This window comes from Achromobacter sp. ACM02, from assembly GCF_014851605.1.
In the GTDB taxonomy this organism is placed as follows: Bacteria; Pseudomonadota; Gammaproteobacteria; order Burkholderiales; family Burkholderiaceae_B; genus Achromobacter; species Achromobacter aegrifaciens.
In genome coordinates, this window is the sequence record NZ_JACUZY010000016.1 from 1 (window position 1) to 57,137 (window position 57,137).

A 57,137-nucleotide genomic window follows, 5' to 3' on the forward strand; every position below is an offset into this window, starting at 1 on the left:
CTGTGAAAGTAGGTCATCGTCAAGCTTTTATTCCGCAGAACCCCACAGGTAACCCCTGTGGGGTTTTGTCTTTGTGGCGACCGAATGTATTGCGCTCGGGATCTCTCGCGCGATACCACCAGCCGCAATCCCAATGAAAAACCCCTCGCAGGAATATCCTGCGAGGGGTTTTGTTTTACTGCCGGCAATCTGGGCGCTGAACGGCCTACTGCTGCGTGTATTGCTGGCGGTCTATGCCGTGGCGCTGCAGCTTGTCATAGAAGGTCTTGCGCGGAATGCCCAGGGACTCCAGGGTGGCCTTGATGTCGCCTTGGTGCGCCTGGAGCGCCTCGCGGATGAGCTGCGCTTCGAAGCGCTCCATCCGTTCCGGCAGGCTTGACGCGGCGTCTTGGGCCACGGCGGTTGGCGGGGCAGGGATATTCAACACGCCAAGCACGACCCGCTCGGCGAAATGCGCAAGTTCACGCACGTTGCCGGGCCAGTCGTGCGTCATGAGATGTTGTTTGATGGACGCCGGCATTTCCGGGATGTCGCGCTGGAAGCGGCGCGATGCGTGGCCGAGGTAGTGGGCGAACAGCAGCGGAATGTCCTCGCGGCGTTCACGCAGCGGCGGAATCCGGATGGTGACCACATTGAGGCGGTAGAACAGGTCTTCGCGAAACTTGGCGCGTATGGCTGGACTGCCCAGGTCTTCCTTGGTGGCGGCGACCACGCGCAGGTCCAGATTGCGCACTTCGTTGCTGCCCAGAGGAGTGATCTGGCGAGATTCGAGCACGCGCAGCAGCTTGACCTGCACCGCCAGCGGCATGCTTTCGATCTCGTCCAGGAATAGCGTACCGCCGCTGGCATGCTCGATCCGGCCGATACGCTTCTTTTGGGCGCCGGTGAAGGCGCCGGGCTCGTGGCCGAAGAGCTCGCTTTCGATGACGCTTTCAGGCAGGGCGCCGCAGTTGATCGCGACCAGCGCGCGGTGCCTGCGGCGGCTCAGGCGATGCAAGGCGGTGGCAACGACTTCCTTGCCGGTTCCGGTCTCGCCTTCGACCAGTACGTCCACGTCGGCATCCGCGATATGCCGCAGCGTTTGCTTGATGCGCTGCATGGCCGGCGTCGTGCCGATGAAAGGCACCTCGTCGGCCTGGACGGCGAACGCGGCTTCGCGCAGCCGGCGGTTTTCCAGCACGAGATGGCGCTTTTCCGCAGCGTGCATGATGGCGGTGATCAGCCTGTCGGCGGCATAGGGTTTGGCCAGGAAGTCATAGGCGCCGTCGCGCATGCATTGCACGGCCGTGGCGATGTCGCCATGGCCGGTGATCAGAATGACGGGGATGTCGGGGTCTATGTCCCGCAAGCGCTGGAAGAGTTGCAGGCCGTCCATGTCGGGCATGCGTATATCGCTGACGACCACGCCGTCGAAATCGCGCGTTAGTGTGGGCAGGGCAGAGCGTGCGCTGGCATGCGCGTCCACGGCGATGCCGTGCAGCTTCAGCGTCTGCGTATTGGCGCGCAGCAGTTCGTCGTCGTCGTCGATGAATACCGCACGCGGCAAAAACGGCTGGCGCTGGCTGTCGTCAATGGATGCCGGCGCGGCTGGCGGAAATTCAGGAGCGCGGTTCATGGTGTAGCTCGGTAGCGTGTTGCTGGCCAGACGCCTTGCGTAACGTCAGGATGAACATGGCTCCGCAGCCCGGGGCATGCGGAGCGGGAAAGACGGGATCGGCCGGGCCGGCGGCGATCAGGTCGCCACCGAATTCGGTGACGATGTCGCGGCAGATGACCAGCCCCAGTCCGAGTCCTTCGGCCTTGGTCGTATAGAAGGGAGTAAACAGGTGCGCCCGCGCCTCGGCCGACAGGCCGGGACCGTTGTCGCTGACGTAGACCTGCACGGTCGCGCCCAGGTCCTGCAGCGCCACGACGATGCGGCCGTCGGGCCGGCCTTCCAGCGCTTCCATCGCGTTTTGCAGCAGATTCACCAGCACCTGTTCCAGCCGTATGCGATTGGCCAGCACCCGGTAATTCTGACCCGCGGGCGGACGTTGCAGGGCGATGCCCTGGCGCCGCGCGCGCGGCGCAACCAGCAACAGCGCGCCCTCCAGACAATCCTTCAGGTTCGCGGGACCGATGGACGTGTCGGCCTTGCGCGAAAAGGCGCGCAATTCTCCGGTGATGTGGCCGATCCGCTCCGTCAACGCGGCGATGGTACCCAGGTTTTCCTGCGCCGAGCCTTCATCTTGCCTGCGCAGGAACTCGGCGGCGTTGTCCGCATAGGCGCGTATGGCCGCGACAGGCTGGTTGATCTCGTGCGCCACGCCGGCTGCCACCTGTCCCAGCAGGGCGAGCTTGCTGGCCTGGACCAGTTCTTCTTGCATGGTGTGCAAACGGGCGGCGGTGCGTTGGCGCTCGTCCATCTCATCGACCAGTTGTTCGTTGACTTGCAGCAGCTGAGCCGTGCGTTCATCGACCAGCGAGGCCAGCTGTTCGTGGATGGCGGCCTGCTGCTCGGCACGCTCACGGTTGCGGTGGCGGCGAAAGAGAACGATGCCGACCAAGGCGGCTAGCGCGCACTGCGCAAGCAGCGCGCCCAGCTGGGCGTTTGCGGTAGCCTGGTTGATGGCCGTCTGCACGGGCGACAACAGATGCAGTGTCCAACCAGGGGACTCGACAATGGGTAACGTCGTGTGCACCAGCGGCGCGCCTGCGGGGATCTGTGGCAGGGTTACGTCGGCGCGCACCAGCTGGCCGTGGCTGATGGCTTGTAGCTGCGGCCGCAAGGGTAGCGGGAAAAAGGGCGCGTCGCCGAATTGCAGGCTGCTGCGCAAGGCCCGGGCCAAGTCTGGGGTGAGCGGAGCCAGCACATCGAAACGCCAGTCGGAGATACTGCCCAATAGCACTACGCCATGCTCGTCCGTGACGAAAATGGGCGAAACCGATTGGCGCCAGTCGGCCTCCAGGTCCCGGAAATCCACTTTCAGCACGACCACGCCCAGCATGGCGCCGTTGACGTCATCCACGCGTCGCGACAAGTACAGCCCGGCTTCGTGGCTGATCGTGCCCAAAGCGAAGTGTTCGGCCGAGCCATGGGCTACCGATCCCTGGAAATAGGGCCGAAACTGGTAGTCCACGCCGACAAACGTGGCGGGTTCACGCCAGTTGCTGGCAGCGATCGCAAGGCCCTTCTTGTCCAGCACATAGATGGCGGATGCGCCGACGCCGCGGCTCAACGTATCGAGCTTGTCGTCCAGGGATTCGATCTGCACGTGCGAGCCTCCCTGCAGCGCCGCGCGCACGTCGACATCGCGCGTCAGGACAAAGGGCAGCGCCCTGAATTTGTCCAGGTTGTTGCGCAGCAATGCCGCGTTGAGCTGGGCTGCCACGCGTGCCTGCTCCCCGGCATTCTTCAGCGCGCCGTCGCGCGCCCAGAGCGTGGCGGCGTGCAGTACGCCATAGACGAACGCGACACCCAGCAGGATGGCGATGGCCTTCCAGGGCCAAGGCCAGACAGGCGTGTTCCGTGGGCGCCGCGGCTTTCTGGCCTGGTCCACGCCGGGTCGGGCATCGCGGGGAGAGGAGTGGGTCGACATGGGTTGTGCGGTTTTTCGCACATTCTATCTCTTTTTTGTGTGAAATTCCGCCAATAAAGGTCGGGGCAGTGCGCTGAGAGAAGAAAAATTCCTTTTTTGATCAAGGGCTTGGAGCGCAAGAGGAAGGTCTGCCGATGTTGGCACGCCTCTTGCATTAGTAAAGCCAAGCCCGGCGGCGTTGCCTGCGGGGTGAAATCGGCTTGCGGCGATACGCGCTTGCCAGAAAACAGATAACGCCCCAACGCCCGCGCTGAACCGCCCGGAGCAAGGGGCCTTGGTGGGGACAATCCCAATGATCGACGTGGATCAAGTCGCGCCCGCGCGCAAGCTCAAGTTCTATCAAATCCTCTATGTGCAGGTGATTTTCGCCATCGTGGTGGGCGTGCTGCTGGGCGCATTCAAACCCGAGCTCGGCCAGCAGATGCAACCGCTGGGCGACGCCTTCATCAAGCTGGTGAAGATGATCATCGCGCCGGTGATCTTCCTGACCGTGGCCACCGGCATCGCGGCGATGAGCGACCTGAAGAAGGTCGGCCGCGTGGCGGGCAAGGCCATGCTGTACTTCCTGGTGTTCTCCACGCTTGCGTTGATCGTAGGCATGATCGTCAGCCATATCGTCCAGCCGGGCGCCGGCATGCACATCGACCCCAAGACGCTGGACGAGAAGGCGGTCTCGGGCTACGTGGCCAAGGCGCATGACTCGACCATCACGGGCTTCCTGATGAACGTGATCCCGACCACGATCTTCAGTCCGTTCGTGGGCGGCGACATTCTCCAGGTGCTGTTCGTGGCGGTGTTGTTCGGCATTTCGCTGGCCATGGTGGGCGAACGCGGCCAGCCGATACTGAACTTCATGACTGCCCTGGCACAGCCCGTCTTCAAGCTGGTCGCCATCCTGATGAAGGCCGCGCCCATCGGCGCGTTTGGCGCGATGGCCTTCACCATCGGCAAGTACGGCATCAAGTCCGTCATCAATCTGGCGATGCTGGTGGGTACGTTTTACGCAACCTCGGTGCTGTTCGTGGTCGTGGTGCTGGGCCTGGTGGCGCGCTACAACGGCTTTTCGATCCTGAAGCTGGTGCGCTACATCCGCGAAGAACTGCTGCTGGTGCTGGGCACCAGTTCGTCCGAAGCCGCGTTGCCCACGCTGATGCAGAAGATGGAACGCGCCGGCTGCTCGAAGTCGGTGGTCGGGTTGGTCGTACCCACCGGCTACTCGTTCAACCTGGACGGCACCAACATCTACATGACGATGGCGGCGCTGTTCATCGCGCAGGCTTGCGATATTCCGCTGTCGCTGGGCGACCAGATCCTGCTGCTGCTGGTGGCGATGCTGAGCTCCAAGGGCGCGGCGGGCGTGACCGGGGCAGGCTTCATCACCCTGGCCGCAACCCTGTCGGTGGTGCCTTCCGTTCCGGTCGCCGGCATGGCGCTGATCCTGGGCGTGGACCGCTTCATGTCGGAATGCCGCGCGCTGACCAACCTGGTCGGCAACGCGACTGCCGCCGTGGTCGTGGCGCGCTGGGAAGGGGAGCTGGATAAGGAGCAGCTGCATGCCGCGCTCGAGGGCGAGCTTCAGCCCACGCCCGTGCCCGTGCCTGCCACGGCTCCGGTTCAGGAAGCGCCGAGGGCTGGCGGCGTACCCATGGGCCAGCCGCTGCAGCATGGCTGAAACAGCGTAGATCCGCGGGTGCCTGCAGGCGGCCGCAACTATTGATGCAGCTGTAAGCCCCGGCAAGAAGGACTGCCCGCCGGAAAAAAATCCCCCGGACCTCGACGGTCTCGGGGGATTTTTTTCGACCGGAGGCCGCGGTTTTCAGGGCACCTGTATCCCTGCCGCGCGCAACAGGTTTGCGGTTTCGAACAAGGGCAGGCCCATCACGCCGGTATAGCTGCCGGCGATATGCGAAACGAACGTGCCCGCCAGGCCCTGGATGCCATAGGCGCCGGCCTTGCCGTAGGGCTCGCCGCTGTCGCAGTAGCGGCCGAGTTCCTCATCCGTCAGCGCGCGCATGCGGACCTCGGTGATGGACACGGCCTCCAGCAACTGGTTTCCAGTCCAGACGGCGACGGCGGTGTGCACTTCGTGGGCGGAGCCGGACAGCGCGCGCAGAATGCGCATGGCGTCGTCGCGGTCGGCCGGTTTGCCCAGTACTGCGCCCGCCAGGATGACCGTGGTGTCGGCGGCCAGCAGCGGCAGTTGCGGCAGGTCCTGGCTGAGCATCCAGTCGCGTCCGCGCAGGGCCTTGTCGCGCGCAGTGCGCTGGACATAGTCGGCGGCGCTTTCGCCGGGATGTTGGGGTTCGTCCTCGCCCGGCGGGGCGGGTACGAGCAGGACTTCGTGGGCCAGGCCGACCTGGGTCAGCAGCTCGCGCCGCCGGGGACTGGCGGAGGCAAGGTAGAGGCGCGCGGAGGTTGCGGTGTCGGTCATGCGTCAGCAGGATGGGCGCCGGCCCGGCCAGCGGTCAGGCGCGGTGGTAGGGATGATTGGTCATGATGGCCCAGGCCCGGTAGAGCTGTTCGGCCAGCACCACGCGCACCATGGGGTGCGGCAGCGTCAGCGACGACAGGCGCAATTGGCCGGAACAGGATGCCTTCAGGTCGGCATCCAGCCCGTCCGGGCCGCCGACGAGAAAAGCAACATCCTGACCGCCGGCGCGCCATTGTTCCAGCTTCTGCGACAACGCCATGGTGGTGAGGTCGCGTCCGCGTTCGTCCAGCGCCAGGCGCAAGACGCTGGCGGGCAGGGCGGCTTCGATCCGCTTGGCTTCCGCCGCCATCATCTGGGCGGGCGTCTTGCCGGTGGTGCGGGGTTCAGGCTTGATTTCGCGCAGTTCCAGCGCGCAGTCGGCCGGCAGGCGCTTGGCGTAGTCGTCCCAGGCGGTTTGCACCCAGTCCGGCATGCGCGTGCCCACGGCCACGACGATCAGCTTCACGGCGCGCTCAGTACTCGGCGTCGTGCGCGCCGTCGTTGGCGACCGGCGCGGGGCGGGTGGACTCGGGCAGGAGTTTCACGCGCACCGGCTTGCCGCCCCAGATCTCTTCCAGGTTGTAGTACTGGCGGATGGCGGGCTGCATGATGTGCACGACCACGTCGCCCAGGTCGACCACGACCCATTCGCCCGTGTCTTCGCCTTCGATGGTGATGCCGGAGAGATCGAGCGCACGGCCGCGATCCGCCACGCTGGAAGCGAGGGCGCGGGTCTGGCGGTTGGAGGTGGCGCTTGCAATCACGACGCGATCGAACAGGCTGGTCAGATGCGTGGTGTTGTAGACCTTGATGTCTTGCGCCTTGACGTCTTCGAGGGCGTCGATGACGGCGCGTTGGAGTTTTTGTATATCCATAGTCAGTAAATATAACCCGCGGGCGGACAGCGGATGCTGGCCCCGTGGCGCTTTCAGCGCACCGCGGGTGTAGGTTTATCGGTAAAGATGGTGCGCCGCAATATACGCGGCCACCGGAGCGGCAAGCAGGCCTTCGGTGGATTCGCCTTGCGCCAGGCGCTGGCGGATCTGCGAGGCCGAAACCGGCATGGGAGCAAAAGGCAGTTCCTGCAGTTCGCGTCCCTGGCCGCGCAGGTGTTCGGCCAGCGCCGGCGGGGCGCTGAGCGCCGTGCCCGGGCGGGTGGCCACGGCCAGGTCCACCAGGCTGGCGATGTCCTGCCAGTCGCGCCAGGTGCAGAAATTCGCCAACTGGTCGGTGCCCAGCAGCCAGACGTAGCGCGCGTCCTGGGGCAGGGCGCGCAGCGTGTCGATGGTGTAGGTCGCGCCGCCGCGGTCGATTTCGATGGGATTGACCACCAGGCCCGCATGGCCGGCGATGGCCAGTTGCAGCATGTCGCGGCGTTGTTCGGCCGTGGCGTGCAACGCTGCGCGTTGCCAGGGATTGGCCGCGGGGATGAGCTGCACCTCGGCCAGGCCCAACGTCTGCAAGGCATTCTGCGCCAGGGCGATGTGCGCGACGTGGACGGGGTCGAAACTGCCGCCCAGCAGGCCGATGCGCTTCAAACCCAGTCCCGCGGTTTGAGGTAGGCGGCCAATTCGGCCTCGGGCGTGCCTGCCTCGGGCTGCCAGTCGTAGCGCCACTGCGCCAGCGGCGGCATGGACAGCAGGATCGACTCGGTACGTCCGCCGGACTGCAGGCCGAACAGCGTGCCGCGGTCGAAGACCAGGTTGAATTCCACATAGCGGCCGCGGCGGTAGGCCTGGAAATCGCGCTCGCGCTCGCCGTAGGCCTGGTCGCGGCGGCGTTCCACGATCGGCATGTAGGCCGGCAGGAAGGCGTCGCCCACCGATCGGGTCAGCGCGAACGAGGCGTCAAAGCCGGGAGCGTTCAGGTCGTCATAGAAGATGCCGCCCACGCCGCGCGTTTCATTGCGGTGTTTTAGGAAGAAGTACTCGTCGCACCAGCGCTTGTAGCGCGGGTAGTAGTCGGCGCCATGGCCGGCCAGGGCATCGCGGCAGGTGGCGTGGAAATGGCGGGCGTCTTCCTCGTAGGGATAGTAGGGCGTCAGGTCGATGCCGCCGCCGAACCAGAAGACGTCGGCCTCGTCGTGGCCGGGCCGGGCTGCCGCCAGGAACATGCGCACGTTCATGTGCGTGGTGGGCACGTAGGGATTGCGCGGGTGCAGCACCATGGACACGCCCATGGCTTCCCAGGACCGGCCGGCCAGTTCCGGGCGGTGCGCGCTGGCCGAGGGCGGCAGCTTGCTGCCCTGGACATGGCTGAACAGCACGCCGGCCCGTTCGAACAGCGAGCCGCCTTCCAGCAGGCGCGACAGCCCGCCGCCGCCCTCGGGGCGGACCCATTCGTCGGTACGGAAGGCCGCGCCCTCGGCGGCTTCCAGGGCGCCGACGATGCGGGCCTGCAAGCCGGTGAGGTAGTCCCGGACGGAAGAGACGGGCAAGGCGTTCATCGACGGTTCCGGCTAGGCGTTGGGCTTGGACTTCTGCTGCGAAGGCTTGAGCGCGCGCCAGCCGATGTCGCTGCGATACTGGCGGCCGTCGAAGTGGATGCCGTCGATCGCTTCGTAGACGCGGTCGCGGGCCATCTTGACGGAGTCGCCCAGCGCCGTGACGCACAGCACGCGGCCGCCGGTGGTCTTGACTTCGTCGCCGTCGAGCTTGGTGGCGGCGTGGAACACCATGCAGTCCTCGGCGTCGGCGGGCAGGCCGCGGATGACGTCGCCGGTGCGCGGCGTGTTGGGGTAGTTGTGCGCGGCCAGCACGGCGCCCAGGGCGGTGCGGCGGTCCCAGGTGATGTCGGCCTGGTCGAGCGTGCCGTCGACGGCATGCTCCAGGGCGTCCAGCAGGTCGCTCTTGACGCGCATCATGATGGGCTGGGTTTCAGGATCGCCCATGCGGCAGTTGAATTCCAGGGTCTTGATCTCGCGGTCGGGGTCGTCGCCCGGGGCGATCATCAGGCCGGCGTACAGGAAGCCCGTGTACGGGATGCCATCGCGCGTCATGCCCTGCACGGTCGGCAGGATGATTTCGCGCATGATGCGGTGGTGCAGTTCCGGGGTGACGATGGGCGCGGGCGAATACGCGCCCATGCCGCCGGTATTGGGACCCTGGTCGCCGTCCTGCAGGCGCTTGTGGTCCTGGCTGGTGGCCAGGGCCAGCACGTTGCGGCCGTCGCACATGACGATGAAGCTGGCTTCTTCGCCCACCAGGCATTCCTCGATGACGACGCGGGCGCCAGCGGCGCCCATGGAGCCGTCGCCCAGCATGGCGTCCACGGCGGCATGCGCCTCTTCCAGCGTGGCGGCGACCACCACGCCCTTGCCGGCGGCCAGGCCATCGGCCTTGATCACGATGGGAGCGCCTTCCTGGTCGATGTAGGCGTGCGCCTTGGCCGGATCGGTGAAGGTTTCGTAGCGGGCGGTCGGGATGTTGTGCCGGACCATGAAGGCCTTGGCGTAGTCCTTCGAGCTTTCCAGCTGCGCTGCGGCCTTGGTGGGGCCGAAGATCTTCAGGCCGCGGGCGCGGAACACGTCGACGACGCCAGCGGCCAGGGGGGCTTCAGGGCCGACGACGGTCAGGGCGACGCCTTCGCGTTGCACGAAATCGGCCAATTCCTCGGCATTGGTGAACGGGACGTTCTCGATCTGTTCGGCGCGTTGCGTGCCGCCGTTGCCGGGAGCGACGTATACCTTGTGGACGCGCGGGGAGCGGGCCAGCCGCCAGGCGAGGGCGTGTTCTCGGCCGCCAGAGCCAATTACCAGGAGTTTCATGTTGCGAGGTTCTTTAGGTTGCCAGTCGAGCGCCGCAAGGCGCCAGCCCGTGGAGTAGGCCAGGATCCAGGCGGACCCGGATCCGGTGACAGCGTGGCGCCGGGCAGGCAAGGCCCGCCCGGCGCCGGGGTAATGGAGTTACTGCGCTTCGTCGAAAACGACGTTCGTATAGACTTCCTGCACGTCGTCCAGGCCTTCCAGGGCGTCGAGCAGTTTCTGCATCTTGATGGCGTCTTCCCCGGCGAGTTCGGTCTCGTTCAGGGCTTTCATGACGATGCCGTCCACTTCGGCCTTCAGGCCGGCGGCGTCGAAGGCGCCGCGCACGGCGGCGTAGTCAGCCGGGGCGCAGACCACTTCGATCACGCCTTCCTCGTCGGTCGTCACGTCTTCCGCGCCGGCTTCGAGGGCGGTTTCCATGACCTTGTCTTCCGAGGTTCCGGGGGCGAAGACGAATTGGCCGCAATGCTTGAACATGAAGGCGACCGAGCCTTCCTGGCCCAGGTTGCCGCCGTTCTTGGCGAAGGCGTGGCGCACTTCGGCGACGGTGCGGGTGCGGTTGTCTGTCATGCAGTCGACGATGACGGCTGCGCCGCCGATGCCGTAGCCTTCGTAGCGGACTTCTTCGTAGGCCTCGCCGTCGGCGCCGCCCGCGCCGCGTTGGATGGCGCGCTGGATGTTGTCCTTGGGCATGTTGGCGTCGGTGGCCTTGTCCCAGGCCATGCGCAGGCGCGGGTTGCTGTCCGGGTCAGGGCCGCCGGCACGCGCCGCCACGGTGATTTCACGAATGATCTTGGTCCAGAGCTTTCCGCGCTTGGCGTCTTGGCGCCCTTTGCGGTGCTGAATATTGGCCCATTTGCTGTGTCCGGCCATGGCTTCCCAGGGTAATTTGTCTGCAAAAATGGCATTTTACCGTGCCAGCGCCCGGCGCGCCCGGGGGCGGACCGCATGTGTCCATATTGCCACGCGCACAAGCGGCGCGGCAGGCTCTACACTTGGGCATCCATCTGATTCCCTGGTCCGGAGAGCTGCACATGCCCAACCCCATCGTCATCGCCAAGAATGCACAGACCGAATTGGCGCTGCTACCCGCCCTGGCAAACCGCCACGGCTGCATCACGGGGGCCACGGGCACCGGCAAGACCGTCACCTTGCAGGTTTTGGCCGAATCCTTCTCCCGTATCGGCACGCCGGTGTTCATGGCCGACGTCAAGGGCGACCTGACCGGCATTTCCCAGGCCGGCGCCGCGACTCCCAAGCTGCTGGAACGCCTGAAGAACCTGGGCCTGAGCGAACCGGCCTGGGCGGCCAGCCCCGTCACCCTGTGGGACGTGTTCGGCGAGCAGGGGTTGCCGGTGCGCGCCACGGTGTCGGACATGGGGCCGCTGCTGCTGTCCCGCATCCTGGAATTGAACGACACGCAGGAAGGCGTGCTGACGCTGGTCTTCAAGGTCGCCGACGACGAGGGCCAGTTGCTGCTGGACCTGAAGGACCTGCGCGCCATGCTGCAGAACGTCGCCGACCGCGCTTCGGAGCTGAAGACACGTTACGGGAATGTGTCTTCCGCCAGCATCGGCGCCATTCAGCGCGGCTTGCTGGCGCTGGAATCGCAGGGTGCGGAGAAATTCTTCGGCGAACCCATGCTCGACGTGGCCGACCTGATGCGCACGGATGCGCAGGGCCGCGGCATGGTCAACGTGCTGGCCGCGGACAAGCTGATGCAGGCGCCGCGCCTGTATGCAATTTTCCTGTTGTGGCTGCTGGCGGACCTGTACGAGAAGCTGCCCGAAGTCGGCGACATGGACCAGCCCAAGCTGGTGTTTTTCTTCGATGAGGCCCACCTGCTGTTCAACGATGCGCCCGCCGCTCTGCTGAACAAGATCGAGCAGGTGGTGCGCCTGGTCCGCTCCAAGGGCGTGGGCGTCTATTTCGTGACACAGAACCCGCTGGACATCCCCGACACCGTACTGGGCCAATTGGGCAACCGCGTCCAGCACGCCTTGCGGGCATTCACGCCGCGCGACCAGAAGGCCGTGAAGACGGCGGCCCAGACGATGCGTCCCAATCCGGGGCTGGACATCGAGGCCGCCATCACCGAGCTGGGCGTGGGCGAGGCGCTGGTTTCCTTGCTGGATCCCAAGGGGCGGCCAATGCCGACCGAACGCGCCTACATCGTGCCGCCGGCCAGCCGGATCGGCCCGGCGACCGACGCGGAGCGGCAGGCGTTGCGCCAGGGCAGTCCGCTGGCGTCGAAGTATGAGAAATCCATAGACCGCGAGTCCGCCTATGAAGTGCTGGCCGGGCGTGCGGCCAAGCCGGCGGACCAGGCCGGCGCGGCCGGGAACGGTTCCGCGCAGCCCGCAGGCAAGGGCGCTGCCGAGGAATCGGGTGGCGGCCTCATGGACAGCCTGAACGAGGTTCTGTTCGGGTCGACGGGGCCGCGCGGCGGCAAGCGCGACGGCGTGGTGCAGACCATGGCCAAGAGCACGGTCCGGTCGATCGCGCGTGAACTGACCCGGGGCATTTTGGGCTCCTTGCTGGGCTCGAAAGGCCGGCGTTGAAATCCTGATCCTGCGTGCCTGCCAGCAGTGGCTGGCGCGTCCGATTCGGGGCCGTATCGAGTAACATTTCCGTGCAATGATATGGAGGCTGCGCGTGGCCGCTCAGACCCGCGGCGCGCATAGTGCATCCAAGGAAAACAAAGGAAGACGTGGTGGCAAAGAAACACAAGATTGCGGTGATTCCTGGAGACGGCATCGGCAAGGAAGTCGTGCCTGAGGGCTTGAAGGTGCTGGACGCGGTCGCAACGCGATTCGGCATCGATTTTCAGTGGGACCATTTCGACTGGAGCTGCGACTACTACGCCAAGCACGGCAAGATGATGCCGGACGACTGGCAGGCGCAGATCGGCCAGCACGAAGCGATTTTCTTCGGCTCCATCGGCTGGCCCGCCACGGTGCCTGACCACGAAGCGCTGTGGGGCTCGCTGTTCAAGTTCCGCCGCGAGTTCGACCAGTACATCAACCTGCGCCCGGTGCGCCTGATGCCTGGCGTGCCCTCTCCGCTGAAGGACCGCCAGCCCGGCGAGATCGATTTCTTCATCGTGCGCGAGAACACCGAAGGCGAATACTCCAACAGCGGCGGCCGCCTGTTCGCGGGCACCGAACGCGAAGTGGTCATCCAGGAAAGCGTCTTCACGCGCATCGGCGCCGACCGCGTCCTCAAGTTCGCCTTCGAACTGGCGCAGAAGCGCGGCAAGCACCTGACCGCCGCCACCAAGTCCAATGGCATTTCCATTTCGATGCCCTGGTGGGACGAGCGCGTGGCCGAGATGGGCGAGAAGTACCCGGACGTGCGCTGGGACAAGTACCACATCGACATCCTGTGCGCGCATTTCGTGCAGCATCCCGACTGGTTCGACGTGGTGGTGGCTTCCAATTTGTTCGGCGACATCCTGTCCGACCTGGGACCGGCCTGCACGGGCACCATCGGCATCGCGCCTTCGGCCAACCTGAACCCGGAACGCAAGTTCCCGTCCCTGTTCGAACCGGTGCATGGTTCGGCGCCGGACATCTACGGCAAGGGCATCGCCAACCCGATCGGCCAGATCTGGAGCGGCGCGCTGATGCTGGACTTCCTTGGCTATCCGGACGCTTCGGCTGCGGTGGTCAAGGCCATCGAAACCGTCCTGGCGGAAGGTCCGCGTACCCGGGACATGAAGGGCACTGCCTCCACCGCCGACGTCGGCAGCGCGATTGCCGCGCTGATCGCGGCGGGCTGAGGCAAGTCGCCGGCAAGGCCCCCAGGCCAGTCAATGGACGATTCCGTCTTTTCCTCCTCCGCTGCCCAGGTGGGCAGCGGACGGGCCGACCGTTTCGTGCGCAAGCTGTTTCGCGTGCTACGGTCGCGCACGCAGAGGCACAATCAACATTTATGGCCTTTCGTCCGGATCTGGCGGGGCAGGTCGGGCGCCATCAGCGGTTTTCGAGCTTTTGGCAGGTCGCAGCCGGTCACGCCGCTGGCCGAGGGATACGATTCCGCCGACAAGGAAGTTCATCTGATCCTGAGCGGCCCGTCGGTCACGCAGATTCCATATGATCGGCTGGATATCCGGGCGGCGATGGGCGTGAACGGCGCCATCATGCTGACGCGCAAGTTCGACCTGCCGTTCAAGTATTACTGCATCATCGACCAGAACTTCGTCCGTGAGCGTATCGACCTGGTGCGCGAAATCGTGTCGCGCGACCTGACCCTGTACGTCTTGCCCGAGGTCTTGCGCTACATCATGCAGGGCTTGCCGCAGGAGTCGATCCGCTGCCGCATCTGCATCATCGAACTGATCTCCGAGCGCGCCTACCAGCGCATTTCCGCGCCGTCCGTGCTGCAGCGCATGGCGGCAGCCTCGCCCGACGTGCAGCTGCTGGACGCGAAACGGGGCATGGGGTTCAGCTTCAATGTGGAGCTGGGCGTATTCGACGCCGACACCGTGGCTTATGCGGCATTACAGGTGCTGGTATCCAGCGGCGCGCGCAAGGTCTACGCGCACGGGCTGGATCTGACGCTGCAGAACGGCTTGCGCTTCTATGATGAAGGGCAGACGCCCCAGTCCAGCAGGCTGGCGCGCAAGTTCGCGCAACTGATCGAGCCCTCATTCCGCTTCGCCGCCGCGCAATGGCGCGCTCGTGGCATCTCGGTGTTCAACCTGTCGCCCACCAGCGCCTTGCCGGCCGACGTCATCGAGCGCGCCGACTGGCAGGTCTTGCTGAAGGAATAGCGTTCTTGTGCCGCCAGGCCCCGGACGCAGATCGGTCCGGGGCCTGGCGCTGTGCCTCAGTGGGCGCCGGCCGCCGCTTCGGCCGCGCCGCCGCCGCCCGCCTTGGCCGACCGGGGACGAGCGAACCAGACCAGGCCGGTGAGTGCCAGGAAGATGATCGCGGAGGCGTAGAACACGTCTACCGCGGACATCGTGAAGGCTTGCGCATTGATCAGTCCGTCCACCATCGTCAGCGCTTGCTGATGCGTCACGCCCAGCCCGTTCTGCAGCGTCGCCATGGTCTGGTCGAACGCCTGCTGGCCGGGCTTGGCGACTTCGGTGAGCTGCGCGTGATGCATGGTCGCGCGGTTTTCCCACAGGGTGGTGGCGATGGACGTGCCGAACGCGCCCGCGGTCAGGCGCAGGAAGTTCGACAGACCCGAGGCCGCGGGAATGCGCCACGGCTCGATGCTGGACAGCGTGATCGACGTAAGCGGCACGAAGAACGTCGCCATGGCCGCGCCCTGGATGATGGTCGGCACCATCAGCGTGCGGACATCGGTCTGGGTGTTGAAGCCAGAACGCATGAAGCACACCAGCGCGAAGATCAGGAACGCCACCGTCGCGATCTGCCGCGGATCGCGCGTGGCCAGCATCTTGCCGACGATGGGCGTCAGCAGGATCGCCAGCAGGCCCACCGGCGCGGTCACCAGCCCCGCGTAGGTCGCGGTGTAGCCCATGTTGCTTTGCAGCCATAGCGGCAGCAGCACCACGTTGCCGAAGAAGACGCCGTAGGCCACCGCCAGCGTCAGCGCGCCGACCGTGAAATTGCGGATCTTGAACAGGCGCAGATCCACCACGGGGTGGGCGTCGGTCAGCTCCCAGATCAGGAAGAAGACGAAGGCGACGAACGCGGTGGCGGCCAGCGCGATGATGGTGCCGCTGGCGAACCAGTCCAGCTCCTTGCCCTTGTCCAGCATGATCTGGAGCGCGCCTACCCACACCACCAGCAGCGCCAGCCCGACCTTGTCGATCGGCAGCTTGCGCGTGACCGATTCGCGGTCGCCATAGATGCGCCAGCTGATCCAGGCGGCCAGCAGGCCCACCGGCACGTTGATGTAGAAGATCCACGGCCAGGTGTAGTTGTCGGAGATCCAGCCGCCCAGCAAGGGCCCGGCGACGGGCGCCACCAGCGTGGTCATGGACCAGACCGCCAGCGCCATGCCCGCCTTGGACTTGGGGAAACTCGCCAGCATCAGCGCTTGCGACAGCGGAATCATGGGCCCGGCGACCGCGCCTTGCAGCACGCGGAACGCGATCAGCGCTTCCAGCGAGGGCGCAAAGCCGCACAGCCATGACGCCAGCACGAACAGCAGGGTGGAGATCAGGAACAGCCGCACCTGTCCAAAGCGCTGCGTGAGCCAGCCCGTGAGCGGCACTGTGATCGCGTTGGCCACGGCGAACGACGTGATGACCCAGGTGCCCTGGCTGGTGCTGACGCCCAGATCGCCGGAGATGGTCGGGATGGACACGTTCGCGATGGACGTGTCCAGCACGTTCATGAACACCGCCGTGGACAGCGCGATGGACCCGATGATGCGGGTCGCGCCTTCCAGCGGCGGGTGGGCGCCGGGCGGGGGCGCCGGCGCGGCGGCGGGCTGCTTGGCTGCGCTCATGATGCGAGGTTGGCCTCGATGATCTTGCTGATCATGGCGTCGACTTCGTCATGGGCCGGCTCGAAGGCGCGCGTCGACCAGGCCGGCTCCTTGCGTTCGGCCTGCGTCAGCGGTTCGCCTTCCTGCTTGCCCACGTCCACTTCCACGTCCATCGACAGGCCCACGCGCAGCGGGTGCTTCTTCAGGTCCTCGGGGTCCAGCGCGATGCGCACCGGCACGCGTTGCACCACCTTGATCCAGTTGCCGGTGGCGTTCTGCGCGGGCAGCAGGGCGAAGGCGCTGCCGGTGCCGGCGTCCAGGCCGGCGATGGTGCCGTGGTAGGTGACCGAGCTGCCGTACAGGTCGGCCACCATCTTGGCCGGCTGGCCGATGCGCATCTTGCGCAGCTGGCCTTCCTTGAAATTGGCCTCGATCCACACCTGGTCCAGCGGCACCACCGTCATCAGGGCCGAACCGGGCGCGACGCGCTGGCCGACCTGCACGCTGCGCCGGGCCACCACGCCACCCACCGGAGCGGGCAGCACGGTGCGCGATTGCGCCAGCCAGGCGTTGCGCAGGCCGGCTGCGGCCTGCTGCACGTCGGGGTGGTCGGCGACCGTGGTGCCCTGGGTCAACGCCTGGTTGGTGGCCAGCTTGGCGCGGGAGGCTGCCAGCGCGGCGCGGGCTTGCGCCAGGCCTGACTGGGCGGACTTCAGCGCGGCTTCGGCGTGCAGGATCTCTTCGCCGCTGACGCCGCCGGACTTGGCCAGTTGCTGGCGGCGGTTGACGTCGCTTTGCGCGCGGGTCAGTTCGGCCTGGGCGCGCAGGATGTCGGCGTTGCGCAGGTCGACGTCGGCGGCCAGGGCGTCGTTCTGGACGTAGATGGTGCGCACCTGGCGCACCGTTTGCGCAAGTTTGGCCTGGGCCTGCTGCAAGGCCACGTCGGTGTCGGCCGGGTCCAGGCGCACCAGCGGCTGGCCGGCGGCCACGGTTTCCGTGTCGTCGGCCTCGATGGCCACGACCGTGCCGGGCACTTGCGGCGTGATCTGCACCAGGTTGCCATGCACGTAGGCGTCGTCGGTGCTCTCGAAATGAGCGCCGAAGAGCGCCCACCAGATGCCGTAAGCGATCGCGATGAGGATGAAGGCGCCGGTTGCCAGCAGCAGCAGGCGTTTGCGGGCGGGATTGGCGGCGGGAGTGGCTGCGGTCATGACGTCTGAGTCCGGGGAGCGTTCAATGGGTGGAGTTCGTGGCGGGGGCCGGCTCGGCCGCGGGGGCGTAGCCGCCGCCCAGCGCATTGGCGAGATTGGCGTCCAGCTGATAGGCGCGGATGCGCAGATCGGTGTCCAGTCGCGCCTGTGTCAGCACGCCGGTCTGCGCAATGAGCACGGAGATGTAGTTGCCCATGCCGGCCTTGTAGCGCTTGACCGCCAGGTCATAGGCGGCGTCGATGGCTTCGCGGGCCTGGCGCTGCTGGGCCTTTTCCTGGTCCAGCAGGCGCAGGCCGTCGAGCGCATCGGCCACCTGGTGCACGGCGTCCAGCACGGTCTGGTTGTAGTCCGACACCGCGAGGTCGGCGTCGGCGCGCCGGCCCGCCAGGTTGGCGTTCAATTCGCCGCCGTGGAAGATCGGCAGCGTGACCGCCGGGCCGAAGCCGGCCATGCGGGCATCCGCGCCCAGCAGATTGCCGGTGCCCATGGCCTGGAAGCCGACGAACGCCGCCAGGTTCACATTGGGGTAGAACTCGGCCTTGGCGCTGTCGATGGCGTGGCGGGCGGCTTCGGCGCGCCATTTCGCGGCGGTGACGTCGGGGCGATGGCCCAGCAGGTCCAGCGGCACGTTGGCGGGCACGCCGCCGGCGGGAGCGGTCAGCGCCACCGGCTGCAAGGATTGCCCGCGTTGCGGACCGGCCCCGGCCAGCGCGGCGACCTGATTGCGCAGCTGCGCCAACGTGGTGTCGGTCTGGGTCAGTTCCACCTTGCCGGCGGCCAGCGACGATTCCGCCTGTTTGACTTCCACCTGGGTGTCCAGCCCGGCCGTGTAGCGGCCTTGGGTCAGTGACAGCACCTCGGCGCGTTGGGCCAGTACGCGGTTGAGCACGTCACGCTGGGCAAAGGCGTTCTGCAGATTCAGGTAGGCGCGGACCAGGGCGCCGGCCAGCAGATTGCGCGCCGCCTGCGCATCGGCCGCGGCGGCGGCTTGCTGCGATACGGCCGCTTGCAGGCGCGACCGGTTCTTGCCCCAGAAGTCCAGCTCATAGCTGAAGTCCAGCGCCAGCCGGTTGTCGCTGACGACCGAGCCGCCCATGGGAGCGGGGTAGATGTAGTCCTTGGACAGGTGTTCGCGGGTCAGCGTGTAGTTGGCATCCACCCGGGGCAGCAGCGGGGCGCGTGCGATGCCGACGGCGGCATTGGCCTTGGCCAGGCGCGCTTGCGCCGCGCTCATCGAGGGGTTGTTGGCCAAGCCCTCGTCCAGCAAGGCATTGAGCTGCGGATCGCCGTAGCGCTGCCACCATTGGGTTTCGGGCCAGACGGTGTCCTGGCTGGTGAGCCCCAGCTTGGCGCCGTCCAGCGCGGCCACCGGCTCGGAGCCGGATTCCATCAATGCGCAACCGCTCAGGGCCAGCACCAATACGGTAGTGAGAAGGCGTTTCATCCTGACTGTTTGCTGAAAGTAATTGATTGATCTGTATTTGCCTAGGCAATCATTATGCCAAATAAAACCCCGAAAGCCGGGGTTCGCTGGCGGACCTTAGCGGTTTGGGGGGGCTGACGAGGCGGAGCCGTTGGCGATCATCCGGCGCAGCAGGTGCTTGAGCTGCGCGACTTCGTCGCTGGAAAACCCGCGCAGGTGGTAATTCAGTACCCGCGCGATATTGGGCGGGATCGCGCGCGCCTTGGCCTCGCCGATCTCGGTGAGTTCGATCTTGACGACCCGGCGGTCTGTCTGGCACCGGTTGCGGCGCAGCAGTCCCTTGGCTTCCAGCCGGTCCAACGCGCGGGTCATGGCGCCCGTGTCCATGCCTGTAAGCCTGGCGAGTTCAGCGGGCGTATCGGCGCGGCCCTGGAACACCAGCAGCACCGGACGCCATTGCATCGCGGTGAGTTCCAGCGGGGCCATTTCCTGGTCCAGCATCCGGTTCAGGGAATTGGAAACCAGTTTGATCAGGAAGCCGGCGTTTTCATCCATTACGCAGCTGGCGTCTGCGCGGTAATGGACGGGGCCGTCGGACGGAGAAGTGGGAGGCGCAGCAGTCATATGCGCCGAATTTTACTGCCTAGTCAGTTATTGTCAAGGCTGCGTTTTCGCCGCGATGTCCGGCTGTGCGGCGGGCGCCTGCTTGCGCAGGCCCGACCAGACGATGGCGGCCACGATCAGGGCGGCGCCCGCCATCATGCGCGGCGTGGGCTCCTGGCTGAACAGCGCCCACGCGAAGGCGATGGCGTAGACCGGCTCCAGCGCGATGACCAATCCGGCGCTGCGCGCGTTCAGCCGCGTCAGGCTGGACACGAACAGATAGTGCGACAAGCCGGTGCAGAAAATGCCCAGCAGCGCCAGCCAGAACCAGTCCAGCGCAGGCAGCGCAGGCAACTGGGATACGGCGAAGGGCAGCATTACCAACGCCACGATCAGGTTCTGCCAGCAGGCCACCTGCATCGGGTCCATGCCCGAGGCCGAACGGCGGTTGCTCAGCGCCAGCAGCGCGAAGCTCAGGCCCGACAACAGGCCCCAGGCCAGGCCGATGGTGCCCTGGTCGGCCAGGTCGAACGCGGGCGTGACCAGCACCAGGCCTGCAGTCACCAGGCCCAGCAGCAGCCATTCGGTCGGACGGATGCGTTCCCGGAAGAGCAGGCCCTCGAACAAGGTGATGAAAGCGGGGAAGCTGGCGAAACCCAGCGTGGCGATGGCGATGCCGCCGACTTTCACGGCGATGAAGAAAGTGACCCAGTGGCCCGCCAGCAGGGCGCCGGACACTACCAGCACGAACAGCTGCGCCGGCGTCAGGGCGCCCAGGAGCGGCTTGCGGCGCATGCGGGCGAACAGCCCCAGCGCGAGCACCGCGAAGACGGCCCGGCCCAGCGTGATCACGGCGGCGCTGGCCTGGATCAATTCGCCGAACACGCCGGTCAGGCCGAAAAGCACGGCGGCAACGTGGATGTAGGTGAGGGCGCGGTGTCGGGTCATGCGTGAGGCAGGCGTATGGCGAAGAAAGCGTGGGTAAAGGCGTGCGGTGTTTTTGCACTGAACATAAAATCATCGCATGAATCGCCTTGCCAAGCTTTCGCCGTCCTTCCGCCTTTCCAACCGCACCGCCGGCTTTTTCCTGGCGACCCTGGGCGCAGTCCTGTTCTCGGCCAAGGCCATCGTGGTGAAGTTCACTTACCGCTACGGCATCGACGCGGTCACCCTCATTGCCTTCCGCATGCTGTTCGCCATGCCGTTCTTCGCTGCGGTGGCCTGGCATCAGTCGCGCCGCGCGGCGCGCGGCGAAATCCCCGTGATGACCTGGAAGGAGCGCGCGCAGGTCTGCGTGCTGGGCCTGCTGGGCTATTACCTGTCCAGCTTCCTGGACTTTCTGGGGCTGCGCTACATCACCGCCAGCCTGGAGCGCCTGATCCTGTTCCTGTCGCCTTCGCTGGTGGTGTTGCTGTCGGCGTTCTGGTTCAAGCGCGCGGTCGAGCGCCGCCAGTGGATGGCCATGGCGCTGTCCTATGCCGGGGTGGTGCTGGTGTTCGCCCACGACCTGTCCTTCGGCGGCGGCGAGGTGCTGTTAGGGTCTTTGTTCGTTTTCGGGTCGGCCGCAAGCTATTCTGTGTACCTGATCTGTTCGGGGGAACTGGTCAAGCGCTTGGGGGCGACGCGCCTGGTGGCGTATGCCATGCTGGTGTCTTGCGTGGCCTGCATCATCCAGTTCTTTGCCGTGCATCCCCCGTCCATGCTGATCCAGCCTGCCGGGGTCTACGGGTATTCGGTGATCCACGCCACGCTGAATACCGTGGTGCCGGTGTTCATGCTGATGTGGGCGGTGGCGCTGATCGGCGCGCCCACCGCGTCGCTGCTGGGCATGATCGGGCCGGTGTCGGTGCTGTTTCTGGCGTCGTGGTTTCTGCAAGAGCCCATCACTGTGTGGCAGATGGCGGGGACCGCGTTGGTGCTGGCAGGGGTATTCGTGCTGATGGGGGGCGGGGCCGGCAGGCTGGCGTCCGCCAGGCAGGACGGGACCCGGCCATCGCGTTGAATCTGATTTTTCTCGTTCAGGGGCCGCAGACAGGCTCTCGTTAGCATTTTTTCCAATGAAAGGAGGCCAGCATGGCCAGCAATCTCGTCAAGGCAATTCGTATCGAGCAGCACGGTGGTCCTGAAGTCCTGAAGCTGGTCGAGGTGGAAGTGCCTCCGCCCGCCGCCAATGAAGTCACGATCGAGCAGCACGCCGCCGGCCTGAACTTCATCGATATCTATTACCGCACGGGCTTGTATCCCCACGCGTTGCCGCACGGCCTGGGCTTCGAGGGCGCGGGTGTCGTGACCGCGGTCGGCGCCGACGTCACGCATCTGAAAAAGGGCGACCGCGTCGCCTACGGCCAGAGCCCCATCGGCGCCTACGCCAAGGCGCGCAACGTTCCGGCCGCGCAGGTCGTCAAGGTGCCCAAGGGCATCGGCTTTGACGAAGCCGCGGCTTTGATGCTCAAGGGCCTGACGGTGCAATACCTGTTCCGCCAGACCTACCGTCTGCAAGGCGGCGAGACCATCCTGTTCCACGCGGCCGCAGGCGGCGTGGGCCTGATCGCGTGCCAATGGGCCAAGGCCCTGGGCGTGAAGCTGATCGGCACCGTCTCCAGCCCCGAGAAGGCCGAACTGGCCCGCGCCAATGGCGCCTGGGAAACCATCGACTACTCGCGCGAGAACGTGGCCGAGCGCGTGCTCGAGCTGACCGGCGGCAAGAAGGTGCCGGTGGTGTATGACGGCGTGGGCAAGGACACCTGGGAAACCTCGCTGGACTGCATCGAGCCGCGCGGCTTGATGGTGAGCTTCGGCAACGCGTCCGGCCCCGTGTCTGGCGTCAACCTGGCGACGCTGAACCAGAAGGGCTGCCTGTACGTGACGCGCCCGTCGCTGGGCCTGCACGTGAACACGCTGGCCAAGCTGCAAGCCGCCTCCGAGGAGCTGTTCGACCTGGTCCTGAAGAAGAAGATCAAGGTCCGCATCGACCAGCGCTACACGCTGGAGCAGGCCGGCGAGGCCCAGACCGCGCTGGCCGCGCGCAAGACCACCGGCGCCACGGTGCTGATGCTGGACTGATCCGACGTCCGCGATGCGCGGGCCCCACAAGGGCGCCGCGCCAGGCCCGGCACCGCGCTGCGCGTTGCCGGGTTTTTTTTGCCGTGCGCAGAATGACAAAACGCCATGCACGGTCCGACAAGCCTTCCGGGAAGGCCGTTGCTATCCTGGCTTCAACCATTTCGTTGGAGCTTCGAATGTCTTCAGCAAGCGCAAGCGCCGCCGGCCACGCCGGTTCTGATCGCCCGGAACTGGCCGCCATCCGGGAAGCCATGCTCATCGATGGCAAGCCGGTGCGCGAAGGACAAGGCGCGCCCATCGCCGTCCATGATCCGGCCACGGGCGACGTCATCGCCCATCAGCCCGACGCCGGGCCGCAGCAGGTGGACCTGGCGGTGCAGGCCGCCAGGCGCGCCTTCGGATCCGGTCCCTGGCGTGACATGCTGCCTGCAGGGCGCGAACGCCTCTTGCTGAAATTGGCCGACCTGATCGAGCAGCACGGCACCGAACTGGCCCGTCTGGAAACCCTGAACAACGGCAAGCTGCTGGGCGTGGCGCAGGGCCTGGAAGTCGGGTCGGGCGCGCAGTGGCTGCGTTACATGGCGGGGTGGGCGACCAAGATCACGGGCGACACCCTGTCGCTGTCCATACCGTTTCCGCCGGGCGTGCGGTACAGCGCCTATACCTTGCCGCAGGCGGTGGGCGTGGTGGCCGCGATCATTCCGTGGAATTTTCCGCTGTTGATGGCGATCTGGAAGATCGCGCCCGCCTTGGCGGCGGGCTGCACCGTGGTGCTCAAGCCTGCCGAGGAAACGCCGTTGACGGCGCTGCGCCTGGCCGAGTTGGTGCTGGAGGCGGGCTTTCCGCCCGGCGTCGTCAACGTCGTGACCGGCCGGGGCGAGACCGCTGGCGCCGCGCTGGTTGCGCATCCCGGCGTGGACAAGATCGCGTTCACGGGGTCGACCGAAGTCGGCAAGCTCATCGGGCGCGCCGCGATGGACGACATGAAGCGGGTTTCGCTGGAGCTGGGCGGCAAGTCCCCCGTGATCGTGCTGGACGACTGCGACGTCGACCGCGCGGTGCAGGGCGCCGCGGCCGCCATTTTCTTCAACCAGGGCCAGGTTTGCACGGCGGGTTCGCGCCTGTATGTGCAAAAAGGCCTGTATCCCAAGGTCGTCCAGGGACTGGCGGACCTGGCCGCCGGCATGAAGCTGGGGTCCGGATTCGACCCCGCCACCCAGGTCGGCCCGCTGGTGTCGGCCCGCCACCAGAAGCGCGTCATGGACTACATCGGCCTTGGACGCAGCGAAGGCGGACGGGTGCTGGCGGGAGGAGGCAGCGGCAGCGGCTCGGGCTACTTCGTGCAGCCCACCGTTTTCGCGGACGTGCCGCCGGGGGCGCGTATCGTTCGCGAGGAGATCTTCGGACCTGTCGTGGTGGCGCAGCCCTTCGATACGCTGGACGATGCGGTGCGGCTGGCCAACGACAGCGCTTACGGCCTGGGCGCCAGCCTCTGGAGCAACGATCTCTCCCGCGTGCAAGGCCTGATCCCGCGCATCGATGCCGGCACCGTCTGGGTGAACACGCACAACATGCTGGATCCCAACATGCCTTTCGGCGGATTCAAGCAGTCCGGCATCGGCCGCGAACACGGCCGCGCCGTGCTGGAGATGTACCTGGAGCGGAAGTCCGTTTGCATCGCTTACTAGAACGATGAGCGCGCGGCCCAAGCCGGGAAATACCGGTGGCCGCGCTTTCATGACACCAAGGGGAAGACATGGCAGGCAGGACAGGTAGCCGGGGCCGCCGACGGGCCACGCTGTTGCTCGCGTGCGCGGCAGCGTCGCAGGCGGCATGGGCAGGAGACCCCAGCGCGCGGGATTGGATACCCGCGCCGGTGGGCACCAATATCATCGCCGGGTATCTGGCGGGATTGCGATCCTCGGGCTTGTATGCCGAGGGGCAGCGGGTGGACGGCGCGTCCGTCGACGTGAATGCGCTGGTGTACCGCCAGATGCACTATCGCGACTTCTACGGCAAGACGATGCAGCTCGAATTCATCGTGCCGATGTACCGGACCTCGCTGGACCTGCCGGGCGCGCCCGGCGACCACCAGACCGGTATCGGCGACGTGACGCTCGGGTCGGCCATCTGGCTGTACAACAACGAGCAGACCAAGACCTGGTTCGCCTGGGAGCCCTTTGTGGTGGCGCCGGTGGGCCGTTATGACGGTTCGCGTCCCGACGTGTCTCCGGGCAAGAACCGCTGGTCCACCATCCAGGATTTCGCGTTCGTGCAGGGCTTCGGCGAATCCACCTATCTCGAAGCCATCGCCGAGGTGGAGATCTACGGCCGCAATACGGACTGGTATGGGCAGACGCTGAAGAAGGATCCCTCGTTCCGTTTCTTCGCGCTGGCTTCGACCAACCTGACGCCCGATACCTACACCGGCATCCGTTACCGCTACGAGACTGGCGGCAAGGAAACCTCGTCCGGCGAGACCGTCGCCACGCGGGCGCGCAATCACCAGCTGGCCGTCGAACTGACGCATCAGATCAACGACGCCAACCAGATTCAGATGCAGTACATCCACGACCTGAAGGTCGAGAACGGACCGCGGATGCGTGGCGTGCAGTTGCGCTACGTCTATGCGTTCTAGGAGAACCGGACCATGAGACCAGGAGAATATCGATGAACGCGCCTAGCGCCAGAACATGCGCATCGCGGGCCGGACGGTGGGCGCTATGCGCCGTCCTGGCGGCGTCGGCGGGGCTAGCCCGGGCGGATCTGCCCGTGGAAGAGCTCAAGGGCGGCACCCGCCTGCCGCCGGCCACGCCGCACCGGCTGTACGTGATGGATGCCGTCTTCAATCACCTGGTCGACAGCCGGGTCAACATCTATGACGGCGACTCCTTGAAGTTCCTGGGCATGGTGCCCGCGTCGTTCAACGGCCACATGACCGTGTCCGCGGACGGCAAGGACATCTACGTCATGACGACCTACTACGAGCGCTTGAACCGCGGCAAGCGTACCGACGTGGTGGAGGCCTGGGACGCCGAAACGCTCACGCCCAAGTACGAGGTGCCGATCCCGCAGAAACGCGCCCAGGCGCTGAATTACCGCAACTATCTGCAGCAGAGCACGGACGGGGAACTGCTGTTCGTGCAGAACGCCACGCCCGCGTCCTCGGTCACGGTGGTGAACCTGAAGACGCGCCAGTTCGCGGACGAGGTCACCGCGGCGGCAGGGTGCTGGAGCATCATCGTGCTGCCGTCGCGCCCGCGCAGCTTCGCCAGCATCTGCGGCGACGGCGCGCTGCTTACCGTGGACCTGGACCAGGCCGGCAAGCCGGCGGGGCAGCAGCGCAGCCAGCCCATGTTCGATCCCGAAAAGGACCCCATCTTCACGCACACCGAGAACCTGGGCGACACCTACTACTTCGTGTCCTACAACGGCAATGTCTACAGCGCCGACTTCAGCGGCAAGGACGCGGCTTTCGGCAAGCCCTGGTCCCTGCTGGACGCTTCGGGCAAGGACCAGGGCTGGCGCCCTGGCGGCTACAACCTGCTGGCCATCAACAAGGCCGCCAAGCGGCTGTATGTGGGCATGCATCCCAACGGCGCCGAGGGCTCGCACAAGACGCCGGCCGCCGAGATCTGGGTCTACGACCTGGCCACGCACAAGCGGGTGGCGCGGGTGCCGGGCCAGAATGCCTTGTCGATGTCGGTCTCGCAGGACGACCAGCCGCGCCTGTACACGATCGACGGCGGCAACGTGAACGTCTACGACGCCGCGCCGGCCGCGCCGGTCCTCAAGGGCACGATCCAGGCCGCCGGCGAAACCGCGCTGCAGGTCGAACCGCAACCGCGAGGTGCGCGATGAACGATCCCGTGCTGCTGTATGCCGCGAGCGCGGCGCTGGCCTGCGTGCTGCTCCTGGGGGCGCTGGAAAAGTTGAGGGACATGGCGGGCTTCGCCGCTATCGTGTCGGCCTACCGCATCCTGCCGGCGGGGTGGAGCGGCGCGTTCGCGTGGCTCTTCGTGCTGGGCGAAGCGCTGTCCGGCGCCTTGCTGCTGGCGCCGGCACGACAGGCGGCGGGCGCGCAACTGGCGCTGCTGGTGTTGGCGGCGGCGACGCTGGCGCTGGCCTTCAATCTGCTGCGCGGGCATCGCGACATCGATTGCGGCTGCGGCGGCCCCGCCGCCGGCGGGCCGGGGCGCGGCGCGCAACGTGGCGGGCTGTCGTGGTGGCTGGTGCTGCGCAACGCGGCGCTGGCGCTGTGGACTGCGCCCGCGCTGATCTCCGCGGCGGGCCAATCGCGCGGTCTGCAGTGGGCCGACTCCGCCGCCGTCTTCGGCCTGGCGATGGCTGCCGTGGGCCTGTACTTCAGCGCCAATCACCTGTTGGCCTCCCATCTCAAATTGCGCAATCTCTGAAGGAAACTCACATGGATGCCTTGATCATTTCCAATTTTCTGTTGTGGGGCGTGGTGCTCTGCCTGGTGCTGGTCATCCTGGCGCTGTCGCGGCAGATCGGCGTGCTGTACGAGCGCGTGGCGCCGATGGGGGCGCTGACGATGGACAAGGGCCCTGGCGTGGGCGAGCCCGCTCCGCGCTTCGAACTGCCGGATCTGCTGGGTCGCCGTATCGTCATCGGCGAACGCGGCCAGCACAGCCAGCTGCTGTTCTTTCTTTCCCCGACCTGCCCGGTTTGCAAGAAGCTGCTGCCTATCCTCAAGTCGGTGGCCAGCACGGAAAGCGCCTGGCTGCGCATCGTGCTGGCCAGCGATGGCGAAATGCCCGAGCACCTGGCGTTCTACAAGCAGGCGGGCCTGGAGCGTTTTCCGTACTTGCTGTCGACCGAACTGGGCATGAAGTTCCAGATCAGCAAGCTGCCCTATGCCGTGCTGATCGATGAAACCGGAACCTTGCGCGCCAAGGGCCTGATCAACTCGCGCGAACAGCTCGAAAGCCTGTTCACCGCGAAGGAGCTGGGCGTGGCTTCGGTGCAGGAATTCCTGGCCGCCGGCGCGTTGGAAGAAACCCGGATTTCCCGCAAGGAGAGCGGCAATGCAATGGCTGGATAAACTCGCGGAGCGCGCCGCGCGCTCGGTTGCGCACACCACTTCCCGGCGCAGCGTGCTCAACCGCATCGGCCGGGCGCTGGTTGGAACGGCATTCCTCATGCCGGTGCTGCCGGTGGCGCGGTCAGCGCCCGCTGATCCCAAGAAACCGCAGATGGACGACACGGCGTGCGACTACTGGCGCTATTGCGCGGTGGACGGCTTTCTGTGTTCATGCTGCGGCGGCAGCATGACGTCCTGCCCGCCTGGCACCTCGCCTTCGGCCGTGTCGTGGGTTGGCACCTGCCACAATCCGCTGGACGGCAAGGACTACCTGATCAGCTACAACGATTGCTGCGGCAAGGCTGCTTGCGGCAAATGCATGTGCGCATCCGCCGAGCGCGAGCGGCCCGGCTATCAGATGTTCCTGCACAACGACGTGAACTGGTGCATGTCCAACGAGTCCTCCATCTTCCACTGCACGACCTCGGTGATCGTGGGCCTGGCCAAGCCGAAGCCGAAATCATGAGGCCAGAAGGGCGACCGCCATGGCGCGGGTGGCGCGGGTTGTGCGCCGCCGTCCTGCTCTGCGTGGGCCGGACGGCCGCCGCAGAGCAGGCGGCCGCTGACGCCGCCGACGCCGACAGGCTGCGTTTGGCCGTCCGCGCCGACTACGTGCTGCAATGCGCGGGCTGCCATCGCGTGGACGGCCGTGGCAGCGGCCGCCACGGCATTCCTGATTTCCGCAATTCGGTGGGCGCGTTCGTGCATCTGCCGCAGGGCCGCGAGTATCTGGTCCGCGTGCCGGGCGCCGCGCAATCGCAGCTCAGCAATGCCGAACTCGCGGCCGTGCTGAACTGGGTGGTGCGGGAATTCAGCCCGGCGCAGTTGCCGGCGGATTTCCGGCCGTACACGGAACAGGAAGTCGCGCAGGTCCGCCCGCGCCGCTACGAGGACGTGGTGCCGGTGCGTCATGGACTGGCTCAGGCGCTGGCGCGGCTCGGCTTCCAGTTGGCCGACTATTCTTATGGCAGCGACAGAAAACCGTAGAGGAACAGGCACTTAGGGGTTGTCACCGATATTCCCTGGCGCCGACCGATGCTAGAAAGAGGCAGCATTCCATTCAACGCTGTAGCTGTGTCGCCAGGCAGGCCGTTCCAGGCAAACAGGCACGCCGTTTCGAGACGCCGGAGTCGCCATGTCCCCATCCCTTCTGCGCAGCGAGCCCAGGCACTTCCTGGACTGCGCAAGCTGGCAGGAAAATGTCAGCGATACCTTCGTTCCCCTGGAAGTGTCCGCGGTGTTTCCGGCCCGTTTCCGCAATAGCGTGGCGGTGGATTCGCTGGGCTGGATGCAGGTCTGCGAGTTGCGCAGCAGCGCCCAGCGCGTGCGCCGCAGCAAGCTGCTGGCCAACCGTTCCGAGTCGTCCGGCTACAAGGTGACGCTGCAGCTCGCTGGCCGCAGCGAGATCCGCCAGTCGGGGCGCAGCGCCTTGCTGGTGCCGGGCGAATGGAGCATCTACGACACCACCCGGCCGTACGAAGTCGACGTCGACGATGGCGCGCACTTCCTGGTCATGCAGGTGCCCGGCAAGCATTTCGAGGCGTGGCAGTCTTTCATGCAGAATGCCGTGGCGCGCAGCTTCAGCGCGCGCCAGGGGTGCGGGCGCATGGCGATGGACCTGCTGCGCGTGGCGCTGACCGAGCACGCGCATCTGTCCGAAAGCGCCTCGCGAGATGCCGCCAATGCGGTGCTGCAGATGATGGGACTGGATATCAGCGAGCGGGCAGGCGGGCAGGCCGAACATGACCAGGCCGAACTGCGGCAGGCGCAATTGCGCCGGGTGCAGCAGCACATGCTTGAAAACCTGCATGATCCGGCGCTGTCGCCAGCGGCCGCTGCAGCGGCCTTCCGGATGTCGCGCCGCTATTTGTACAACCTGTTCGCGCAGGCTTCCACGACCCCGGCCGATTTCATCCTCAGCGCGCGGCTGGAGCGTTGCTGCGATACGCTGTGCGACCCCGCTCAGGCGGCGCGGCCGATAGGCGACATCGCCTACAGATTCGGGTTCTCAGATGCGGCGCGTTTCAGCCATGCGTTTCGCAAGCGTTTCGGCGTGTCGCCGTCGGAATACCGGCGCCATGGACGCCCGTCCTGATCAGAGCTGTTCCTCGTTGATCAGGTCTTCCTTGCCGTAGAACTTCACGCCGATGTGGATGCGTTCGCGGCCCTGCGAGCGGCGATGGCGGTTGGTGTCGCGCAGCGAATAGACGCAGCCGCAATATTCCTGCTGGTAGAAGTTTTCGCGCTTGCTGATTTCGATCATGCGGGCCGAGCCGCCGCCCTTGCGCCAGTTGTAGGTCCAGTAGATCAGATCGTCGTAGCGCGCCGCGGCGCGTTCGCCACAGCCGTTGATCTGGTTCATGTCCTTCCAGCGCGAAATGCCCAGCGAGCTGGTGATGGTGTCAAAGCCATGCTCGTGCGCGTAGAGCGCCGTGCGTTCGAAGCGCATGTCGAAGCAGGCCGTGCAGCGCTCGCCGCGTTCGGGAGCGTTTTCCATGCCCTTGACGCGGTCGAACCAGTTGTCCATGTCGTAGTCGGCGTCGATGAATTCGATGCCGTGCTGCTCGGCGAAGCGGATGTTCTCCTGCTTGCGGATTTCGTACTCTTTGACCGGGTGGATGTTCGGGTTGTAGAAGTAGATGGCGTAATCGATGCCTGAGGCGGTCATCGCTTCCATGACTTCGCCGGAACAGGGCGCGCAGCACGAGTGCATCAGCACCTTGCGGCGGCCGGCGGGCAGGTCGAGTTTGGGGCGCACGAGTTCGGACATGGCTTGCAGGAAACAAATAAGGCGGAAAACTCCTTATTTTACGCTGAGTTGCCGCTGAAGGGGGCGCCCCCGTCCCCCAATACGCTCAGCCCAGCACGGCATCCCAGAGCTCGCGCACGGCGGCGCGCTCTTCCTGCAGCTGGTCCTGCGGGACGCGCGCCTTTTCCACCCCCTGCAGGCGCATCTGGTGCTGGACGCGGCGCAGGGTGCGGTAGGCGTCGCCGGCGCGCGCGGCCAGTTCGGGAGCAATCAGGCCCGCCTCGCCGGACAGGCGCAGCAAGGCGATATTGCCCAGGTTGCGCACCAGCACCGGATGCGTGCCCGAATGGCACAGCACCAGATATTGCGTGACGAACTCCACGTCGACCATGCCGCCGCGGTCGTGCTTCAGATCGAACAGCGGGCTGCTGTTGGGGTGGCCAGCATTGATCTTTTCGCGCATCGCCAGCACTTCCTCGCGCAGTCTGGCGGCGTCGCGTGGCAGTACCAGGATGTCTGCGCGGATCTGCTCGAAACGCGCGCCGACGCTGGCGTCGCCCGAGGCGTAGCGGGCGCGGGTCAGCGCCTGGTGTTCCCAGGCCCAGGCGTGCTTGTGCTGGTATTGCTCGAATGCTTCCACGGACACCGCCAGCAGGCCGGCGTCGCCGTCCGGCCGCAGGCGCAGGTCGACTTCGTACAGGCGGCCCGAAGAGGTCATGGTCGAGAGCCACGACGTCATGCGCCGGCCCAGCTTTGCGTAGACCTCGGCGGCGTCGTCGCGCGGGTCGTCGAACAGGAACACCAGATCCAGGTCCGAGGCATAGCCCAGTTCCTTGCCGCCCAGCTTGCCGTACGCGATGACGGCGAAGCGCGGTTCGGCGCCCTCGGCCTTGTTGACCAGCGGCCAGGTGCGGCGGATGGTTTCGGTCAGCAACAGGTCGGCCAGCGCGGACAGCTGGTCGGCCAGCTTCTCCACGGTGAGTTCGCCTTCCAGATCCTGCGCCAGCAATTGGAAGCTGGCCTGGCGCTGCATGTCGCGCATCAGGTTCATCTGGCGCTCGATGTCCGGATCGCCGTCGGGCAGCCGGCAGGCGTCCAGGTCGGCGGTCAGCTGGCGCGCGATCTGGCCGAAGTCCAGCGGCTCGAACAGGGTGCGCCAATCGATCAGGCTGTCCAGCAGCAGAGGGTGCTGGGTCAGGTATTGCGCGGCCCAGGGGCTGGCGGCGACCATGCGCGCCACGCGCGCCAGGGTGTCGGGGTATTCGGCCAGCAGGGCCAGGTAGGCGCTGCGCTGGGCGATTTTCTCGATCAGGTCGAACAGCCGCACCGTGGCTTGCAGCGGGGCTGGGGTTTGCAGGGCCGCTCGCAGGGCGGCCGGCAGCAGCGCGTCCATGCGCTTGCGGCTGCTCTCGGGCAGACTGCGCACCCGGTGGCTGCCCAGCAGGGTCTCGGTACGGCGCAACAGGTCCTGCGCGTCGTCGCCGAAGGCCTGGCTGATTTGTTCGGCGAGCTCGCAGCTGCTGTCTGGTTCGTCCGGGCCGGACCCAGGGTCGGTGGCGCCGGGCGCGGGCGCCGGCACTTCGGCGTCGCCCATGCCCACCAGCCGGAACACGTTGCGGAAGGTCTGCGAGACGAATTGGCGGTGCGCGGCCAGCGTGCTTTCGAAGTCAGCGGGGCTCATGCCCAGCGCTGCGGCCAGGCCGGCGCGTTGTTCGGGGTCGCCCGGCAGCAAATGGGTCTGGGCGTCCTCGCGGTATTGCAGGGCATGCTCGGTGCGGCGCAGGTAGCGGTACGCCTCTTCGAGCCGGCGCGCGTCTTCCTCGGGCACCAGGCCGGCGGCGCTCTCCGCGTGCAGCGCTTCCAGCAGGCCGCGTTTTTGCAACGCGGGCATGCGGCCGCCGCGGATCAACTGGGCAAGCTGCACCACGAATTCGATTTCGCGGATGCCGCCATCGCCCAGCTTGATGTTGTTGGCGCTGTCGATGCCGTTGCGCGCGCTGGCGCGCCGCTGCCAATCCTGGCGGATGCGTTCGCGCAGGGCGCGCAGGGCCGAGAGCGCATCGAAGTCGAAATACTTGCGATAGACGAACGGCACGCGCAGGCTTTCCAGCTGGCGCGCCTGGGCGGCGCTGTCGCTGCCTTCGAAGGCCTGGGCCGGGATCAGCCGGGCCTTGAGCCAGGCGTAGCGTTCCCATTCGCGGCCCTGGCCGATAAGGTAGTGCTCCAGCGCGTCCAGGCTCCAGGCCAGGGGACCGGCGTCGCCGTCGGGGCGCAGGCGCAGGTCGGTGCGGAACACCTGGCCGTTGGCGTCGACTTCGGACAGCACCGGCATCATGCGCCGCGTCAGGCGGCCGTAGAACTCGTGATGGCTGATACGGCGCGGACCGTCGGTTTCGCCTTCTTCGCCGTACAGCATGATCAGGTCGATGTCGGACGAGACATTCAATTCGCAGCCGCCCAGCTTGCCCATGCCCACTATCAGCATTTCCTGCGGCTGGCCGGTGGCCGGATCGCGCGGCACGCCATGCACGGCGGCGAGGTCCGCCGCCACGCTGCGATAGGCCGCGGCCACCGCGGTGTCGGCCAGCGCGGTCATGGCGCCCACGACTTCTTCCAGATCGGCCTGGCCGGTCAGGTCGCGCACGATGAGTGTGTTGAAGACCCGTTCGCGCAGCTTGCGCAGCACCATGCGGCAGACCTCCACGGGTAGCGTCTCGCCTGCCTGCGGTCCGGCCAGCTCCGCCTGCCAGCGCGCGATCTGCGCGGGCGTGACGGGTTCGCGCACGGCATCGTTCAGCCAGGCGGCCAGATCCGGGTGGGCATCCAGGCGGCGGCGCAGATGGCCGGACCAGGCGAGGGCGGGGGCAAGCGTAGAGGGCGTGGACATGGCGAAAGGGGCGGCGCGATGGGCGCGTTTCAGGTATAAGTGGGGACGATACTGCAAGACCTCTTCTCCTGCCCACCGATCCGTGTCTGTTTCAAAAAAAGTGCTCTGTTGGGTGTTCTGGGCCGTGCTGACCGTCTATTGCGTCGTGGCCCTCGGACTGCTGGGCGTGCGCTATTGGGTTCTGCCCCGCGCGGACCAATGGCGTCCCCAGATCGAAGCCTACGCCAGCAAGGCGCTGGGCTCCCGAGTGACCATCGGCTCCATCCAGGCGAACTGGCAAGGCCTGAACCCCAAACTCGATCTCACCTCCGTCCAAGTCTACGACGATGAGGTGGACCCGGTGTTGTCCTTGCCTTCCGTTTCGGCGGTGCTGGCCTGGCGCAGCATTCTGGTCCTGTCGCCCAAGCTGCTGCGGTTGCAGCTCGACCGGCCCGAACTCCTGTTGCGGCGCGATCCCGAAAATCATCTATGGGTCGCGGGCCAGGACATCGACCTCAATGACGACGATCAGCGTTCCGACCTGGACCATCCAGCGCTGCGCTGGCTGGGCGCGCAGCGCGAGCTGCGCATCCGCGGCGCGACCATACGCTGGCAGGACGAGTTGCGCCGCGCGCCGGAGCTCACCCTGACGGGCGTCGACTTCCTGGCGCGCAACGGCAGTTTGTCGCATCGTTTCGTGCTCAAGGCCGCGGCGGGCGAGGCGCTGGCGCGCAACGTCGAGCTGCGCGGCGAATTCAATCGCAGCCTGTTTTCGGTGAACGCGGCGAATCCCGGCAATTGGGGCGGCCAGCTATATGTACAGCTGGACGACGCTGAACCCTTGGCCTGGCAGCCTTGGTTCGAGGTCCCGGCGGTGGCGGGCCGCCTGAGCGGGCGGGCATGGCTGCAGTTGGAACGCGGCAAGTTCACCGATCTGACCGCGGACGCCGCCGTGCGCGGCCTGCAATGGACCGAGACCGCGCAAGGGACCGCTGCTCCAGGCTTCAGGGCCGGGTACGTCCAGGCCCGCGTCCAGGGCTTGCCGGGCGACTTCATGCAGCTGGACAGCGTGCCGCTGGCGCGCAGCCCTGGCGCCCCGGCGGTGTCGGTCAGCGCCAAGGCCGAACAGCTCACTCTGTCCTTGCCGGGCGTCTTCGAGCAACCCACGTTGGCTGTGCGCGACGTGGCGCTGGATGCCGCCGTCAAAGGGCCGGATGCGAAGCACTGGTTCGTGGACGTAGGCCAACTGCAACTGGTCAACGACGATCTCGACGTGCGCGTGCAAGGGCAGTGGCGGCCAGAAGGCAGGACCGCGGCGGGCAGCGTCGACATGCACGGCGTGATGGCGCGCGGCTCCATGTCCGCCATCCATCGCTACCTGCCGCTGGAGGTCAACGCCGATGCGCGCGAATGGCTGGCCATCGGCTTGCCCGCGGGCGAAATGCAATCGGCCTCCATCACGCTCAAGGGCGATCTCGACGAGTTTCCTTTTGGCGCGCCTGGGGCTCAGGGCGATTTCGTGATCGCCGGCGCATTCAGCGGCGCCAAGGTCGACTACGCGCCGGCGCGCGAGCGCCGCAAGGGCTGGCCGATGCTGGAGAACCTGTCCGGCAATTTCCGCATCGACAAGGTCAGCCTGGCGCTGGACAGTCCGGGCGGCGCGGTCGCGCATACCGGATCGGGACATACCGTGACGCTGGGGGCGGTTTCCGCAACCATTCCCAACATGGAAGAGAACTCCGAACTGCTGCTGACCGGCGAGACGTCCGGCGCCGTGCCGGCCTATCTGGCGCTGGCAGCCAACTCGCCCTTGGGCGAGTTGCTGGATGGCGCGCTGGACGAGGCGCGCGGCACCGGCGACTGGCGGGTGGGGCTCAAGCTCAAGGTGCCTCTGTTGAACACCGATGACACCCAGGTCCAGGGGAACATCCTGTTCGCGGGCAACTCCTTCACCTTCATGCCGGAGATGCCGCTGCTCAGCCAGATGCACGGTGACCTGGAGTTTTCGGAGAAGGGCGTCGAGGCCAAGGACTTGCGGGCCCTGTTCCTGGGCGGCCCGGCGCGGATTTACGGACGTCTGGCGCAGAGCACGGACGCCTTGCGCTTCGAGGGTACGCTGGCCGGGCCGGCGCTGACTCAATTAAGCAACACGCCGTCCATGTCGCGCTTTTCGGGCAAAGCGGCCTACAAGGGCAAGGTGGGCTATCAGCGCGGCGGCGCGGTGGACATTTCCGTCGAGTCCGATCTGGTGGGCATGGCGATCGACATGCCCGCTCCGGTCGGCAAGGCCGCCCAGGCTTCGCAGTTGCTGAAGGTGCAATGGTCGCCCGCGCAGGACCGCGGAGCGCAGAACCGGCGCTGGCTCACCGCAAGCCTGGGAGATGCCGTCAACGCGCTGTTCGAACGGGCGCCGTCCGAAGGGTCGCCGTCCTACTTCGCGCGCGGCGCGCTGGGCATCAACCGTCCGGCAAGCCTGCCGGAACGCGGGTTCAGCCTGAACGCGAGCCTGCCTGAACTGGACCTGGATGCCTGGGAAAGCGTGTCCGACGGCTTCAGCGCGCCTGCTGGCAAGGGCCGTGCCGCGCCCAAGCCCATGCTGCCCGCGGCCGAACGCATCAGCCTGGCGGCCGGCGTCTTGCGGACTGGCGGCTTTACCCTGAACGACCTGACGCTGTACGCGACCCGGCCGGGACCCGCCCAATGGCGCGTGGATCTGCAATCCAAGCAGGCCACGGGTTCGCTCGAATGGCGCGAGGCCTCGGGCGCCATCGCCGGCCAGATCACCGCGCGCCTGAAGCATCTGTCCCTGGGCGGCGAGGGCGACACCAACAAGGCCGACGAGGCGCTGTCCTCCGGCAACGACCTGTCAGACATCCCGGCGATCGACCTGCAAGCCAAGGAATTCCTGCTGTACGGCAAGAACGTGGGCGAACTCCAGGTGCAGGGCACGAACCTGCAGCGCGGCCGCCAATGGCGCCTGGACAAGCTGTCCATCGTCAACGACGCGGCCTCGCTCAACGCCACCGGCAACTGGAACCTGGAAGGCCAGAGCCGCGGCCTGACCGTGGACGCTTCGGTCAAGTTCGAAGACGTGGGCAAGTTCCTGGACCGCATCGGCTTCGAAAAGGTGGTGTCGGGTGGCAAGGGCACGATGCAGGGCAAGGCCACCTGGCGCAATCTGCCCTGGACCCACAAGATCGAAGACCTGACGGGCGAGGTCGACGTCAGCCTGGACAAGGGCCGCTTCATGCACGTCAACTCCCGCACCGCGCGGCTGCTGGAGCTGCTGTCCCTGCAATCGCTGCAGCGGCTGGCGCGGCTGGACGTAAATCCCACCAATCTGCTGCGCGACGGCTTCCCCTTCGACACCATCCGCGGCAAGGTCAAGCTGGCCGACGGCACGGCTTCGACCGAAGGCTACAAGATCAACGGGCCGGTGGCGACCATCGTGCTGGCGGGCGGGGTCAACATCATCCGCGAACGCTGGGACATGAAGGCTGTGGTGATCCCGAACCTGGACGCCAGCGGGGCGGCCATGGTGACGGCGCTGGCGGTCAATCCGCTGATCGGCCTGGGAGCCTTCGTGACGCAGTGGCTGCTGAAGCAGCCGCTGGCACGGGCCATGACCATGGAATACGCCGTCACCGGCAGCTGGGACGATCCCAAGATCGAGCCGATAGACGCGTCCGGCAAGCCGGCCGGCAACAAGCAGACCCCGCGTCCGGCGCCGCAGCCTGGCACGCTGGAGGAGTTCATGGGAGGGCAGTGAGCCGCCTGTCCGGCCCATGAAAAACGCCCTGGGCGCAAGCGCGCTTCAGGGCGTTTTTCATGGCCGGGTCCAAGGCGCGGGCGCCGCGGACCGCAGGCTCTGACCAGGCTTACTTCTTCTTCATCATGTCGAAGAATTCGGCGTTGGTCTTGGTGGCGCGCATCTTGTCCAGGATGAATTCCATCGACTGGACTTCGTCCATGTCGTGGATGAACTTGCGCAGCACCCAGACCTTCTGCAGCAGGTCGGGGGCGATCAGCAGCTCTTCGCGGCGGGTGCCGGACTTGTTCAGGTTGATCGACGGGTAGACGCGCTTTTCGGCCAGGCGGCGCTCGAGGTGGACTTCGGAGTTGCCGGTGCCCTTGAATTCTTCATAGATGACTTCATCCATGCGGCTGCCGGTTTCGATCAGCGCCGTGCCCAGGATGGTCAGCGAACCGCCTTCTTCCAGGTTGCGGGCCGCGCCGAAGAAGCGCTTGGGGCGTTGCAGCGCGTTGGCGTCCACGCCGCCGGTCAGCACCTTGCCGGAGGCCGGCACCACGGTGTTGTAGGCGCGGGCCAGACGGGTGATCGAGTCCAGCAGGATCACCACGTCCTTCTTCATTTCGACCAGGCGCTTGGCCTTCTCGATGACCATTTCCGCGACCTGCACGTGGCGGGTGGCGGGTTCGTCAAAGGTCGAGGCGACCACTTCGCCGCGCACGGTGCGCTGCATTTCGGTCACTTCCTCGGGGCGTTCATCCACCAGCAGGACGATCATGACCGCGTCGGGGTAGTTGGTGGTGATGGCGTGCGCGATGTGCTGCATCATCACCGTCTTGCCGGACTTGGGGCTGGCGACGATCAGGCCGCGCTGGCCCATGCCGATGGGGGCGAAGACGTCAAGAATGCGGCCCGTGAGGTTTTCCTCGCTCTTGATGTCGCGTTCCAGGCGGATGTTGCGGTTCGGGTGCAGCGGCGTCAGGTTTTCGAACATGATGCGATGCTTGATCGCTTCAGGCGCCACGCCGTTGACCTTGTCCACCTTCACCAGGGCGAAATAGCGCTCGCCGTCCTTGGGCGTGCGCACTTCACCTTCGATCGAGTCGCCGGTGTGCAGGTTGAAGCGGCGGATCTGCGAGGGCGAGATGTAGATGTCGTCCGTGCTGGCCAGATACGAGGTCTCGGGCGAGCGCAGGAAGCCGAAGCCGTCGGGCAGGACTTCCAGGACGCCGTCGCCGAAGATCTGCTCGCCTTGCTTGGCGCGCCGTTTCATGATGGCGAACATCAGCTCCTGCTTGCGCAGGCGGTTGGCGTTCTCGATTTCCAGGCCGGCGGCCATTTCCAGCAGCTGCGAGACGTGCAGCGCCTTCAGTTCGTTGAGGTGCATCGCGGTGGATTTTTGGGGGAAAGTGAAGGAGAGTTCTGGCGGCGCGCCACGGACGGGCACACGCGGTATTGAATGAGCGCCGCCCCGAGGGCGGCGCCTTCGTTCACGGCACGCGGCTTACAGCGCGCCGTCCAGGAATGCGGTCAGTTGCGACTTCGACAGCGCGCCAACTTTGGTGGCGGCAGCTTGGCCGTCTTTAAAGAGCATAAGGGTGGGAATGCCGCGGATGCCGTACTTGGTGGCGGTGCCCTGGTTTTCATCGACGTTCAGCTTGGCGATCGTCAGGCGGCCAGCGTACTCCGTGGCGACTTCTTCCAGGATCGGGGCAATCATCTTGCAGGGGCCGCACCAGGCAGCCCAGTAGTCCACCAGCACCGGCTGGCCGGATTTCAACACATCGGCATCGAAGCTGGCGTCACTGACGTTCTTGATTTGGTCGCTCATGATGGTGATTCTCGGTTCGGCAGCAAAAGGCGCGTAAAAAGGGACGCGCCCCGCCGTTGTTCTTGTTTGTGGATGGACTCAAGCATACCACTGTCAATATCAACAGGCATACCACTGTTAATAACAACAGGAGTTGCTGGATTTGTGTAGGATGTTGCGGCGCAGTTGTCGCGATCCGGGCGGTACCGACCCGATGCGCTGGCTGTGACTGTCATCATCCTACCGAATTCGGAGCTGGTCAGGTCGTGCTCATCCCACTGGGAGCCGCGCAGAATCTGGACTTATCCGTAAAATGTCGGTTTTTTTCCACAGATGTTGGGGATAACTTGGCCACTCCACGTTACACCGAGGCGTCCATTCGCGTCCTGAAGGGCCTGGAGCCCGTGCGCCAGCGCCCGGGCATGTACACCCGAACCGAAAACCCCCTGCACGTCGTGCAGGAGGTCATTGATAACGCCGCAGACGAGGCATTGGCCGGATACGGCAAGCAGATCCAGGTCACGCTGCACGTCGACGGCAGCGTTTCCGTCGAGGACGACGGGCGCGGCATTCCCGTTGGCCTGCACCCTGAAGAGAACGCTCCCGTGGTGGAGCTGGTGTTCACGCGCCTGCACGCAGGCGGCAAGTTCGACAAGGCGGGCGGCGGCGCCTACGCCTTTTCCGGCGGCTTGCACGGCGTGGGCGTGTCCGTCACCAACGCCCTGGCCACGCGCCTGGAAGTGGTGGTGTGGCGCGATGGCGCCGTCAACCGCCTGGTCTTCAAGGGCGGCGACGTGGCCGAGCCCCTGGCGCCCTACGACCAGGGTGGCCGCAAGAAGTCCGGCACCCGCGTGCGCGTCTGGCCGGACGCCAAGTATTTCGACAGCCCCAACATTCCGCTGGGCGAGCTGACGCACCTCCTGCGCAGCAAGGCCGTGCTGCTGCCGGGCGTCAAGGTTTCCTTGGTCAACGAGAAAACCGGCGACACCAAGACCTGGCAGTACCAGGACGGCCTGCGCGGCTATCTGTCCGAGGCGCTGGCCGGGGCGGAGCTGATGGTGCCGTTCTTCGAAGGCGAACAGTACGCCGGGGCCGACCACGAGAACTTCGCCGAAGGCGAGGGCGCCCAGTGGGTGGTGGCCTGGACCGAGGACGGCAACGCCGTGCGCGAGTCGTACGTGAACCTGATTCCGACGCCTGCCGGCGGCACCCATGAATCGGGCCTGCGCGAAGGCCTGTTCGGCGCGGTCAAGGGTTTCGCCGAGCTGCACAGCCTGCTGCCCAAGGGCGTCAAGCTGCTGCCGGAAGACGTGTTCGCCCGCGCCAGCTTCGTCTTGTCGGCCAAGGTGCTGGATCCGCAGTTCCAGGGCCAGATCAAGGAACGCCTGAACAGCCGCGACGCGGTGCGCCTGGTCGGCGGCTTCTCCAAGAGCGCGCTGGACCTGTGGCTGCACAGTAACGTCGAATACGGCAAGAAGCTGGCCGAACTGGCCATCCGCCAGGCCCAGGCGCGCCAGCGCTCGGCCCAGAAGGTCGAAAAGCGCAAGAGCTCGGGCGTGGCCGTGCTGCCGGGCAAGCTGACCGATTGCGAATCCAGCGACGCGACCCGCACCGAAGTCTTCCTGGTCGAGGGCGACTCCGCGGGCGGTTCGGCCAAGATGGGCCGCGACAAGGAATTCCAGGCCATCCTGCCGCTGCGCGGCAAAGTGCTCAATTCCTGGGAAGTGGATCGCGACCGGCTCTTCGCCAACAACGAAATCCATGACATTTCCGTCGCCATCGGCGTGGACCCGCACGGTCCCGGCGATACCCCGGACCTGTCGGGCCTGCGCTACGGCCGCATCTGCATCCTGTCCGACGCCGACGTCGACGGTTCGCACATCCAGGTGCTGTTGCTGACGCTGTTCTATAAGCACTTCCCCAAGCTGGTCGAAGCCGGCAACGTGTTCGTGGCCAAGCCGCCGCTGTTCCGGCTGGACGTGCCGGCGCAGGGCAAGCGTCCGGCGCGCAAGATCTACTGCCTGGATGAAGGCGAACTTGAAGCCGCGCAGGACAAGCTGCGCAAGGAAGGCGTGCGTGAAGGCGCCTGGGCCGTCAGCCGCTTCAAGGGCCTGGGCGAAATGAATCCCGAGCAACTGTGGGAAACCACCATGAATCCGGACACGCGCCGCCTCTTGCCCGTGGGCTATGGCGACCAGACGCCCGAAGACACCACCCGCATGTTCGACATGCTGATGGGCAAGGGCGAGTCCTCGCAGCGCCGCGCCTGGATCGAAGAGAAGGGCAATCTGGCGGAGCTGGACATCTGATGGCCGGGTCCGCGCCCGGCTCGGCCCGCATGGACGTCCAGATGACTGCCGACGACTACGCCGACTTCGCCGCTTACGTGTACAAGCGGCCGGAGCTGCGCCGTCGCCGCTACCGCTCCCATCTGCGTTTCGCGGTCCTGATGATCGTGGCCCTGCTGGCCTACCTGATCTGGCAGACCTGGGACGGCAATACGCCGAACTGGGGGCGGATCCTGCCCGTGTATTTCCAGGGCTTGGCGGTGGGCCTGGGCATTCTTGCGCTCCTGGCGCTGGCTTACGAGTACGTCCTGCCCTCGCTGGTCAGGATGAACACGCGCCGCATGCTGAAGCGTCAGCCCGACGAGCTGTTCCTGGGACGGCATCAGCTGGACTTCGGCCCCGACGGCATCACGGATACCACTGCCACCGCCTCCGGACGCATGGACTGGTCCGATGTGCGGCGGGTCGAGGAAACCCCGCAGCATCTCTATGTCATTCTCGGCACTTTGCAAGGCGTGATCATCCCCAAGCGCGGGCAGGACGCCGCCACGTTGGATGCGGTGCGGACCCAGTTGCGCGCGCATGTCGCCGATACGCAGCTGATGTCGTCCGCGCAGGCGCTTTGACGCCGTTTCGATGAAATTGTCTACCTGAATACATCATGACCGACAGCAATCAACCCGGCTTGTTCGATTCCAATCCGCCCGGCGGCGATGGCGGTGGCGATGGCGACGCCGCCATCACCCTGGCGCGCTACGCCGAGCAAGCCTATCTGGACTACGCGGTGTCCGTGGTGCGCGGCCGCGCCCTGCCGGACGTGGGCGACGGGCAGAAGCCCGTGCAGCGGCGCATTCTCTTCGCCATGCAGGCGATGGGGCTGGCCGCTGGCGCCAAGCCCGTCAAGTCCGCGCGCGTCGTGGGCGACGTGCTGGGCAAGTATCACCCGCACGGCGACCAGGCCGCCTATGACGCCATGGTGCGCATGGCGCAGGATTTCTCGCTGCGCTATCCGCTGATCGACGGCCAGGGCAACTTCGGTTCGCGCGACGGCGACAACGCCGCCGCCATGCGCTACACGGAAGCCCGCCTTACCCCCATCGCCAAGCTGCTGCTGGACGAGCTGGACGAAGGCACCGTGGACTTCGTGCCCAACTACGACGGCAGCCAGCAAGAGCCGCAAATGTTGCCGGCGCGCCTGCCGGTGATGCTGCTCAACGGCGCCTCGGGCATCGCGGTCGGCATGGCGACCGAGATCCCGCCGCACAACCTGCGCGAAGTGGCGCAGGCCTGCGTGGCGCTGCTGAAGCATCCGCAGATGCCGGACGCCGAGCTGCACGCCCTGATCCCGGGTCCGGATTTCGCGGGCGGCGGGCAGATCATCACGCCGGCCGAGGACATCGCCCAGATCTACGCGGGCGGCCGCGGTTCGCTCAAGGTGCGAGCGCGCTGGCAGTTCGAGGAAATGGCGCGCGGCCAATGGCAACTGGTGGTCACCGAGCTGCCGCCGGGCACCTCGGGCCAGAAGGTGCTGGAAGAGATCGAGGAAATCACCAACCCCAAGGTCAAGACCGGCAAGAAGAGCCTGACGCCCGAGCAGACGCAGGCCAAGGCGGTGATGCTGAACCTGCTGGACGCCGTGCGCGACGAGTCGGGCAAGGACGCCGCCGTGCGCCTGGTCTTCGAACCCAAGACCTCGCGCGTGGACCGCGACGAATTCGTCAACACGCTGCTGGCGCAGACCAGCATGGAAAGCAGCTCGTCCATCAACCTGGTGTGCATCGGCACCGATGGCAGGCCGCGCCAGAAGGGGCTGCGCGACATCCTGGTCGAGTGGCTGGCGTTCCGCACCAACACCGTGGTGCGCCGCACGCGCTTCCGCCTGGACAAGGTCATCGACCGCATCCACGTGCTGGAAGGCCGCATGGTCGTCTACCTGAACGTGGACGAAGTCATCCAGACGATCCGCGAATCCGACGAGCCGCGCGCCGCGCTGATGGAACGCTTCAAGCTGTCCGAACGCCAGGCCGAGGACATCCTGGAAATGCGCCTGCGCCAGTTGGCCCGCCTGGAAGGCTTCAAGATCGAGCAGGAACTGGCCGACAAGCGTGACGAACAGGTGCGCCTGCAGGAACTGCTGGACAATCCCGCTTCGCTCAAGCGCCTGCTGGTCAAGGAAATCGAGGCCGACGCCAAGCAATACGGCGACGACCGCCGCACGTTGATCGAGACCGCCGAACGCGCCGTGCTCGAAACCAAGGTGCTGGACGAGCCCGTCACCGTGATCGTGTCGCAGAAGGGTTGGCTGCGCGCCCGCCAGGGCCACGGCCACGATGCGTCGCAATTCGGCTTCAAGCAGGGCGACGATCTGTACGGCGCCTTCGAGTGCCGCACCACCGACACGCTGATCGCCATGGGCGACAACGGCCGCGTCTATTCGGTGCCGGTCGCCGGGCTGCCTTCGGCCCGCGGCGACGGCCAGCCGGTCACCACCATGATCGACCTGGGCAGCGGCACGCGTATCGTCCACACGATCGCGGCCGCGCCCGACAGCCGCTGGCTGCTGGCTACGCGCGGCGGCTACGGCTTTGCCGCCAAGCTGTCCGACATGGTCAGCCGCCAGCGCGCCGGCAAGCAGTTCATCACCCTGGAAGAGGGCGACGAACTGCTGCGTCCGGTGCCGCTGTTCGACGGCGCCAAGCAATTGGCGTTGCTGTCGCACAAGGGCAAGTTCCTGGTGTTCGGCCTGGACGAGGTCAAGACGCTGTCCGGCGGCGGCCGCGGCACCATCCTGATGGGGCTGGACGGGACCGACAAGCTGGACCAGACCGTGCCCATCGGCGCGGGCGGCCTGCGCGCGGCCGGCATCTACCGCAACAAGCACACCGAGGACATCCTGGCGGGCGACGCGCTGGCGCCGTACATCGGCAAGCGCGCCCGCAAGGGGCGGGCGCTGGATGTGCGGCCCAAGCAGCCGGTGGTGCTGTCGCCGGTGCTGGGCTAGGTTCCGGGCGGGCAGACAAGAGAATGGCGGGCTGCGGCCCGCCATTTTTCTTCGTCTGTTGACCGGCTGTGCGATCCCGGTATTTAATAGATAGATCATTCAGTCTATTAATAGCATGCGCAAGATCGACCCCATCAAGCAGCAGGAACGGCGCACCCAGATATTGGCCGCCGCAGCGGATTGCTTTGCAGAGCAGGGCTTCCATTCGACCTCGACGGCGCAGATCTGCGCCCGCGCCGGCATGAGCCCCGGCAACCTGTTCCACTACTACGGCAGCAAGGCGGAAATCATCGAAGCGATGATTGCGTCGGATACCGAGTCCGCGCGCGAACGCATGCGGCAAGCGTGCGCCGCGCCCGACGCGAGGCGGGCGTTGACGGATTGGGTCGCCGCGCAGTTGGCGCAGCATCAAGACCCGGCCTACGTCAGGCTGGGCATGGAGATCCTGGCCGAAGCCGTGCGCAACCCGCGCGTGCACGCGTTGGTGCTGGAGAACGAGGCGGCGCGCAAGGCCGGGTTGATGGCCTTGCTGGAAACGGTGTGGGCACAACGCACGCCGCCGCAGGCGGCAGCCGAGATGGCCGATACGCTGTTGTTGCTGCTGGACGGCGTCTACAGCCGGTCGGTGGTCGACCCCGCCTTTGGCGCGGCGGCCGGCAGCCGTCTCCTGGAACAGGCCTTGTCGCGGTGCCTGCCTGGCGACGCGCAACAAGGCGCAGCCGCAGGGGGGCAGGCATGAGCGCGGCGGCAACCCATGCGCGGCTTGAGCAGGTCGATGCGCTGCGCGGCTTCGCGCTCTTCGGCATCCTGGTGGTCAACATCGGCGTGTTCTCGTCGCCGTTCTATGGCGCCGGCGTGGCCGACCCGGCGTACTCGCAGCCCTTGGACCTGGCCGTGCGCTGGCTGATCGCGTGGCTGTTCGAGACCAAGTTCTACCTGCTGTTCTCTTTCCTGTTCGGGTACAGCTTCACCTTGCAGATGACCGCTGCCGAACGCAGCCAGGCGGCTTTTGCGCCGCGCTTCCTGCGCCGCTTGGCGGGCCTGGCTTTGCTGGGGCTGGCGCACGCGGTGCTGTTCTACCAGGGCGACATACTGCTGACCTACGCATTGCTGGGCCTGGCGCTGCTGCTGTGCCGGCGGATGGAGCCGCGGCGGGCGCTGCGCATTTCGCTGTGGCTCATTGTGCTGACGGCCTCGTTGTGGGCCATTCTGGGCGCATTGAGCTATCTGGACCCGGTGTCGCCCGGGTACGAGGCGCAGTACCACGCGGACGCCCTGGCGGCGATCGACGCCTACCGGGGCAGCATAGGCACGACCATCGCGCAGCACTGGAAAGAGCTGACCGGGGGCGTGTGGTTCACGGTGCTGTTCGTGCAAGGGCCGTTCGCGTTCGCAATGTTCCTGGCGGGCTACGCGCTGGGCCGCCGTAACGCGCTGGCCGATCCCTGGCGTCAGCCGCGTGTGCTGTGGTTGCTGTGTGCGCTGGGCCTGGCGCCAGGCCTGGCCGGTTCTGCGGCCTACGCCTTCAGCACGCTGCCGTCAGCGGGGGCAGCCTGGGAACTGCCGGGCCTGGCGGTGGACCTGCTGACCGCGCCGTTGCTCAGCATGTCGTACGCGGCGGCCTTGCTGCTGGCCATGCGCACGCAGCCGGGGGCGCGGCTGGCGGGCTGGCTCGCGCCCGCCGGGCGGATGGCATTGAGCAACTACCTGATGCAATCCGTGGTCTGCGCCTTTCTTTTCACCGCTTGGGGCCTGCGCCTGTTCGGCTCGGTCTCGCCACTGGCGACGTTCTGCATTGCCGTCGCGATATTCGCGGCGCAGTTGCCGCTGTCCGCCTGGTGGCTGCGGCGCCACGCCTACGGCCCGGTCGAGTGGTTCCTGCGCGCGCTCACCATCGGCGCCTGGCCGGCCTGGCGGCGCGCGCGGGCTGACTGATCAGACCGGCTTGGCGCGCAGCCGGCCGACGGGGGCGCCGCCGTCGCGCCGGCCCTGGCGCGCCCACATGCCTGCCAGCAGCAGCAACGCGGGCACATATACCCAGAAGTCGGACCAGCGCTGCGGGTTGGGCGCCTTCACTTCCAGCACGTCCCAGCCTTGTTCCCAGCCGGCGCGCTGGGCGCGGCTGCCGAAACGCACGCCGCCGATCTGCGTCTGGTCGCCCAGGCTCATCAGTGTCAGTCCGGCCTCGGCCAGGCGCTTGCGGCCCGCGTCCTGCCCGCCCGGGTTGTCGGTCAATTCGGGCAGGGCAACGGCCACCGTCTTGGTCAGTTCGTCGCCTTCCAGGTTGATGCCGCGCAGCACCACCGTCAGCCTTCCATTGTCGGGCAGCGCGCCCGCGATGGCCTGCATCTCGGAGGCCGGACGGCTTTCATGGCGCGGCGCGAAATGGTCCATGAACCAGTCCGGACGGAACAGCATGAACGTGACCAGCAGCAGCACGCCGACTTCGGCCAGCGTGCAGCGCACGCGGAACCAGCGCATGGTGGCGGCGGCGAAGGTCAGCGAGGCGATCGTGGCGCCCGTCACGACCAGCGCCAGTTCCCAACCGTAGGTGACGTCGATCAGCAGCAGCATGGGGTTGAACACGAACATGAACGGCAGGATGGCCGTGCGCGCCGCGTAGGTCACGCCCTGGATGCCGGTCTTGATCGGGTCCTCGCCCGAGATGGCGGCGGCCGCGAAGGTCGCCAGGCCGACGGGTGGGGTGATGTCGGCCATGATGCCGTAGTAGAAGACGAACATGTGCACCGCGATCAGCGGAATCACCAGGCCGCTCTGCGCGCCCAGCTCCACCACCACGGGCGCCATCAGCGTCGCCATCAGGATGTAGTTGGCCGTGGTCGGCATGCCCAGGCCCAGGATCAGGCACACCACCGCCGTGAAGATCAGCATCAGCAGCACGTTGCCCATGGACACCAGTTCGACGAAGGCCGTCATGCGCAGGCCCAGGCCGGTCAGGGTGATGGCGCCCACGATCAGCCCGGCGGTGCCGCAGGCGATGGCGATGCCTATCATGTTGCGGGCGCCGTCCTCCAGGCCGCCGATGGCGTCGCGCCAGCCGTGGCGCCAGGCCGCGGACACCGGCTGCTTGCGGAACCAGGCGATCAGCGGACGCTGCGTCACCATCTGGAACAGCATCGCCATCGCCGCCCAGAACGCCGACAGTCCGGCCGACAGCTCTTCCACGCTCAGGCACCAGACCAGGATGCCGATGGGAATCAGAAAGTAGAGCCCGGCGCGCACCGTGGGCCAGGGTTGCGGGCGCACGGGATGGTTGATGTCGATGTCCTGCGGCAAGTCGGGGTGGCGCGCCGCCACGCGCAGCAGCCACAGATAGAGCACGGCCAGGATGGCCAGCAACACCCAGATGGCCGCGGCGCCTGCCACGGCCTGCACGCCCGTGCCTATCCAGTAGACCGCGCCCATCACCAGCAAGGTGCCGCTGATGCCCATGCCCCATCCGGCCAGCTTCTGCAGCGGCGTGCGCGCGGGGCCCGAGGCCATCATGGGCTGGATGCCCAGTTTCAGGGCTTCCAGGTGGACGATGTAGAACAGCGCGATGTAGGAGATCGCGGCCGGCAGGATCGCGTGGCGGATGATGTCGGTGTAAGGAATGCCGACATACTCGATCATCAAAAAGGCGGCTGCGCCCATCACGGGCGGCATGATCTGGCCGTTGACGGACGAGGCGGTCTCGATGGCCCCGGCGCGCACGCCGCCGTATCCGGCCTTCTTCATCAGCGGAATCGTGAAGATGCCGCCCGTCACCACATTGGCCACCGACGACGCCGACACCAGGCCGTTGACGGCGGAGGACACCACCGCCACCTTGGCCGGCCCGCCGCGCAGGTGCCCCAGCAGCGCGAACGACACCTGCATCATGTAGTTGCCCGCGCCGCACTTGTCCAGCATCGAGCCCAGCAGCACGAAGATGAAGATGTACGACACCGATACGCCCAGCGCCACGCCATAGACGCCTTCCGTTGTCAGCCACATGTGCGACATCAGGCGTTCCAGCGACGCGCCGCGGTGCGCCAGCACGTCGGGCAACCAGGGACCGGCCAGCGCGTAGGCCACGAACACCAGGCCCAGCACGGTCATGGGCAGGCCGAGCGCGCGGCGCGTCACCTCCAGCAGCAGCGCCAGGCCAATCGCGGCAGTGGCCACGTCCATGGTGGTCGGCTGGCCGGGACGGCCCGCCAGCTCGTTGTAGAAGACGTACAGATAGCTGCCGCAGAAGCCCGCCATCAGCGCCAGCGCCCAGTCGTACCAGGGCATGCGGTCGCGCGCCGAGCGCTTGCTGGCGGGGTAGGCCAGATAGCCCAGGAACATGGCGATGCCCAGGTGCAGGGCGCGCGCCTCGGTGTCGTTGAAGATGCCCCAATTCAGGGAGAACGGCAGCGGCGACGCGTACCAGAGCTGGAAGAGGGACCAGATCAGCGCGCCCGCCGCCAAGGTGGCGCCCGCCAGGCCGCGCACATTGCGGCCTCCGCGGTCGGCGTCGGCGACCAGCTGTTCCAGGTCCGGGGCCGGCGTATGCGGCTCTTTATTCATGAAATTCCCCTACGTGTCATGGCGCGCGCCGGCGGCGCGGCGCGCGTTGAGCCCCCGCGCTTGCTGTGCGCAGGGGACGGCAGCCTGCGTGGCGGGGTTGGACCCGGCCACACATGCGTGCCGTTTCAGCGGCCCTTGGGCCTGGGCCTCAGAGCAGGCCCTTTTCCTTGAAGTACTTCTCGGCGCCCGGATGCAGCGGCGCCGACAGTCCGTTCTTCACCATGTCCGCCGCCTTCAGGTTGGCAAACGCGGGGTGCAGCTTCTTGAAGTCGTCGAAGTTGTCGAACACCGCCTTGACCACGGTGTAGACCGTCGCCTCGGGCACGTCGGCGGAAGTGACGAAGGTAGCGGTCACGCCGTAAGTCTTGGTTTCCGTCGGGTTGTTCGGATACAGCCCGGCCGGAATCGAGGCGTGGGCGTAGTACGGGTACTTCTCGACCAGCTTGTCCACGGCGGGACCGGTCAGCGACACGAGCTTGGCGCCGCAGCTGGTGGTGGGGTCCTGGATGTTGGCCGAGGGGTGGCCCACGCCATAGAAGAAGCCGTCGATCTTGCCGTCGCACAGCGCGGAACCGTGCTCGTCGGGACGCAGTTCGGACGCCAGCGAGAAGTCCTTCAGCGTCCAGCCCATGGTGCTCAGCAACTCCTCCATCGAGGCGCGCGTGCCCGAGCCGGGGTTGCCGACGTTGAAGCGCTTGCCCTTGAGGTCTTCGAAGCTCTTGATGTTCGCTTCCTTGCGCGTCACGACGGTGAAGGGCTCGGGGTGGATGGAGAACACCGAGCGCAGCTTGGTGTACGGTCCGGCCTGCTTGAACTGGCCTTCGCCCTTGTAGGCGTTGAAGCCGACGTCGGATTGCACCACGCCCAGGTCCAGCTCACCGGCCTTGATGGTGTTGGCGTTGAAGACCGAGCCGCCGGTCGATTCGACCGAGCAACGGATGCCGTGACTGGAACGATCCTTGTTGACCAGACGGCAGATGGCGCCGCCGGCGGCATAGTAGACGCCGGTGACGCCGCCCGTGCCGATACTGACGAACTTCTGTTGGGCGGCGGCGGGCGCCGGCGCCGTGGACAGCAATGCCGTGGCAAGGCCCGCGGCTGCGAGCGTCCAGGCGTTGCGATGGCCCAAGGGGTGTTTGACGGACGTGGTCATGCAAACTCCTTTTGGGGTTTTTCCCCGTGATATTGCCGGTCTTGGCCGGCGGTTGGTGCGCCCCGCGAGCCGCGGAGCACCCTGTGCGTATCATCACGAGCCCGCGCCAGGCGGGCGGCACGGCGCAATCGCTTGCGCCGCGCTTGCAGCAGGCAGCTAGGCGCGCGCCTGCGCGATGGCGGCGTCGATGGCGCCGCTCAGACGTTCGGTCAACTGGTCCAGTTCATCGTCGGAGATGATGAAGGGCGGGGCGAGCAGCACGTGGTCGCCGTGGCGGCCGTCGATGGTGCCGCCCATCGGGTAGACCATCAAACCGAGCGCCATGGCTTCGCGCTTGATGCGCGCGTGCAGCGACAGCGCGGGGTCGAAGGTCTGCTTGCTGGCGCGGTCCTGCACCAGCTCGATGCCCATGAAGAGGCCGCGGCCGCGGATGTCGCCGACGTGCGGATGCGCGCCCAGCGCGCTCTCCAGCCGCTGGCGCAAGCCTGCGCCCTGCGCTTGCACGCGCGCCAGCAGGCCGTCGCGCCGGATCACCTCCTGCACGGCGAGCGACGCGGCGCAGGCGATCGCATGGCCCAGATAGGTGTGGCCATGCTGGAAGAAGCCGCTGCCTTGCTGCATGGCATCCACGATGCGCTGCTGCACCATCACCGCGCCGATCGGCTGATAGCCGCCGCCCAGGCCCTTGGCGATGGTGATCAGGTCAGGCGTGACGCCTTCCTGTTCCACTGCGTACAGCGTGCCGGTGCGGCCCATGCCGCACATGACCTCGTCGGCGATCAGCAGCACGCCGTGACGGTCGCAGACTTCGCGGACGCGGCGGAAATAACCCGGCACAGCCGTGACGGCGCCGGCGGTGGCGCCGACCACGGGTTCGGCCACGAAAGCCATCACCGTGCCCGGACCCAGGCGCTCGAAGGTCTGTTCCAGTTCCTGCGCCAGGCGCTCGCCGTATTGCTCGGGGCTTTCGTCCTCGCGCTGGTCGCGGTAGGCGTAGCAGGGCGACACGTGCTCGACCTCGATCAATAGCGGCGCGAACTGCGCGCGGCGCCAGGCATTGCCGCCCACCGCCAGCGCGCCCAGCGTGTTGCCGTGATAGCTCTGGCGCCGCGCGACGATGTGGCGGCGTTCCGGCTGGCCGATTTCCACGAAGTACTGCCGCGCCATTTTCAGCGCGGCTTCGACCGCTTCCGAGCCGCCCGAGACGAAGTAGGCATGGGAAATGCCCGGCGGCGCATCGGCCACCAGGCGCTCGGCCAATTGCTCCGCGACCTCGGTCGTGAAAAAGCTGGTGTGGGCATAGGCCAGCGCGTCGATCTGCGCATGCATGGCGGCCTGGATGTCGGGGTGGTTGTGTCCCAGGCAGGAGACCGCCGCGCCGCCCGAACCGTCGAGGTAGGAGCGGCCGGCGCTGTCGTAGACCCACACGCCCTGGCCGCGGACCGCGACGGGAGGCGTCTGGCGCAATGAACGATGCATGACATGGGTGTGGCTCATGGGGCAATTCCGCAATGCAGGAGGTTGAAGGCGAATCCGGACGGGATGTCAGGCGGGGCGGCGCGGCGGCGCGCTCCAGTAAACGTTGTCGTTGAGCAGGCGCTGTTCCACTTCGGTCAGCCGGTTCAGCACCTCCTCGCCGCCGCGCGCGGTCAGGCGGGCGATCAGGTGCTCCGCCAGGCCCAGCAGGCCGGCGGTGGTGTGGAAGAACGACCCGGGCCCCTGGCGCGCCGGGCGGGCCCGCACGCCTTCGCGGTCAGGAGGCGCGAAGCGCAGGGTGTGGCGGGCGTCGACCGCCAGCGGCGACAAGGGGTCATCGGTCAGCGCGATCAGCGCCACGCCGCGCTGCGCGGCCTGGCGGGCCAGTTGCACGGTGGCGGTGGGATAGGGCGCCTGCGAGATCACGATCAGCGCGTCGCCGGGTCCCAGGTTGTCGGCTTGCTCGGCGGGCGCGCCGCCCAGGCCGTCTATGAGCACGCTGTTGCGCCGCACCAGCTGGTAGGCGTAGCGCATCTGGAAGGCAATGCCGAAGGCTGAGCGCGTGCCCAGGAAGCCGACCTGCCTGGCTTCCAGCAGGGTCTGCACCGCGGCGTCGAAGGCGGAGGGCGGGTTCAGCGCGCAGACGGAGCTCATGGCCCGAACCTGATAGTCGGTGAGCACGTCGTGCCCGGGCGCCGCGGGTTCGCCCGCCGCGGCCTGCAGCGCGGCAGCGCGCTCGCGCAGTCCCGGCGCGGCCTGCCCTGCCAGGGCCTGCTGGAAGGGCTGACGGAAATCCTCGTAGCTGGAAAAGCCGACGGCCCGCGCCAGCCGCAGCATGGTTGCCGGCGCCACGCCCAGGGTCTGGGCCTGGCGCCGCATGGACCACAGGCCGACCTCGGCGGGGTGCGCCACGACCCAATGCGCCGCCCGCTGCAGTTCCGGCGGCAGTTGTTCCAGTTTTTCCTGGAGGGTCAGGAGGAGGTCGGACGGCAAGGACATGTACGGCGGGAAGAGGCTGTAAAAAAACAGATGATAAATCTTGAATCAATAAAAAAACATATGTTTTTATAAGGGGTTCCACCTAGAGCGTCTGACGGTCTAGGCAAGCTCGCTCGCGGGTAAGTCCTTGAAATTCGCTGCCAATTCCCGCAAATCGGCGCTCATTTACTTACATCACGCAACGGGATTTTTGTTTGACGGGAATGAATCGTGCGCATATCATTTGTGTAGAAATGAATTTGACCGAACACGTTTTCCCATGACTGACACCGCGAAATCCGACCCTGCACAGCAATACGATTTGCGCATCTTGCGGGCCCTGCGCCGCATCACGCGTTCCATCGCCTTGCATTCGCGCCAGTTGTCCGCCGTCAGCCACATTACGGCGCCGCAACTGATGTGCCTGCGCACCGTGATCGCCAACGGTCCGATGACGGCCACCGCGATCAGCCGCGAAATGCACGTCAGTCCCAGCACCGTGGTCGGGATCCTGGATCGCCTGGAAGACAAGGGCTTGATCCGCCGCGAACGCGGCCGCGAAGACCGTCGCATCGTATTCGTCACGGCCACGGACGCGGGCCGCGAACTGGCGCAAGGCGCGCCGTCGCCGCTGCAAAAGCATCTGGCTGACGCGCTCAATGCCTTGCCCGAACTGGAACAGGCCACCATCACGCTGTCTCTGGAGCGCATCGTGGCGCTCATGGAGCAGGACGGCCAGGCCGCCGTCGACACGCATGGCGACGTGTCTTCGCCCATCCTTGAAGTGCCCACGGGCGGGGCACCCCCTGAATCGGGAATCGTTGCATGAAGAAAACCGAACTGGATACCCCAACCCTCTCAAGTGCCGTGGCGCCGGCGGTCAGCGCGCAGACCCATACCATGCGTCTGCCCGACCGCAAAGACGGCGCCGCCATCCACCGCCTCATTTCCGAGTGCCCGCCGCTCGACCTGAATTCCCTCTACGCGTACCTGCTCCTCGCTGAGCATTTCCGCGACACCTGCGTCCTGGCCGAAAGCGCCGGCGGACGCATCGACGGTTTTATCTCCGCATACGTGATCCCGGACCGGCCCGACACCTTGTTTGTCTGGCAGGTCGCGGTGCACACCCGCGCACGCGGCCATCGACTGGGCCGCGCCATGCTCCGCGAGCTCTTGCGCCGCAAGGGTCTCGAGCATGTCCGCTATCTCGAAACCACGGTGGGGCCTGACAACCAGGCATCGCGCCGCAGCTTTGCCGGCCTGGCCAGCGAACTCGGCGCCCACGTCTCCGAGCAGCCGTTCTTCGACCGGCAGCTTTTCGGCGGCGCGGACCATGACGACGAGATGTTGTTGAGGATAGGTCCGTTCGCCTTGCCAGCCCCCTAGGGGCGGCGCAAGCCCAGCGGTCTTATCGAATTACCGGGATGGTTGGCCGATCCGGATGCGCAAGCGCACCCGGAAGGGTTCTGGCCGTCCGTCCACTCATGAGATGAAAAGGGAGGATTAATCATGGACTTGAAGATCTTTGACCGGATGGAGTCGGAGGTACGGGGCTACATCCGGTCGTTCCCCGTGATATTCAGCCAGGCCAGGGGCTCGACCCTGATCGATGAGGACGGCACCGAATACATCGATTTCTTCAGCGGCGCCGGCACGCTGAACTATGGCCACAACAATCCTGTTCTCAAGGAAAAGCTGCTGGAGTACGTCCAGTCGGACGGCGTGGTGCATGGCCTGGACATGGCCACCAGCGCGAAGAAGCGTTTCCTGGAGACGGTGGACCGCGTGCTGCTCAAGCCGCGGAACTGGCAATACACCTTGCAGTTCACCGGTCCCACCGGCACCAACGCGGTTGAAGCCGCGCTGAAGATCGCGCGCCAGGTCAAGGGACGTCCCAACGTCATCTCTTTCACCCATGGTTTCCATGGCGTGAGCGGCGGCTCGTTGGCGGTGACGGCCAATATGAAGTTCCGCGACGCGTCCGGCTATGCGCTGGGCAACACCACCTTCATGCCCTACGACGGATACTTCGGTCCGGACGTGGACACCATGGCCTATCTTGAACGCATGCTGGAAGATCCCAGCAGCGGCATGGACAAGCCGGCGGCCGTCATCGTGGAAACGGTGCAGGGCGAAGGCGGCGTCAACGTGGCGACGCTGCGCTGGCTGAAGGAACTGGAAAAGCTGTGCAAGCGCCACGACATGCTGCTGATCGTGGACGACATCCAGGTTGGCTGCGGGCGCACCGGCACGTTCTTCAGTTTCGAGTCCGCGGGTATCCGCCCCGACATCATTACCCTGTCGAAATCGCTGTCGGGCTTCGGCCTGCCGATGTCGCTGGTGCTGATGAAGCCCGAGCTGGACATCTGGAAACCCGGCGCCCACAGCGGCACCTTCCGCGGCAACAACCTGGCCTTCGTCACGGCCGCGCAGGCGCTGGAAACCTATTGGGCCAACACCGCCTTCGCCACCGAAATCCAGCGCAAGGAGCGCCAGGTGCGCGACTGGCTGGAGAACCTGGTTCACAGCTATCCCAACGCCGGCCTGTCGGTGCGCGGCCGCGGCCTGATCCAGGGCCTGGTGTGCAACGCCACGCCCGCGCTGGCCAACCGCATCGCGCAGAACGCCTTCAAGAAAGGCGTCGTGATCGAGACCTCGGGCGCGCACGATGAAGTGCTCAAGCTGCTGCCCGCGCTGACCATCGAGGAAGAGCTGCTCGGCAAGGGCCTGGACGTGATCGAAGCCAGTGTCGCGGAAGCGCTCGCCGAAGAAGGGCAGTCCGCCCGCATCCTGAAATTTGGAGGAAAACGTCAATGATCGTACGCAATGTCAAAGATGTGATCGGCACCGCCGACGAAGTCCGCACCGACACCTGGGTCAGCCGCCGCGTGCTGCTCAAGAAGGACGGCATGGGTTTCTCCTTTCACGAGACCACCATCTTTCCGGGCGGCCGCACCCACATCCACTACAAGAACCATCTTGAAGCGGTGTGGTGCATCGAAGGCGACGGTTCCATCGAGACCATCGCCGACGGCAAGAAGTACGAACTGGGACCCGGCGTGGTCTACGCCCTGAACGAACACGACGAGCACTGGCTGTGCGGCGGCAAGGAGCCGCTGCGCGTCATCTGCGTCTTCAACCCGCCGCTGACCGGCCAGGAAGTGCATGACAAAGAAGGCGTCTACGCCTTGCCTGAAGCCGAAGCCCAAGCGGCCTGAAACACAAGGAGGTTCGCATGATCTCACCTGCACAGGATCCGTACGCCTCCCGTACGGATCGAAGTTCCGCCATCATCGCCCGCCAGGACCCGGTGGTCTATGAAAACGGCCAGTACGCCAGCGCATTGAACGCCGGCCAGGTCGAGCAATACGAGCGCGACGGCTTCATCCTGCTGGAGAACCTGTTTTCCGAAGATGAAATCCGCGCGCTGTCCACCGAGGTCGAGCGCATGACGCGCGACCCCTCTATCGTCCGCCGCGAAGAGTCCATCACCGAGCCCGGCAGCAATGCGGTGCGCTCGATCTTCATGGTGCACGTGCTCAATCCCATCCTGTCGCGCCTGGTGCGCGATCCGCGCCTGGTCAATGTGGCGCGGCAGATCCTGGGGTCCGAGGTGTACATCCACCAGTCGCGCGCCAACATGAAGCCCGGTTTCAAGGGCAAGGAGTTCTACTGGCACTCCGACTTCGAAACCTGGCACGTCGAGGACGGCATGCCGGCGATGCGCGCGCTGAGCTGCTCGGTGCTGCTGACCGACAACAACGAGTGCAACGGCCCCTTGATGCTGGTGCCCGGATCGCATCGCCAGTTCATCTCGTGCGTGGGCGAGACGCCGAATGAACACTACAAGCAGTCGCTGAAGAAGCAGGAATACGGCGTGCCGGATCCGGTCAGCCTGCAGCTGCTGGTGGAGCAGGGCGGTATCCGCTCCATGACGGCCAAGGCCGGTTCGGTGGTGTTCTTCGACTGCAACACGATGCACGGCTCCAACAGCAACATCTCGCCGTGGCCGCGCGCCAACGTGTTCATGGTCTACAACAGCATGGAAAACACGCTGAACCCGCCCAAGTACGGCCTGACTCCGCGTCCCGAGCACATCGCGACGCGCAAGGGATTCAAGGCGGTCACCCCGCTGGATACCTTGAAGCTGGTGGGGGGCTGAGCCTCCTGTGAAAATGCCCAGGCGCTGCCTGGGCATTTTTTCTTCCGGGCGTCTGCTATTCTCTGCGCACTTCGCCCCATCGAGACTCCGCACGCCATGTCCGCCCGCATCCTCAGCCTGCACATCTACCCGGTCAAATCCTGCGCGGGCATTGCCCTGGACGAATCGCCCATCGACCGCGCTGGGCTGGCCCACGACCGCCGCTGGATGCTGATCGGCGCCGATGGCCAGTTCATGACGCAGCGCCAATGGCCTGCGATGGCCCTGATCCGCACGGCGCTCACGGCCGACACGCTGCGCCTGTCAGCGCCGGGCATGTCCGATCTGGACGTTGCCCTGGACGGATCGGGACTGGAACAAGAGGCGCAGTCCGTGGCCGTGTGGAGCGATACCACGTCCGGCCGGCGCGAAAGCGCGGCGGCCGGGCAGTGGTTTTCCGACTTCCTGAAGACGCCGTGCCGTCTGTACAAGGTGGACGCGGCCGCGCAACGCAACGCCAAGCCGGACTGGGTGTCGCGCTGGGTGGACGCGCATCCAGACCTGGCCGAACCGTTCGCGGGCCAGCACTGCTTTGGCTTTGCTGACGGCTTCCCGCTGCTGGTGGCCAACCAGGCCTCGCTGGACGACCTGAACGCCCGCCTGCAGGCCAAGGGCGTGGCGCCGGTGCCGATGGACCGCTTCCGACCCAACATCGTGGTCCAGGGCGAATGGGAAGCCTTCGAGGAA

48 protein-coding genes (1 of these 48 running past the window's edge) are annotated in these 57,137 nt (G+C 66.3%); 26 read left to right on the plus strand and 22 right to left on the minus strand.

Features of this window, described 5'->3' with window-relative positions; genetic code table 11:
- Positions 1-205: 205 nt before the first annotated feature.
- Together IB258_RS29720 and IB258_RS29725 are read right to left on the minus strand one after the other, a co-directional pair.
- Positions 206-1,615: a sigma-54 dependent transcriptional regulator gene (locus IB258_RS29720; protein ID WP_175164210.1), complete on the minus strand. Its 1,410-nt coding sequence runs from the start codon at positions 1,613-1,615 to the stop codon at positions 206-208.
- Positions 1,599-3,578 (minus strand): ATP-binding protein, encoded by a 1,980-nt coding sequence (locus IB258_RS29725; RefSeq protein WP_192353577.1) that lies wholly within the window; start codon positions 3,576-3,578, stop codon positions 1,599-1,601. Before IB258_RS29725 ends, IB258_RS29720 begins: the two co-directional genes overlap by 17 nt.
- A gap of 292 nt (positions 3,579-3,870) precedes the next feature.
- On the opposite strand from IB258_RS29725, the gene IB258_RS29730 reads away from it, so the two are divergent.
- Positions 3,871-5,250, plus strand: coding sequence for a dicarboxylate/amino acid:cation symporter (locus IB258_RS29730; protein ID WP_175214404.1), 1,380 nt, complete (start codon positions 3,871-3,873; stop codon positions 5,248-5,250).
- A 144-nt stretch (positions 5,251-5,394) separates the two neighbouring features.
- Here the strand turns inward: IB258_RS29730 and IB258_RS29735 are convergent, their stop codons facing one another.
- The 7 genes from IB258_RS29735 to IB258_RS29765 form a co-directional block, all read right to left on the minus strand.
- A complete protein-coding gene (locus tag IB258_RS29735; protein ID WP_054458764.1) occupies positions 5,395-6,009 on the minus strand; it encodes a nucleoside triphosphate pyrophosphatase in 615 nt (204 codons plus the stop codon).
- A 34-nt stretch (positions 6,010-6,043) separates the two neighbouring features.
- Positions 6,044-6,514: a 23S rRNA (pseudouridine(1915)-N(3))-methyltransferase RlmH gene (rlmH, locus tag IB258_RS29740; protein ID WP_054458762.1), complete on the minus strand. Its 471-nt coding sequence runs from the start codon at positions 6,512-6,514 to the stop codon at positions 6,044-6,046.
- Between the two features lie 7 nt (positions 6,515-6,521).
- A complete protein-coding gene (rsfS, locus tag IB258_RS29745) occupies positions 6,522-6,923 on the minus strand; it encodes a ribosome silencing factor (RefSeq protein ID WP_013392761.1) in 402 nt (133 codons plus the stop codon).
- 75 nt (positions 6,924-6,998) lie between these two features.
- Positions 6,999-7,586, minus strand: coding sequence for a nicotinate (nicotinamide) nucleotide adenylyltransferase (nadD, locus tag IB258_RS29750; RefSeq protein WP_054458761.1), 588 nt, complete (start codon positions 7,584-7,586; stop codon positions 6,999-7,001).
- Positions 7,583-8,494, minus strand: coding sequence for an oxygen-dependent coproporphyrinogen oxidase (hemF, locus tag IB258_RS29755; protein ID WP_054458759.1), 912 nt, complete (start codon positions 8,492-8,494; stop codon positions 7,583-7,585). Before hemF ends, nadD begins: the two co-directional genes overlap by 4 nt.
- A gap of 12 nt (positions 8,495-8,506) precedes the next feature.
- On the minus strand, positions 8,507-9,814 hold the full coding sequence (purD, locus tag IB258_RS29760; RefSeq protein ID WP_054458757.1) for a phosphoribosylamine--glycine ligase: 1,308 nt from the start codon (positions 9,812-9,814) through the stop codon (positions 8,507-8,509).
- Positions 9,815-9,952: 138 nt separating this feature from the next.
- The gene (locus IB258_RS29765; RefSeq protein WP_054458755.1) at positions 9,953-10,684 is read right to left on the minus strand and encodes a YebC/PmpR family DNA-binding transcriptional regulator; all 732 of its coding nucleotides are present in this window, start codon (positions 10,682-10,684) and stop codon (positions 9,953-9,955) included.
- Positions 10,685-10,845: 161 nt separating this feature from the next.
- Here IB258_RS29765 and IB258_RS29770 point away from each other — a divergent pair, with 161 nt between their 5' ends.
- From IB258_RS29770 to IB258_RS29780, 3 genes are all read left to right on the plus strand, one after another.
- Positions 10,846-12,372 (plus strand): helicase HerA-like C-terminal domain-containing protein, encoded by a 1,527-nt coding sequence (locus tag IB258_RS29770; protein WP_175164218.1) that lies wholly within the window; start codon positions 10,846-10,848, stop codon positions 12,370-12,372.
- A 152-nt stretch (positions 12,373-12,524) separates the two neighbouring features.
- Positions 12,525-13,592, plus strand: a complete 1,068-nt coding sequence (locus tag IB258_RS29775; RefSeq protein WP_054458781.1) for a tartrate dehydrogenase — start codon at positions 12,525-12,527, stop codon at positions 13,590-13,592.
- A 33-nt stretch (positions 13,593-13,625) separates the two neighbouring features.
- Positions 13,626-14,585 (plus strand): hypothetical protein, encoded by a 960-nt coding sequence (locus IB258_RS29780; protein WP_192331031.1) that lies wholly within the window; start codon positions 13,626-13,628, stop codon positions 14,583-14,585.
- Positions 14,586-14,641: 56 nt separating this feature from the next.
- Here IB258_RS29780 and IB258_RS29785 read toward each other — a convergent pair whose 3' ends face one another.
- From IB258_RS29785 to IB258_RS29805, 5 genes are all read right to left on the minus strand, one after another.
- Positions 14,642-16,240: a DHA2 family efflux MFS transporter permease subunit gene (locus IB258_RS29785; protein ID WP_054458751.1), complete on the minus strand. Its 1,599-nt coding sequence runs from the start codon at positions 16,238-16,240 to the stop codon at positions 14,642-14,644.
- A complete protein-coding gene (locus tag IB258_RS29790; protein WP_119451017.1) occupies positions 16,237-17,430 on the minus strand; it encodes an efflux RND transporter periplasmic adaptor subunit in 1,194 nt (397 codons plus the stop codon). Before IB258_RS29790 ends, IB258_RS29785 begins: the two co-directional genes overlap by 4 nt.
- Before the next feature lie 22 nt (positions 17,431-17,452).
- Complete coding sequence (locus IB258_RS29795; protein ID WP_054458748.1) at positions 17,453-18,874, minus strand: efflux transporter outer membrane subunit; 1,422 nt, start codon at positions 18,872-18,874, stop codon at positions 17,453-17,455.
- A 96-nt stretch (positions 18,875-18,970) separates the two neighbouring features.
- Complete coding sequence (locus IB258_RS29800; RefSeq protein ID WP_125473726.1) at positions 18,971-19,477, minus strand: MarR family winged helix-turn-helix transcriptional regulator; 507 nt, start codon at positions 19,475-19,477, stop codon at positions 18,971-18,973.
- A 33-nt stretch (positions 19,478-19,510) separates the two neighbouring features.
- A complete protein-coding gene (locus tag IB258_RS29805) occupies positions 19,511-20,404 on the minus strand; it encodes a DMT family transporter (RefSeq protein WP_054458744.1) in 894 nt (297 codons plus the stop codon).
- 76 nt (positions 20,405-20,480) lie between these two features.
- On the opposite strand from IB258_RS29805, the gene IB258_RS29810 reads away from it, so the two are divergent.
- From IB258_RS29810 to IB258_RS29855, 10 genes are all read left to right on the plus strand, one after another.
- Positions 20,481-21,458 carry a DMT family transporter gene (locus IB258_RS29810; RefSeq protein ID WP_175164228.1) on the plus strand — a complete coding sequence of 326 codons (978 nt, stop codon included), beginning with the start codon at positions 20,481-20,483 and terminating at the stop codon, positions 21,456-21,458.
- Between the two features lie 71 nt (positions 21,459-21,529).
- The gene (locus IB258_RS29815; protein ID WP_054458742.1) at positions 21,530-22,519 is read left to right on the plus strand and encodes a quinone oxidoreductase; all 990 of its coding nucleotides are present in this window, start codon (positions 21,530-21,532) and stop codon (positions 22,517-22,519) included.
- 176 nt (positions 22,520-22,695) lie between these two features.
- Positions 22,696-24,207, plus strand: coding sequence for a phenylacetaldehyde dehydrogenase StyD (gene styD, locus IB258_RS29820; protein ID WP_175164230.1), 1,512 nt, complete (start codon positions 22,696-22,698; stop codon positions 24,205-24,207).
- A 68-nt stretch (positions 24,208-24,275) separates the two neighbouring features.
- Entirely contained in the window at positions 24,276-25,157 is an 882-nt protein-coding gene (locus tag IB258_RS29825; protein ID WP_054458738.1) for a transporter, read from the plus strand.
- A gap of 32 nt (positions 25,158-25,189) precedes the next feature.
- On the plus strand, positions 25,190-26,380 hold the full coding sequence (locus IB258_RS29830; protein WP_054458736.1) for an amine dehydrogenase large subunit: 1,191 nt from the start codon (positions 25,190-25,192) through the stop codon (positions 26,378-26,380).
- Positions 26,377-26,934 carry a MauE/DoxX family redox-associated membrane protein gene (locus tag IB258_RS29835; protein WP_054458735.1) on the plus strand — a complete coding sequence of 186 codons (558 nt, stop codon included), beginning with the start codon at positions 26,377-26,379 and terminating at the stop codon, positions 26,932-26,934. Before IB258_RS29830 ends, IB258_RS29835 begins: the two co-directional genes overlap by 4 nt.
- An 11-nt stretch (positions 26,935-26,945) precedes the next feature.
- Positions 26,946-27,584, plus strand: a complete 639-nt coding sequence (gene mauD / locus IB258_RS29840) for a methylamine dehydrogenase accessory protein MauD (protein ID WP_054458732.1) — start codon at positions 26,946-26,948, stop codon at positions 27,582-27,584.
- Positions 27,568-28,089, plus strand: a complete 522-nt coding sequence (locus IB258_RS29845) for a methylamine dehydrogenase light chain (protein WP_054458730.1) — start codon at positions 27,568-27,570, stop codon at positions 28,087-28,089. The genes mauD and IB258_RS29845 overlap by 17 nt, the downstream gene beginning before the upstream one ends.
- A gap of 38 nt (positions 28,090-28,127) precedes the next feature.
- Entirely contained in the window at positions 28,128-28,610 is a 483-nt protein-coding gene (locus IB258_RS29850) for a cytochrome c (RefSeq protein WP_225590564.1), read from the plus strand.
- Between the two features lie 148 nt (positions 28,611-28,758).
- On the plus strand, positions 28,759-29,718 hold the full coding sequence (locus IB258_RS29855) for a helix-turn-helix domain-containing protein (RefSeq protein ID WP_054458728.1): 960 nt from the start codon (positions 28,759-28,761) through the stop codon (positions 29,716-29,718).
- Here the strand turns inward: IB258_RS29855 and IB258_RS29860 are convergent, their stop codons facing one another.
- On the minus strand, positions 29,719-30,393 hold the full coding sequence (locus IB258_RS29860) for an epoxyqueuosine reductase QueH (protein ID WP_054458727.1): 675 nt from the start codon (positions 30,391-30,393) through the stop codon (positions 29,719-29,721).
- Between the two features lie 85 nt (positions 30,394-30,478).
- A complete protein-coding gene (gene glnE / locus IB258_RS29865; RefSeq protein ID WP_192331045.1) occupies positions 30,479-33,259 on the minus strand; it encodes a bifunctional [glutamate--ammonia ligase]-adenylyl-L-tyrosine phosphorylase/[glutamate--ammonia-ligase] adenylyltransferase in 2,781 nt (926 codons plus the stop codon).
- Between the two features lie 82 nt (positions 33,260-33,341).
- Between glnE and IB258_RS29870 the strand changes: the two genes are divergently transcribed.
- Positions 33,342-37,007, plus strand: coding sequence for a YhdP family protein (locus IB258_RS29870; RefSeq protein ID WP_370539865.1), 3,666 nt, complete (start codon positions 33,342-33,344; stop codon positions 37,005-37,007).
- A 109-nt stretch (positions 37,008-37,116) separates the two neighbouring features.
- On the opposite strand, the gene rho is transcribed toward IB258_RS29870, so the two are convergent.
- Positions 37,117-38,376, minus strand: coding sequence for a transcription termination factor Rho (gene rho, locus IB258_RS29875; RefSeq protein ID WP_054458721.1), 1,260 nt, complete (start codon positions 38,374-38,376; stop codon positions 37,117-37,119).
- 117 nt (positions 38,377-38,493) lie between these two features.
- The gene (gene trxA, locus IB258_RS29880; protein WP_006218534.1) at positions 38,494-38,820 is read right to left on the minus strand and encodes a thioredoxin TrxA; all 327 of its coding nucleotides are present in this window, start codon (positions 38,818-38,820) and stop codon (positions 38,494-38,496) included.
- Positions 38,821-39,146: 326 nt separating this feature from the next.
- On the opposite strand from trxA, the gene IB258_RS29885 reads away from it, so the two are divergent.
- The 5 genes from IB258_RS29885 (at position 39,147) to IB258_RS29905 (ending at position 46,023) form a co-directional block, all read left to right on the plus strand.
- Positions 39,147-41,108: a DNA topoisomerase IV subunit B gene (locus IB258_RS29885; protein WP_054458719.1), complete on the plus strand. Its 1,962-nt coding sequence runs from the start codon at positions 39,147-39,149 to the stop codon at positions 41,106-41,108.
- Positions 41,108-41,713, plus strand: coding sequence for a YcxB family protein (locus tag IB258_RS29890; protein ID WP_054458717.1), 606 nt, complete (start codon positions 41,108-41,110; stop codon positions 41,711-41,713). Before IB258_RS29885 ends, IB258_RS29890 begins: the two co-directional genes overlap by 1 nt.
- Positions 41,714-41,748: 35 nt before the next feature.
- Positions 41,749-44,088 carry a DNA topoisomerase IV subunit A gene (parC, locus tag IB258_RS29895; protein WP_054458716.1) on the plus strand — a complete coding sequence of 780 codons (2,340 nt, stop codon included), beginning with the start codon at positions 41,749-41,751 and terminating at the stop codon, positions 44,086-44,088.
- A 115-nt stretch (positions 44,089-44,203) separates the two neighbouring features.
- Positions 44,204-44,827: a TetR/AcrR family transcriptional regulator gene (locus IB258_RS29900; protein ID WP_175214395.1), complete on the plus strand. Its 624-nt coding sequence runs from the start codon at positions 44,204-44,206 to the stop codon at positions 44,825-44,827.
- The gene (locus IB258_RS29905; protein ID WP_192353578.1) at positions 44,824-46,023 is read left to right on the plus strand and encodes a DUF418 domain-containing protein; all 1,200 of its coding nucleotides are present in this window, start codon (positions 44,824-44,826) and stop codon (positions 46,021-46,023) included. The genes IB258_RS29900 and IB258_RS29905 overlap by 4 nt, the downstream gene beginning before the upstream one ends.
- On the opposite strand, the gene IB258_RS29910 is transcribed toward IB258_RS29905, so the two are convergent.
- From IB258_RS29910 to IB258_RS29925, 4 genes are all read right to left on the minus strand, one after another.
- Complete coding sequence (locus IB258_RS29910) at positions 46,024-48,642, minus strand: TRAP transporter fused permease subunit (protein WP_175214393.1); 2,619 nt, start codon at positions 48,640-48,642, stop codon at positions 46,024-46,026. It lies immediately after the preceding gene.
- 148 nt (positions 48,643-48,790) lie between these two features.
- Positions 48,791-49,795, minus strand: a complete 1,005-nt coding sequence (locus tag IB258_RS29915) for a TAXI family TRAP transporter solute-binding subunit (protein WP_054458708.1) — start codon at positions 49,793-49,795, stop codon at positions 48,791-48,793.
- Positions 49,796-49,951: 156 nt separating this feature from the next.
- Positions 49,952-51,292: an aspartate aminotransferase family protein gene (locus IB258_RS29920; RefSeq protein ID WP_192353579.1), complete on the minus strand. Its 1,341-nt coding sequence runs from the start codon at positions 51,290-51,292 to the stop codon at positions 49,952-49,954.
- Between the two features lie 48 nt (positions 51,293-51,340).
- Positions 51,341-52,270, minus strand: coding sequence for a MurR/RpiR family transcriptional regulator (locus tag IB258_RS29925; RefSeq protein WP_054458705.1), 930 nt, complete (start codon positions 52,268-52,270; stop codon positions 51,341-51,343).
- A 259-nt stretch (positions 52,271-52,529) separates the two neighbouring features.
- On the opposite strand from IB258_RS29925, the gene IB258_RS29930 reads away from it, so the two are divergent.
- From IB258_RS29930 to IB258_RS29955, 6 genes are all read left to right on the plus strand, one after another.
- On the plus strand, positions 52,530-53,078 hold the full coding sequence (locus tag IB258_RS29930) for a MarR family winged helix-turn-helix transcriptional regulator (protein WP_054458703.1): 549 nt from the start codon (positions 52,530-52,532) through the stop codon (positions 53,076-53,078).
- A complete protein-coding gene (ectA, locus tag IB258_RS29935) occupies positions 53,075-53,635 on the plus strand; it encodes a diaminobutyrate acetyltransferase (RefSeq protein ID WP_054458701.1) in 561 nt (186 codons plus the stop codon). The genes IB258_RS29930 and ectA overlap by 4 nt, the downstream gene beginning before the upstream one ends.
- 123 nt (positions 53,636-53,758) lie before the next feature.
- Complete coding sequence (gene ectB, locus IB258_RS29940) at positions 53,759-55,066, plus strand: diaminobutyrate--2-oxoglutarate transaminase (protein WP_054458699.1); 1,308 nt, start codon at positions 53,759-53,761, stop codon at positions 55,064-55,066.
- Entirely contained in the window at positions 55,063-55,467 is a 405-nt protein-coding gene (locus IB258_RS29945; RefSeq protein ID WP_006387829.1) for an ectoine synthase, read from the plus strand. The genes ectB and IB258_RS29945 overlap by 4 nt, the downstream gene beginning before the upstream one ends.
- A gap of 17 nt (positions 55,468-55,484) precedes the next feature.
- Complete coding sequence (thpD, locus tag IB258_RS29950) at positions 55,485-56,411, plus strand: ectoine hydroxylase (RefSeq protein ID WP_054458697.1); 927 nt, start codon at positions 55,485-55,487, stop codon at positions 56,409-56,411.
- Between the two features lie 96 nt (positions 56,412-56,507).
- Positions 56,508-57,137, plus strand: partial view of an MOSC domain-containing protein gene (locus IB258_RS29955; RefSeq protein ID WP_175163894.1) — the 5' portion only. Its footprint extends 243 nt past the window's final position; the window shows 630 of its 873 coding nt (coding positions 1-630); its start codon is at positions 56,508-56,510; its stop codon lies off the right edge, out of view.

What these genes read in the sequence shown, in the direction of transcription:
- IB258_RS29830 (WP_054458736.1), top strand. Translation starts at nt 25,190, where the DNA reads ATGAACGCGCCTAGCGCCAGAACATGCGCATCGCGGGCCGGACGGTGG.
- IB258_RS29910 (WP_175214393.1), bottom strand. Translation starts at nt 48,642, where the DNA reads ATGAATAAAGAGCCGCATACGCCGGCCCCGGACCTGGAACAGCTGGTC.
- IB258_RS29780 (WP_192331031.1), top strand. Translation starts at nt 13,626, where the DNA reads ATGGACGATTCCGTCTTTTCCTCCTCCGCTGCCCAGGTGGGCAGCGGA.
- trxA (WP_006218534.1), bottom strand. Translation starts at nt 38,820, where the DNA reads ATGAGCGACCAAATCAAGAACGTCAGTGACGCCAGCTTCGATGCCGAT.
- hemF (WP_054458759.1), bottom strand. Translation starts at nt 8,494, where the DNA reads ATGAACGCCTTGCCCGTCTCTTCCGTCCGGGACTACCTCACCGGCTTG.
- IB258_RS29890 (WP_054458717.1), top strand. Translation starts at nt 41,108, where the DNA reads ATGGCCGGGTCCGCGCCCGGCTCGGCCCGCATGGACGTCCAGATGACT.
- IB258_RS29785 (WP_054458751.1), bottom strand. Translation starts at nt 16,240, where the DNA reads ATGAGCGCAGCCAAGCAGCCCGCCGCCGCGCCGGCGCCCCCGCCCGGC.
- ectA (WP_054458701.1), top strand. Translation starts at nt 53,075, where the DNA reads ATGAAGAAAACCGAACTGGATACCCCAACCCTCTCAAGTGCCGTGGCG.
- IB258_RS29800 (WP_125473726.1), bottom strand. Translation starts at nt 19,477, where the DNA reads ATGACTGCTGCGCCTCCCACTTCTCCGTCCGACGGCCCCGTCCATTAC.
- ectB (WP_054458699.1), top strand. Translation starts at nt 53,759, where the DNA reads ATGGACTTGAAGATCTTTGACCGGATGGAGTCGGAGGTACGGGGCTAC.
- IB258_RS29815 (WP_054458742.1), top strand. Translation starts at nt 21,530, where the DNA reads ATGGCCAGCAATCTCGTCAAGGCAATTCGTATCGAGCAGCACGGTGGT.
- IB258_RS29930 (WP_054458703.1), top strand. Translation starts at nt 52,530, where the DNA reads ATGACTGACACCGCGAAATCCGACCCTGCACAGCAATACGATTTGCGC.
- IB258_RS29845 (WP_054458730.1), top strand. Translation starts at nt 27,568, where the DNA reads ATGCAATGGCTGGATAAACTCGCGGAGCGCGCCGCGCGCTCGGTTGCG.
- IB258_RS29925 (WP_054458705.1), bottom strand. Translation starts at nt 52,270, where the DNA reads ATGTCCTTGCCGTCCGACCTCCTCCTGACCCTCCAGGAAAAACTGGAA.
- IB258_RS29725 (WP_192353577.1), bottom strand. Translation starts at nt 3,578, where the DNA reads ATGTCGACCCACTCCTCTCCCCGCGATGCCCGACCCGGCGTGGACCAG.
- IB258_RS29730 (WP_175214404.1), top strand. Translation starts at nt 3,871, where the DNA reads ATGATCGACGTGGATCAAGTCGCGCCCGCGCGCAAGCTCAAGTTCTAT.
- IB258_RS29795 (WP_054458748.1), bottom strand. Translation starts at nt 18,874, where the DNA reads ATGAAACGCCTTCTCACTACCGTATTGGTGCTGGCCCTGAGCGGTTGC.
- IB258_RS29945 (WP_006387829.1), top strand. Translation starts at nt 55,063, where the DNA reads ATGATCGTACGCAATGTCAAAGATGTGATCGGCACCGCCGACGAAGTC.
- IB258_RS29790 (WP_119451017.1), bottom strand. Translation starts at nt 17,430, where the DNA reads ATGACCGCAGCCACTCCCGCCGCCAATCCCGCCCGCAAACGCCTGCTG.
- IB258_RS29920 (WP_192353579.1), bottom strand. Translation starts at nt 51,292, where the DNA reads ATGAGCCACACCCATGTCATGCATCGTTCATTGCGCCAGACGCCTCCC.
- rho (WP_054458721.1), bottom strand. Translation starts at nt 38,376, where the DNA reads ATGCACCTCAACGAACTGAAGGCGCTGCACGTCTCGCAGCTGCTGGAA.
- IB258_RS29900 (WP_175214395.1), top strand. Translation starts at nt 44,204, where the DNA reads ATGCGCAAGATCGACCCCATCAAGCAGCAGGAACGGCGCACCCAGATA.
- IB258_RS29765 (WP_054458755.1), bottom strand. Translation starts at nt 10,684, where the DNA reads ATGGCCGGACACAGCAAATGGGCCAATATTCAGCACCGCAAAGGGCGC.
- IB258_RS29915 (WP_054458708.1), bottom strand. Translation starts at nt 49,795, where the DNA reads ATGACCACGTCCGTCAAACACCCCTTGGGCCATCGCAACGCCTGGACG.
- IB258_RS29835 (WP_054458735.1), top strand. Translation starts at nt 26,377, where the DNA reads ATGAACGATCCCGTGCTGCTGTATGCCGCGAGCGCGGCGCTGGCCTGC.
- IB258_RS29810 (WP_175164228.1), top strand. Translation starts at nt 20,481, where the DNA reads ATGAATCGCCTTGCCAAGCTTTCGCCGTCCTTCCGCCTTTCCAACCGC.
- mauD (WP_054458732.1), top strand. Translation starts at nt 26,946, where the DNA reads ATGGATGCCTTGATCATTTCCAATTTTCTGTTGTGGGGCGTGGTGCTC.
- IB258_RS29855 (WP_054458728.1), top strand. Translation starts at nt 28,759, where the DNA reads ATGTCCCCATCCCTTCTGCGCAGCGAGCCCAGGCACTTCCTGGACTGC.
- IB258_RS29805 (WP_054458744.1), bottom strand. Translation starts at nt 20,404, where the DNA reads ATGACCCGACACCGCGCCCTCACCTACATCCACGTTGCCGCCGTGCTT.
- purD (WP_054458757.1), bottom strand. Translation starts at nt 9,814, where the DNA reads ATGAAACTCCTGGTAATTGGCTCTGGCGGCCGAGAACACGCCCTCGCC.
- styD (WP_175164230.1), top strand. Translation starts at nt 22,696, where the DNA reads ATGTCTTCAGCAAGCGCAAGCGCCGCCGGCCACGCCGGTTCTGATCGC.
- IB258_RS29860 (WP_054458727.1), bottom strand. Translation starts at nt 30,393, where the DNA reads ATGTCCGAACTCGTGCGCCCCAAACTCGACCTGCCCGCCGGCCGCCGC.
- IB258_RS29905 (WP_192353578.1), top strand. Translation starts at nt 44,824, where the DNA reads ATGAGCGCGGCGGCAACCCATGCGCGGCTTGAGCAGGTCGATGCGCTG.
- thpD (WP_054458697.1), top strand. Translation starts at nt 55,485, where the DNA reads ATGATCTCACCTGCACAGGATCCGTACGCCTCCCGTACGGATCGAAGT.
- rsfS (WP_013392761.1), bottom strand. Translation starts at nt 6,923, where the DNA reads ATGGATATACAAAAACTCCAACGCGCCGTCATCGACGCCCTCGAAGAC.
- IB258_RS29735 (WP_054458764.1), bottom strand. Translation starts at nt 6,009, where the DNA reads ATGACCGACACCGCAACCTCCGCGCGCCTCTACCTTGCCTCCGCCAGT.
- IB258_RS29720 (WP_175164210.1), bottom strand. Translation starts at nt 1,615, where the DNA reads ATGAACCGCGCTCCTGAATTTCCGCCAGCCGCGCCGGCATCCATTGAC.
- IB258_RS29770 (WP_175164218.1), top strand. Translation starts at nt 10,846, where the DNA reads ATGCCCAACCCCATCGTCATCGCCAAGAATGCACAGACCGAATTGGCG.
- parC (WP_054458716.1), top strand. Translation starts at nt 41,749, where the DNA reads ATGACCGACAGCAATCAACCCGGCTTGTTCGATTCCAATCCGCCCGGC.
- IB258_RS29825 (WP_054458738.1), top strand. Translation starts at nt 24,276, where the DNA reads ATGGCAGGCAGGACAGGTAGCCGGGGCCGCCGACGGGCCACGCTGTTG.
- glnE (WP_192331045.1), bottom strand. Translation starts at nt 33,259, where the DNA reads ATGTCCACGCCCTCTACGCTTGCCCCCGCCCTCGCCTGGTCCGGCCAT.